Here is a 57671-nt window from a genome sequence, read left to right as displayed (position 1 = left end):
CCTCCACGTTTTATCCAATCCTTCCATTTTATAAAAAACAGGTGGCATATTACTAGTAAAACCTACTGGCACAATATTTAGTTTTAACTCAGCATCATAATATTTAAGCTTTAAATGTGAATCAAAATTTTCATCATCATTAACAACCGTTTTTAGTTTGGGTAGCTCTCCTCTATTTCTATGTGAATTAGGCTGAAAGTAACTTAACCCACTAATACCTCCAAAATAGAGTATCCCTTTTGCATCTTGAAAAGCTGCTCCCTCTGAAAACTCAACATTTTGCCAACCTTGATCTGGGGAAATTTGGGAGACTTCATAGTTAAATCTATTTATAGAAGCAATACCTTTTGTTGTACTTATCCAAACATTATCATTATTAGGCAACAGACTATATACCATATGACTAGGCAAACCATCTGACTCTGTAATATTTTTTATAATACCTTTATCTAAATCATAAACGCTAACGCCTCCTAAAGTTGAAATCCAATAATAATTGGCCTTTCTATCGTAATAAATACTGTAAACACTATTACCTAATAAGCCATCTTCTACTGTTACGCGTTTTATAATCCCCTTATTCCTATCGAAAAAGCATACACCATTTTCTTCTGTAGCTATAGCTATTGTCTCATTTTCAACCTCAATATGACGAATATTATATTGAGTAAGCTGCTCTTGATTGGGAAATGCCAAAAATTCATTTTTATTTAAATCGAACTTTGCTAAACCTCCCCAACAAGCAATCCATAATTGATGATCCTCATCTTCTTTAAATGAATAATTTCGATTATTAGGAAGTCCTTTAATAATTTCAGAGTTATATATTTTATACCCTTGTGTGTTAATACGAATAATACCGCCATATGTACCAACCCATACATCTCCATTTGAATCTGTAAACAAACTTCTAATACGGTTTAAATTAGTGTTCTGTTTTGCCTCTGTTACTAGATAAGGTAAAAAGCACTTTGTTTTATTACTAAAGAAGAACAATCCTTTTGTATAGTACCCTAGCCAAATTCTACTTTCAGCATCTTTAGTTATAGCTCGTATGGTTTGGTTTGGTAAATGTGGATATTTTATAGGATGAGGTATAATTGTTGTAATCTCCTCAGAATCTTTATACGCCATACTTACCCCACCATCTTTATGGCCTAACCAAATATTACCAAAATCATCTTGATATAGCTTTTCTATTTCATTACTTGTAAAGCTGTATGGAGCATATTGATCATACGTATAATGATCTATTTGATTGTTGTTAATATTATCGGTGGTATTTGGAATGATGTACAAACCATTTTTTCGGGTAGCATACCAAATGTTTCCATCTTCATCCGTAATAATGTCATTAATATTTAAGTTTGGATATTTTCTTAAAAGATAATTTTCTAAAACACTTTTAGATGGTTGCTCCCGAAGTTTATTTTTTCTAATAGATGTTACACGTCCTTTGTAAAAGCTAAAATATTCACCCTCAATATTTATAACCAAAGATCCCTTCTTAGAAAGTAAAATATCATAAAGCTGTTTATCAAAATAGTAGTTTTCAAAAACACCATTACCTTTATATGTACTTATAGATTTATCATCAGTAAGCATCCATATTTTATTATCCTTATCTTTAATGAACTTTTTAACTACGTTATCAGCAATACTTAAACTATCATTTTGCGTATGCTTAAAACATATTATTTTGTGTCCATCGTACACATTAACACCATCCCAAGTGGCAATCCATAAACGACCGTATTTATCACTTATTAAGTCATTTACTGAGTTATTAGACAAACCATCACTTGTAGTAAGGGATTTGAACTTTATATTTTGTCCTAAGAGTGAATTAAAGGATAAAACTAAAATATATAAAAGAATGTTGGACTTCATAATTGACCCACTAAAGTACTACGAACCGAATCCCTGACTATTAACTGTAATTTAATTAATAGTTAAGAAAAAGATTCGAAAACATTCATTTATCCTAAGGACTTGTCTATGATTACTTCCTATTAAAAATGGACTTGCAATAAAAATGGGACAATTAGATAAGAGTCATTATCTGTTTTAATCCGGCGTATCGACTCCCCATCCCAGCCGTAAAAATCACCATTGTAGACTTATTCATTTTATAAGCTCTAACAGTTAAAAATCAATTATAAAAAAGCAATCTTTAAAAAAGTATTTTATACATCTTTAACATCCATAATTTACTTCAAAACAATCATTTAAAATAAATTTATTTTTTTGAAAACTTAGACGTTGAATTTCTGATAATTAAATTTGGTTCTAATATGGTAACTTGATTATTTATTTTATCGGTAGTATTTTTTATTAATTCAAATAAAAGCAAAGACGCCACTTTACCCATTTCAACATCAGCCTGCCCAACTGTTGTTAATGAAGGCTCAATAACAGCGGATATAGGCTCGTTACTAAATCCTACAAAAGCCATATCTCTAGGTATATTACATCCTTTTTCCTTTAAATATTGCATAGTACTAATAGCAACAGTATCATTAGCAGCAAAAACACCATCTATATTTCCTAATCTTGCTATTTTATTGGCTAATTCCAAGCCATCTTCTTTCATCAGACGTGATTCTAATATGTAATTATCATCAATATCGAGACCATTATTTTTAAGAGCATTTTTATATCCTAATTCCCTTCTATTATAAAGTTCTGAGGTTTTTGGCCCACGTAAATGAACTATTTTTTTACAACCAATTTCAATCATATGCTCTGTGGCTTCAAAACTTGCTTTATAATCGTCTATAATAACGTTTATATTTTCCTTTAGCATAAATGGCCTATCAAAAAATACAATTGGAAAACCATCCTTTTTATATTCATTAAAATGATCTGAAGTATTAGTCTCCATGGACACTGAAACGAGTATACCATCAACCCGATTTGAATGCATCGTCTGTATTAGTTGTTTTTCCCTCTCAAGATTATCCAAAGATTGACAAATAATAACATCATATCCAGAATCATAGGCTGCGTCCTCGATACCTGAAATCACAGAAGCAAAAAAATGTCTTGATATTCTTGGAACAATAACTCCAATAGTATTCGTTTTTCTAGTTCTTAATTTAGAGGCTAAAGTATTCTTTTGATATCCTAGCTCGATAGCTTTTTTTAGTATTTTATCTTTGGTTTTAGCTGTCACAAGAGCACTATTACTTAAAGCACGTGAGACTGTAGAACTATCAATTCCCAGAGCTTTTGAAATATCATGTATGGTAGCTGTATTTTTTTTCATGAACCTTGAAATACTAAAATATTTATATAGATAGTAAATATAATAAGTTATGGTTATTACAATAATACAAACTTAAAAATACAATCGATTGTATTTAGAAGAAAATCACTATTTTTACAAAAAAATTATACCATTATGTCCATTAAATATGAAGTAAGATATGCTGCATCTCCGAGAGAGGTTAAAGAATTTAATACCGAGCAGCTGCGAAATGAATTTTTAGTTCAGAACATACTAGAACCTGATACAATCAATTTAGTATACTCCCATTATGATAGATTTATTACAGGGGGAGTTATACCATTAAGAAAGGCAATAGCTTTAGAAACTATAGCCCCATTAAAGGCCAATTATTTTCTTGAAAGACGGGAATTAGGTATTATAAATATTGGTGGATCAGGAACGGTATCTATTGATGGAACTCATTATGATTTAGAACACAAAGAAGCTTTATATGTAGGTAAGGGTAACAAAAATATTGTGTTTTCAAGTAAATCTGAAGAATACCCAGCAAAATTTTACTTAAACTCTACTCCTGCCCACAAGGCTTATCCAACCAAAAAAATAGGTGTTAATGATGTCGAGGTTATAGAATTGGGTTCAGCAGAAACGGCAAATGCAAGAACGTTAAGAAAATATATCGTTAATAGTGTTGTGGATGTTTGTCAACTGCAGATGGGTATGACTACTATTAAAACAGGAAGTAGTTGGAATACCATGCCAGCCCACGTACATGATAGAAGAATGGAAGTCTATTTTTATTTTGAAATAGCAGAAGATCAAGCGGTTTGCCATTTTATGGGAGAGCCAACAGAAACAAGACATGTTTGGATAGGCAATAACGAAGCCATTATATCTCCACCATGGTCAATTCACGCTGGATCTGGTACAAGCGCATATAGTTTTATTTGGGGTATGGCAGGTGAGAATTTAGACTATGGCGATATGGATATTTGTAAAATAAATGAACTAAGATAAAATTTAAAATATGTCAATAAACTTATTTGATTTAACTGGAAAAGTAGCTTTAGTAACTGGAGCTGTTCATGGGCTCGGAATGTCCATGGCGAAGGGATTAGGAAATGCAGGTGCTACAATTATTGTGAATCATAGAAGTAAAGATTCATTAGAATCAGCTGTAGAAGCATATAAAACATCAGGTTTAAAAGCCTATGGCTATGTGTTTGATGTTACTGATGAAAAAGCTGTTGCTGAATCTATTGCAAAAATAGAGACTGAAGTTGGCCCTATAGATATCTTGATAAACAATGCAGGCATTATCAAAAGAACGCCTATTGTAGATATGGAAGTAGCAGATTTTGAATCAGTTGTCAAAACTGATTTAGTGGGCCCATTTATTGTTTCAAAGCATGTAGCAAAAAACATGATGAAACGTGGAGGCGGAAAAATTATTAACATTTGCTCGATGATGAGTGAATTGGGTAGGGATTCCGTTAGCGCATATGCAGCAGCCAAAGGTGGATTAAAGATGCTCACAAAAAATATGGCTACTGAATGGGCTAAATATAATATTCAAACCAATGGTATTGGTCCTGGGTATTTTGCAACAAGCCAAACAGCACCAATTAGGGTAGATGGACATCCATTTAATGAATTCATAATAAGTAGAACACCAGCAGGTCGATGGGGCAATCCAGATGATTTACAAGGAGCTGCCATCTTTTTAAGTTCAAAAGCAAGTGATTTTGTAAATGGACATATTTTGTATGTTGATGGAGGTATTTTGGCTACAATAGGAAAACCTTCAAACGAAAATTAATAATCTTTTAGTCCTTAGCATCATGAATACATTTAGAATTTCAATCTACTTGTTAAGTCTTATGATTTTTTCTTCTTGTTCACAAAAAGAAAAAACATCATCTATTTTGGTAAAAAACACACTAGATGTGGCTCGAACCTTTGAAACAGTAGAATTAACAAAAAGCTTTTTAAATGTAGACGATTTATCTAAAATCGCTATCCGTGATGCTAAAACTGGCAAATTACAAGTTACACAAACTGTTGACAACGATGGTGATGGTATTATGGATCAAATTTTGTTTCAACCAGAAATAGCTGCAAATTCAGAAAAAACTTTTAATATCGTTCCTGTAACCGAAACCGATAAACCAAAGGCACCTGATCTCTGTTATTCTAGATTCGTACCGGAACGCACTGATGATTATGCTTGGGAGAACAATAAAGTGGCATTCAGAGTTTATGGTCCTGATGCTCAATACAGATATGAAAACAATCTAGAAGAACCTACTTTATCTAGTGGCGTTGATGCCTGGCTAAAAAGAGTACCTTACCCTATTATTAATAAATGGTATAAAAAATATACGGAAAAAACCGGGACTTATCATGAAGACACTGGAGAAGGTTTAGACAATTTTCATGTTGGTGCCAGTCGAGGTGTTGGTGGCATCGCTGCTAAAGTTGATACTACATTTTATTATTCAAAGAACTACACTAAATGGAGAACCATTACAACAGGTCCAATTCGAACAAGTTTTTATTTAGAATATGCAGATTGGGATGCTGCTGGAAACCCTATTAAAGAATCTAGAATTATGAGTTTAGATCAGGGCAATAATCTAACGAAATTCGTTATTTCTTTAGAGGGTACTAAAGACATCTATCCTGGGTTAACACTCCATGAAAAAGATGGGGTTGTTAAAGGAAATAAAAACAATGGCTGGGTAAGTTATTGGCAACCAATTGATGATTCTGAAATAGGTACAGCAATCGTTGCACCTAAAAACACGTTTCTTGGTTTTGAAACGTATGATACTAAAACAAAAGATTTAAGTAATGCATATGCACACCTTAAAGTAACAAATAACCAAGTTGTTTATTATGCAGGTTTTGGTTGGAAAAAAAGTGGTCAATTCAACACAGAACAAGAGTGGGAAAAATATTTAAATACATTTTCTAAATGTATTAACACACCATTAGTGGTCTTACTGCACTTGCCTGAACATTAGGTTAAGAGAACTACTGCCAGCTATAGATTTACCAGTAATGAGCAGAGCTGCGAAGCACATCACGAACAAGGCTATTTAAAATATTAAATGATGTGTTTTAATTTTTTTCTTTAATTCCTTTAACTGTTGGTTCTACAGGTTTGATACTGCCATCTGCATTAAACTCTAATTTATCAATACAAATTTCTCTGTTAAAACCTGCTGCATCTCCCATTCTAATGCCGTTTGGGCGATTAAAACGATGATATACAATATGCCAAATATCTGTATTTGGGGTTTGTATGACACTGTTATGACCTGTTCCATAAATACCTTCTTTTGGTCTTTTTTCAATAACAATATTATTCTTAGGAATGTTTAAAGGCCCTATTGGTGAATTTGAAGTTGCATATCTTACTCTGTAATTAGGGCTTCTGGTATCGTCTTCAGACCACATAAAATAGTACTTCCCTTTTCTGTAAAATACTTCTGTGCCTTCTCTAAACGTGTCATCTGGATGTAAAAGTGTTAGCGCGTTTTGTTTAACAGAAACCATGTCGTCATTCAACTCTACACAAGCCATATAGCCATTCCCCCAATACAAATAGCTTTTACCCGAAACGGGATCTAAAAACACATCTGGATCTATTTCTTGTCCGCCACTTACTCCTACAGGTCGTTTAGCAATCAAAGGTTTTCCAGAATCTACAAAAGGCCCTGTTGGATTGTCTGAAACTGCAACGCCTATTTTTTGTGCGGCTGTGAAATAATAAAAATATTTATACTTCCCATTAATCTTCTTTTCAACAGCGGTTGGTGCCCAAGCATTTCTGTCTGCCCAACTAACATCTTTTTTTAAGTCGAGAATAACCCCTTCATCTGTCCAATTCACTAAATCCGGTGAAGAAAATGTTTTAAAGTAAGTGCCAGACCATCCTGTAAAACCATCACTTGTTGGATAAATATAATACTTGTTCGTTTTATGTGCATAGATAATTTCTGGATCGGCATAAAATCCGCTTAAAACAGGATTGTTATCCTCATGAACCGAAATCTTATATGTTTTTTGCTTTCCAGCTGATTCAAAAAAATAATCTTTAGACCCTTTAGAAAAATCTTGTACACCTGTGGTTAACATAGTAACCCATGGCACCGTTTGAATTTTCAGGTCTAAACTCGCTATATCAGTTCCTAATTTCACAGGCACATAAATAGTGTCTTCATCATCTTTGATATCAACATTATACTTTCTAACGGCTTCGGAATTGAAACTTACAAACACACTTTTATCTATCGTTCCCCATTTTTCTAACAGCCTTTTCTTTTCTTTATCAGTAATTGCAATGACAGTGCCGTGACGTGGATGAAAATTCATTGAAATTGAATCATCTACCACCGCAAAATTCACTAAATCCGTACTTTTTGTAAATTGATATGTTCCAGAAGTGTACATATCATACATTAAAATATAGTCATCAGAATCTATCAATTTAAAAATACCAGATCCCTCAACGGGTTTGTCCGTTACATTCATAAAGCCTTTTAGCTCTTTATAACCGTTCGTTAAATTATCGGAAACAGCCTGCATAATACCTTTTTTAGACTCATCCTCATTTTTAAAAAAGAGGTGATATTTTCCATCTTTATAAATAATATCTCCATCAATACAAGCTGCATTGCTAGGACTATAATACAATTGTTTTGGTATGGTTTCTAAATCGGTAAAATCATCATTAGCATAGGCATAGTATATCTTGTCTTTGTCTTTTCCGTGTTTCATAGACCAATACACCATATATTTTTTTGCCTTTGCATCATAAATGGTCTGTGGGGCCCAAACACGAAGTAAATCTTCATTCCCTTCAGGAAATTTTTTTTGAATATTTACAACACTAGATGTCCAGTTAATTAAATCGATAGATTTTAATAATACCATGGCTCTATTGGAGTTCCACCCATTGGCTGAAACCATATCGGTTACTACCATATAAAACGTTTTTCCATCATCGCCTCTTAAAATATGAGGATCGCGAACGCCCCCTGTAGAACTTATTACTTCTGAACTTAAAATAGGCTCGTTATTATTGAGTGCATAGTAATTATAGCCATCTTCACTCAATGCATATCTTACAGCCTCTTCTCCTGGCCCATTACCTGTAAAATACGCAAATAAATAAGCCGTATACGTATTGTCTTCAGTTTGATTTATTGTCTTACATGCTGTAAAACACATAAGTAAAATAAGTAGGAATACACTATTAATTTGTTGTTTCATTTAAAAATTATTTTGCTTTTTTTAATTAAATTCTATTAAGCTTTTTGTATTTATTTCACTTCTAAAGTAGTTTCTATAGGTTTTAACCAAGGACTTGTAAATTTAATCGTAACCAAACCTGTTTTGCCTGTTGCTTGTATATAAGCTGAAATTTTACCATGGAAAACACGTTGTTTATTATCGGTATAATCGGTCATATCCTCATTATTACCTGCCTCTAATCCTAATAAAATAGCTGGTCCTGTAATTGAACACGTCACATCATTATCTGAAAGCATGACTGGCACACCATGTTCATCTATTGCTTGTACTCTAAGTTGTGCAACCCCTTTATCTTTGTTTAGTGTATTATTTTCAACTTTAACGGTAAGTGCATAAGGTTGCTTTGAAGAGACTATGGCATATCTGCTTAGTTCTTTGCCATCATCACTAAGTCCAACAGCTTCCAATTTACCCGATTTAAAAGGGATGTCCCAATATACAATTCCTGTTTTTTCATTATATTTTTTTTCTTCACCTACAATCATTCCATTTAACTCAAGGCGTACTTTATCAGTATTTGTATAAGAAACCACTCGTATCGTTTGACCTTCTTCATAATTCCATATGGGCCAAGCATCTTTAGAGAGTTCTTCATTATCTTTATTATTAGAAATATAAGTTCCTAAATACACCATAGGTTTATTTGACCAAAGTGATTGGCGAAAATAACCACGAGGTTTTATGTTTCCGGAAAAATCGACTAAGCCAGAATAAAACCCTCTGGAAGGCCAACGTCCAGATTCACCAAGATAATCTATGCCTGTCCATAAAAACTGTCCGAAAACATGAGCATTATTTTTCACCGCTAACCAAGCCTCTATATCATGACGATTTTCACTACCGTAAATAACCCGATTCGGATATTTTTTATGATCGGATTGGTATCTGCTTTCTGTATAATTATATCCTGTAATATCCAACGCTGCTGGATATGCCGTTTCGTTGGACATGGCTACACCAGCCAAACCGGCGGTTGTAGGACGTGATTTATCGTGTTTTTTTACAGCAGCAACTAAACGTTTTGCAATAGCTCCAAGGTGCATGGCATCGGGAGCCTCTTTTTTATAGCCTCCATAAACAGCTTGTGAAAATCCTGTATCTCCTCCTCCATCTAATACAGGATGTGAATAGGGATCGTTAGGATAATCTACTTCATTTCCTATACTCCAGGCAAAAACGGATAGATGATTTCGATCGCGACGCACTATATCTTCCAGGTCTTTTTCAGCCCAATCTGCAAAAATATCATAACTTCCTTCATAACCTGGAGTTCCCTCATTCCAGCCTTCTAGCCATTTACGCTTTGGAAATTCCCATTCATCATATGCTTCATTAAGAACCAATAAACCCAATTCATCACAAAGTGTATAAAAATCCGGGGACTCTGGATTATGGCTGGTTCGTATGGCATTGACGCCTATTTCTTTTAAGGTTTCTAATCTTGATTTCCAAACCTCAACAGGTACCGCCGATCCTAATACGCCTGCATCATGGTGTAAACAAACCCCTTTAACTTTCATCCATGTGCCATTAAGAGCAAATCCTTTGTCTGGGTTGAACGTAAAACTACGAAATCCTGTTTGCGTAGTTGTTTTATCGATTATGTTACCTGCTTTTAAAACGGTTGTTTTAAGTTGATATAGATTTGGATGATCTAAATCCCAAAGTTTAGGATTATTAACCTTTAATTTTGTTGAAACTTTGCCAGATTGCTTAGCATCAATTTTCATTTTATTGATACTCTTGGCTATTACTTTTCCTTTTGCATCGATTAATTCATTTACTAATTGTAAACTTTCTTTAGTATCTAAACCATTTTCTATGGTAACTTCTATATTTAAAATGCCCAAATTTTTATCTATTTCTGGATATACATAGACACCCCATTGTGCAATATGGATAGGATTTGCATAGACCAACCAAACGTTTCGGTAAATTCCAGAGCCTGTGTACCATCGGGAATCAGCACTTTTACTATGATCTACACGAACAGCAATCGTGTTCTGTTCTCCGTATTTAATATACGATGTGGCATCGTAAGCAAAAGAAATATAGCCATTAGGCCGTTTTCCTAAAGATTGTCCGTTAACAAAGACTTCACTTCTATTATAGACCCCTTCAAAATATAAAAATACGTTTTGACCTTGTCTTTCTAATGGAATATTAATGCTTTTTCTATACCAAGCAATTCCTCCTGGCAAATAGCCAGTACAACTCGCCAAAGTAGGACTCAATTGCCCTTTTATACTCCAATCATGGGGTACATTTATGGTTTGCCAGTTATCATCATTGAAAGACTTGTTTTTAAAGTCTTGATGGTCTTGAAGGGTAAATTTCCACTGGTCATTAATTTTTTCGGACTCTCCAAATGATATCTGGCTGAAAGCTGATAGATTGTAAAAACTTAGGATTAATGCTGCTATTTTTATTTTGAATCTCATTTTTTGGCTCATTCATTAAAATTTTATTCTTTCTGATACACACGTAAATAATCTATTTCATATACGACTGGAAAAATAGTCTTTGTATATGCACCACCATTGAGTCCCCCTATCGCTAAATTTATCAATAGGTAATGTGGTTGATGAAATGGGTTTTTATGATTGGTTTCGTTTATTGTGGTTGCTAAATCGGCTTCATTCAATAATTGGTTATCTACATAAAGTTTTATAGAGGTCTCATCCCAATCCATACGCCAAACATGAAATTCGTTAGCCCAATTATCCTTGAAAGTATTTAAATTATAAGTTTTACTATTCCAAATCGGTTTCCATTTTTGATTTGATTCCCAAGCGATATTGGCCAAAATGTTACCTTTATAATATTCCATGATATCAATTTCGCCATTAGAGGGCCAATTTCCATCAATTCCTAATGTCCAAAACGCTGGCCATATACCATCACCTACTGGTATTTTTGCTCGCATTTCAAAACGTCCGTATTTCCATGAATGTTTATTTGCAGTAAGTAAACAACTTGATGTTACTTTTATTGAATCTCTATTTTTTCGCCAATCTTCATGCTCTTTAGATTCAAAATTAGGATTTGGTTTGAATGCTTGTTTTGCTGTAATAATTAGATAACCATCTTTGCAAACAGCATTCTCTTTTTGGTACCATTGATCTTCTAAATTACGAACAAAGCCGTGTTCGTAATTCCAGTTATCAGGATTTGGAACACAATCTATATTAAACTCATCGTTCCAAACTAAATGATACCCTTTAACAGGTTTTAATGTATTCTTTCTAGAAGCACAACTACTAATTGTAAAAACTAAAAGCAATAAAAGAAGAATCTGATTCAAAAAGAAAAGTTTATAACTCTTAATTACTATTTTCATATACTTTACACAGAAATTATTGACATCAATAGTGTTGAATAACTATAATCCTTACTTTTTAGCATATTGCTTCTTTTTAGATTCATAATACTCCTGTAACACATAAAACGCTTGCTTTTTCCGTCCCTTTTCAGAAACCAAACCTTTACGATTCCATCCGTCCTGCACATTTGGTAATTGTCTTAATGGCGATTGAAAATCTGCCAAAATCCATGGCGTCATTCCTGAAAGTCCAGGAACACGCTCAAACATATCAATATTTTCTTTATATAGGTTGGCTTGATATTCCTCGCTCCACCTGGTTTTAGAATCGGCATGAAATCCTTGAAGTGCACCGCCACCGAACTCACTGATAATAACCGGTTTTTCGTAAGCAATCTTGAAGTTTTTTTCTCGACATTCAATGGGATCTCCACCGTACCACCCTAGATATTCATTAAAACTTACAATATCCAATTCTTTAGCAATAGGATCACTTACCATATACCATTTACTTTTATCCCCATCGTGCCAACTATCTTTTTTACAAGCTGCACTTAACAAGCGGGTAGGATCAATTTTGCGAATATACTGTGCTACTTCAGTTAAAAAATGATTACGGGCCTCATCTGGCTGTGTTTCATTAGCAATACTCCATATAATACTGGCAGCACGGTTTTTATCTCTCCGTATTATTTCTGCATATTGGCGTTTGGCATTTGCTAGCACCTCTTCGTTTTTCCAATCAATTCCCCAATATAAAGGTAATTCTTCCCATAACAATATTCCCAGCTCATCAGCCAATCGCACGATATTTTCTTGGTGTGGATAGTGTGCCAAACGAGCAAAATTACAACCTAGCTCTTTTGTCCATTCCAGAGTCAATCTGGCATCGTCCATAGAGTTCGCCCGATCTTCCCTTGTTGGGTTTTCATCATGAATTGAAATACCTCTTAAAAAAATAGGCTTTCCATTTAAAAGAATTTGAGTTCCTTTTGTTTCAATACTTCTAAAACCAACCTGATCTGATAAATGATCTTCATCTGTACTTATGTTAATGGTGTAAAGTTTAGGATTTTCAGGATCCCACAATTCGACTTTTCTTGTTTTAAAGGAAAAGTTTCCTTTCCCTTCCTTATTGATATGAATCATTTTAGAAAGCCCTAGTTCAGGTATTTCAATCATTGCCTCAGTGGGATGTTTGGGTCCAGTTAATTGAATACTACCCACTATTTCTTTTTCTTTAGACAGAGCTGTTTCTTTTTTTAGTGCTATGGTAAAATCATCAATATAATTCTGAGGAACTTCAACCAACGTAACATCTCGGGTGATTCCTCCGTAGTTGTACCAATCTGTAACCATTCCAGGAATATTTTCCTTTTCCCTTCGATTGTTCACACCAAGTATTAAAAAATTATCTTTGTCTTTAATAAGATCCGTTACCTCAAAACTAAAAGGCGTAAAACCACCTTCATGAGTTCCTAATCTCTTTCCATTAAAGGAGTAATCGGTTTTATAATTAGCAGCCCCAACATAGATAAACACTCGAGAATTCTTAAGCTTTCTTTGAAAATCAAAAGTTTTACGATACCATACACTGCCTTCATAATAATAAAGCTCATCTTTTTGAGCATTCCAAGAACCTGGAACCCATAAGCTTTGTGCTTGATCAAAGCTATATTCTACTCTATCCGTTTTATCTGCAGGTTTCTTATTTTCGTAAAGAGGACTAAATCCAATACTTCCTGTACTGTATTGGTCGATAATATACTTCCATTTCCCTCCCAAACTTTGATGCGTTCGATTATTAACATTTGTAATGAAGTTGTCTTGTGCATATAGCTGTTTATAACTAAAAAGTAAGCATAGCAAAAAAAAGATGGTTTTCATATAGTTTTTAATTTTCATTTTGAGTAGATTAATCATAAATATAAAAGTTTTTTAAAGTATTATTTTTTTACTAAACTCAATTATTCACTTAAAGCATGATCTACAGGTATATTTTGTCCAGACCAAATTTTCTTTTGTGTCCAAGGCTGATAAGGATCTTTCCAAAAGGGAGCCTCAGCAGGCAAGCCTAATACTAAAAATGCTTCAGAACATAAATACAAACTTCCTGTAGAAATGTAACCTTCTCCAATATTTGGTTGATGTCCATATAATCCTATTTGAAGCCAACCATTTTTATCAAAAGTTCCTGGAGCATTTATCTGATTGTGAATCATAACATATAATGCAGAACGTACTTGGGATGGTGCCATTTCCTCAGGTAATTCTTTCCAAAGGGCTATTTGAGATAAATGTTGAAAAGCACCAAAACGATACGCTAACGACCTACCAATTGGAGGATACGTTCCATCTGGAGAGATTAATCGCTCTTGAATGGCCGCATAACGCTTGGCTCTTTTTAACGCTATATTATAATCGCCTTTACGGCTACTATCTTTTTCTAAAAGTGTTTTTAAAATATCAAGTATCATGGGTTGAATTACAAAACTGTTGTAGTAATCCCAATGAAAATCTGGACCATCTCCATATGTTCCATCACCCAAATACCATTCGTTGTGTTTATTTAAAGGGTAATCCAAACGCATATTGTCTGAGCTACCATCAAATTTGTCTAATGCAGCTTCAATCATTCCCGAAAAAAGCAACCAATTACTATAATAGGGTTTAATAACTCTTGTGGACTTCAATGCATGAATAACATTTTCTTTGGTCTTCTCTTCTAATGGTTCCCATAATTGATTAGGAGCCCTAAGTAAGGCCTGTGCAAAAAAGGCCGCATCAACAAGAGGTTGCCTATCATTTACAAAATTCATAAAATCTGGTGAACTAGGATCTGTTGCATTCTGGATACATTTTCTAGCTAAATCAATATATTTTTCTCTTAATTTACCTTCAGGCGTATTATCTGAGCCTAATTCTAGCCAAGGAGCCATTCCTGAAAGCAATCTTCCAAAAGCTTCTAAATACGTTACATGTGAACGTTCATCCCAAGCTCTTGGTGATTTTTCTATAGGCATCAATTCCTTTAATTGATTTTTACTTAATGCACTTAAAACAGGATCGCCAATCTTAACTAAAGTAGATACAAAAAATTCTCTTACTTTTAAGGGTGGCATTTTTTCATAATTCTTTTCTTGTGGAAAAAAACTGTTTGTTGCCAAGAAAAAGAAAGTTATAGCAAATAATATGTTCCTTAATTTTTTATTCATAATGGTTTGTGTTTTTGTTACTTTAAAAAACAATATCGAGTTATCTTGATAAAAAAACACATTGGAATCAATATCCTAACAGATAAATTTGTGTATTTCATAAAATAGGAATAAGTATAATAAAAAAATTATACTTATTCCTTTCAAACTACTAAACTAAACAATTAACTAAATCTATTTCAATTTTTAATAACCCGGATTTTGTTCTAAAACGGCATCCTTATTTAGATCTATTTCACTTTGTGGAATAGGCAATAGGACATTATAATCTTGTAAACCATTAGTGGTTTCAATATTTCCTCCTGCAAGTGGAGCTGTTCCATTTAACCTTTTAGCTCTTTCTACTAATGTACCTGTTCTTACCAAAGTTATTCTTCTGTTTTCTTCTCCTATTAATTCTCTAGCTCTTTCGTCTAAAATAAAATCTAAAGTGATATCTCCAGCATCAACAAATGGGGCATGTGCTCTATCTCTAAGAACATTAATATCTTGAGCAGCACCATCAAAATCACTTTGCTTAAACCTAGCTTCCGCTCTTAAAAGATATGTTTCCCCTAAACGCATTATAATAAAATCTTTAAACTGACCATATCCAAAAACATCTCTTGGGTCAAATTGACCCCACTTAAGTATGTATGGCGCATTTTTATAAATAGTATCTGCTGCAAATATTTTCACTTCACTAGCATCTGGTAACGTAAAAGTAACGTCTTGACCATAAGGAACAGGTAAACCTCTAATATCATCATATTTAGAATTGGTATTATTAAAATAATGCTGACGATGGATTGAATATTTGGAATTACGCATATCTCCATCATCATAAAGATTATATAGCACCCAATTGTCTAATCTAATCCTACCTAGACCTCTTCCTCCTAAAGTATCAGTAGGTTCCATCCCTGGCAAATCATGATATGATGCTCCCCAAACTCTTCTTTGTTGAGGCCATCCTGTGCTTCCACCAGTTACATCTGTTGGATTTTCTTGTTCTAATACCCAAATTGCTTCAGTATTTCCTTGTGATCGTCTTTGGTTTCCGTTGATAAACATATCTGAAAAAGCATCACCAGGCTCACTTGAACGAACACCATATCTATTTTTTACTAGTGAATATTTGCCACTATTAATAATAGTATCACAACGCTTTTCTGCAAGATCAGGCTTACCTATACGTAAATATACTTCTGCCAATAATTGTCGAGCCATATTTTTATTTGCTCTTCCTGCATAGGCAGCTTTATCTACCTCTGGTAAATTTGCTACAGCTTTTTCTAAATCAGTTACAATCGCTGTGTTTACTTCATCTAAAGACGCTCTTGTAAAATCTGTCTTTGCATCATCTATAGGTACTAAAACTAATGGAACACCTCCATATAATGTTGCTAACATATTATAAGCATAAGCTCTAAAAAATCGTCCTTCCCCATTAAAAGCTTTTATCTCATCTTGGGACATTCCAACTGCATTGCCTGATTCCGCATTATTAATAATTATATTTGCATTATTTATAATTTTATATGCTCCATTCCACACTTTACTTGCTCCCCAATCTGTAGAGTTTAATTGTGAGTAATCAAAATAAGGCCTAGCCAAACCATTAGATCTACCTGAAGGTGCCCACATAATGTCTGTTCCTAATTGAAACATTCCTAGAAAAGTTTGATCTTGATCTGTTGTGTAGAATGTACTACTTAGACTATTATATAATCCAACAGCAGCGGCATCATACCCTAATTTATCATTTAATGTTTCTGGTGCTAACGCATCTAACACCTTTTCATCTAAAAAAGAATCTTGACATGAATAGTTAACAAGCAACAATGCGCACATGCCAACTAAATATTTTATACTTATCTTCATTTTATTTGAATTTTTAATTATTAGTTTAAAGTGTTAAATTAAGCCCCAAAGAAATAGTTCTTGTTTGTGGATAATTATTTGTCCAACCATTTGAACCTCTAGAGGCATAACTAATTTCAGGATCCCAACCATACCATTTAGTAAACGTATGAAGATTTCTTCCTGCAGCATAAATGGTTAAACCATTAACACCTATTTTTTCCAAAACAGATGTTGGAAATACATAACTTAAACGTACATCTTTAATTCTAACATAGCTATAGTCTTCGGGAAAACCATAACCTTTATAATTTTTGTATGCAGATAATGAAGGCCAATAATTATCTTTATTCTCGGCTGTCCAGTACTTAAAATCTGCCGGTAAATTTCTTCGACCTGCTTCATCTGCATATGAAAGATCTCTGTTACTTCTTAATCCTCCTTGAGATGTTTCAATGAAAATACTTAAATTAATATTTTTATATCTAAAAGTATTTGTAAAACCTCCAACCCAATCAGGACTTGTTCTACCTAAAATAATTTTATCATCATTATCAATTTTTCCATCACCATTTTGATCTTTAAATTTAATATCTCCTGGACTACCTACTGGATCGACGGAAGCAATATCTTCTCCTTCTTGCCAAATACCTAATTTCTCATAATCATAATATACTCCTAGTGGTTCTCCAATAAACCATCTATTGCCTAAATCATCCTTTCCATCTCCATAAAGATCTAATATTTTATTTCTATAGGTAGAAAAATTTATGGTAGACTTCCATGAAAAGTTTTCATTTTGAATGTTAACTGTATTTAAAGTAAACTCCAAACCTAGATTTTGCATACTTCCTAGATTCTTCCAAATTTTACTATACCCTGTAATGTTAGGAATATTTCTTTCTAATAATATATCTTCAGTTTTTGATTTATAAACCTCAAATGTCCCTGACAATCTATTTTTCAGCAATCCAAAATCAACCCCAATATTTGAAGAAGTTGTAGATTCCCAATTTAGATTTGCATTCCCTAAAGAATTATATTGTATACCTGTTGCCACCGTACCACTAAAAGGATACTTTACACTAGTAGCAGTTGTAGCTGTTTGATTGACATCAATAGCTTGATTTCCTGTTTTTCCATGAGAAAGTCTTAATTTTAATGAGTTTATAACATCTAAATTTTTTAAGAAGGTTTCATTTTTAATATTCCATCCAAAAGCTACAGAAGGAAAAACACCATATTTACTTGTATTTGCACCAAAAGCTGAATAACCATCTCGTCTTACTGTAAAGGTGAATAAATAACGGCTATCAAAAGAATAGTTTAATCTTCCCATTTGTGAAACTAGGGAATATTCATTTCCTTTAGAGTTAGAAGATTGAGTATTTCCCGAACCCAAATCATAATAAGATAAGCCATCGTTTACAAAGCCTACTGCTTTCGCCTCAGATTGAAAATAATCTACTTTTTGAGCACTATATAATGCTGTTATATCAAAGTGATGTTTATTAAAATCCTTATTATAGGTAAGGATATTTTCAATTACCCAGTTACGTGTTTCATCATTTCTCACATAAGCAGTTCCACTTTGGTCATTAGACGCTCTTCCTGCGTAACTTTTATAATCACTGAAATTATAAGTATAAGATGCATTCATCCTGTATTTCAAACCCTTAACTGGTGTTAACTCAAGAAAACCAGTACCTGTTAAATTTCTTGCTTTATCTTCTCTATCAGTTGTAGTTCCTAGTAAAGGGTTAGCAAATAATAGTTCAGGACTCATTGGATAAATATTATAGTCACCATTTTCATTATAAGGAACGGAATAAGGACTCATAGCAGTAGCTTCTAAAAAATTGGCTCTACCTCCACTATAATTATTTTCTGTAAAAAATGCAGAAGTTCCTATTTTCAACCAATCTGTAATTTCAGAATCTGCATTAAACCTAAGGGTAGTCTTCTTAAATTCATATCCTTTTACGACCCCCTTTTGATCTAAATGTGAAGCAGAAATATAATATTGAGACTTATCATTTCCACTAGATATATTAACATTGTGCTCTTGTATAAAACCAGATTGAGTTGCTTGGTCTAACCAATTTGTAGTAATTCCCGCATTATAATTATCAACTTCAGAAGAATTTGGCAATACAGCTGTTTGGCTTAATCCATTAGCTGACAAAAAATCAGCATACTTTTGAACGTAGGCATCTGGCCCCATAGGTTTTAATGGATTAGCCATTTCCTCAATACCATAATACCCACTATATTTAACAGTTGGTTTACCATCTGATTTGTTCCCTCTTTTAGTTGTAATAAGAATCACCCCATTACTACCTCTGGTTCCATAAATAGCTACTGCAGATGCATCTTTAAGCACTTCTATAGAACTAATATCATTAGGGTTTATATCATTTGTTACACCAAAGAAGGGAATTCCATCTAAAATAATTAATGGAGAGTTACCTGCATTAATTGAATTGACCCCTCTTACTTGTACAGAAGCTGAACTACCTGGTATAGAAGATCCTTGAGAAATTTTTAATCCAGCAGTGGTTCCTTGAATAGCAAGAAGTACATTAGAAACAGGTAAATTAGATAGTCGATCTTTAGGCACAGATACAACTGAACCCGTAATATCTGATCTTTTTTGAGTACCATAACCAACAACAACAACTTCATCAAGTTTAGAAATATCTTCTTCTAAAATGACATTCATTGTTTTTGAGTTAACCGTAACTTCTTGTGTCGAATAACCTATATAAGAAAATTCCAATACAGATGATGGAGATGCTTTTACCGTATAATTCCCATCAAAATCTGTTGCTACTCCAGTTGATGTCCCTTTAACAACAACACTTACTCCAGGTAATGGCTGTCCGCTTTTGTCTTTTACTACGCCAGTAACAGTTCCTTCTTGCCCAAAAGCCGTGAAAATTCCAAGTCCAAAAAAGATCACAAGAAAGAATCCTTTAGTATTGAACCCTGAAAAGCATTTTAATAATTTTTTCATAAGTTTAAATTTTATTTAGTTTTGTTATTTAATTATTTTTTTGAATAAAAAGTTGTTTCTTTTCTCCGTTTTAATAATTTCATTATTGTTTCATAGCAATTATTAATTAGTTAAATAGTATAGTTTTTTTATTTCATAGGCTTTATTTAGTTTTAAATTATTAATTCATTCTCATTTTATTAGTTTAAGCTGATAACTGTAGATATACTTTTTGTTTAATAATCGATATGGGGCATGAGGCAAAGCTCCCCAACTATTATCGCCACCAACACCTCGTTGTTTTAAATCAATGTGCAGATAAATTTTATCTTTCTCTACAATAATATCTGTAGGATGTCTTTGCGACTTATGCTCGCCGCCGTCTAAGGTTTCAGCAGCCATATTTAAAGCACTAAAACCTAAGGGCTGGTCGCCTATAATTTCAAGGCCTTGATTCGTATTATTTGTTAAGGTTAGCCATCTCACATCTGTTTTATAACCTGCTTCTTGAGGTCTTATATAAGTCCATGTAAACTGATTAGCAACTTTATCTTTATAGATGCCTACAAAAGACGAGGTATTTCTGTCGGAATAATTTTCCCATGAGCCGCGACCATAATATTCCAAATGATCATATTGACCATCCAACACCATACGCATCCCAAAACGAGGAAGTTCCGGTACATCTTTCCCTGTCATATCAATACTTGCAGATACTTTAATAATACCGTTGTTTTGTATTAGATAATTTACAGTATATGGCACATCAATATCAGAAAGTAAGAATTCAACAGTTATAGGCAAACCGTTTTCTGTTTTATCGCCTACTCTAGCACTTACAAGCTTTATGTTTTTATGCGCTAAACGCCATGGTTTTGACATGGTAGGCATATTGTTACCATAATCGTTATCTGTTGGAGCTCTCCAAAAATAGGGTTCTGGAAAGCTTAAGATGGACTCGGCTGTATCTTTTATTGATGTATAATTCTTTAATTTCCCTGCTTGTAAATCAAATGTTCCTTTTGAAACATCACTGGAAAAAGAAAGTATCTTATCTTTTATTGTATATTTTAACTTTGCATTTGCTACTTCATTAGTTTTAAAATAAGATTGGTTTCCAATTTTAAATTGCTCTCTGGCGATCTCATAGTTTTCAGGCACCAGTGCTGTCGCATTTTTTGTATAGGCATATATATCTAGATAATATTCTTTGTCATAATCTAAAGTTGGCAAATTCAAATGGATTTCTCTTATTTGATTTGGATTTGCTGAAACCCCAAATACTTCCTCTTTAACAGTATTTCCATTAGCTTTAAGTACCCATTTGAATGTGTATGCATCTAAATTTGTAAAGTTGAAATGGTTTGTTATTGCTAAAGTGTTTTCGTTTAAAAGTTTAAAAGCAATGTCTTGATATACTTTTTTGACTTCTTCAAGTGCCGGATGCGGAATTCTATCGGCTGACACTACCCCATTCGCGCAAAAATTTTGGTCATTCTGTAAATTCTCACCGCCTAAATCTCCTCCGTAAGCCCAAAACACGCGTCCATCCTGTGTTTCTGTTTTTATACCTTGATCGACCCAATCCCAAATAAAGCCTCCTTGCATTTTTTTATTGGTAGCGATAATATCGTAATACTCCTGAAAATTACCATTACTGTTTCCCATAGCATGTGAGTATTCACACATAATAAACGGACGCTCATCCTCTCCATTAGCATACTCTTTCATGCTATCAATGCCTGGATACATAGGGGCTACAATATCTGTATTGTAATCTTGCCCTGCTTGTTCAAACTGAACAAAACGGGTTTTATCGGTTTCTTTCAACCACTTGTAGGCATCGTGAAATACAGGGCCATTACCACATTCATTTCCCATAGACCAAATAATGATTGAAGAATGGTTTTTGTCTTGATCGTACATACGTTCAATTCTATCTAGATGTGCTGGGGCCCATTCTGGCAAATAAGCAGGATGTTTTGATTTGTCAAACCAAGATTGGAATTCGGCTCCCATAGCATGCGACTCTATATTTGCTTCATCAACGACATAAACACCGTACTCATCACACAACTCATACAAATAAGGATCGTGTGGATAATGACTCATGCGTATAGCATTTATATTGTTACGCTTCATTAAGGTTATGTCTTCCAGCATAGTTGCTCTATCTGGTACATGTCCTTTTGTTTGATGGTGTTCATGTAAATTAACACCATTAACCATTAACGGTTGTCCATTAACCATTAATTGACTGTCTTTTATTTCAACTTTTCTAAATCCTATTTTTTTGGAAATGACTTGTGATTCCTTTTTGTCAGATAGCTTTAAAACATATTGGTATAAATTAGGAGTCTCGGCACTCCATTTTAAAACATCTTTTATAGTTGCTGAAAAACGAAGTTTTTTGGTTAGTGTATTCACTTTTTTAGATTCTGAATAAACCGTATTCCCTTTTGCGTCTAGAAGACTAATAGATGCTATTTGGTTTTTTGATGATTTACCATCAAACTTTCTTAGGTCTACAGATACGTTAAAAAGTCCATTATCATACTCACTATCTAAACTTGCCTCTGCAAAATAATCCCACATAGCAAGTTTTGGCATGGCTTGTAAATAAACATCACGCTCAATACCACTTAACCTCCAAAAATCCTGATCCTCTAGATAACTACCATCATGCCAACGGAATACTTGTACCGCTAACACATTTTTTCCTTCGTTTAAAAACTTAGTAATATTAAATTCGGCTGCCGTTTTTGACGCTTTGGTCATTCCAACTTCTTTACCGTTTAAAAAGATTCTAGCATACCCAGAAATAGAACCAAAGTGCAATATGATTTCTTTGTTTTTCCATGCTTTAGAAACTTCAAAGGTTGTTCTATAACTTCCTACAGGATTATAATCGCCATCTATAAAAGGAAGGTTTTTAGGAAATGGATAAACAATATTGGTGTAAATTGGAGTATCAAAGCCCTCTAACTCCCAATTAGATGGTACTTTAATGTTCTTCCAATGAGAATCATCTAAATCGTTTTCGTAAAAATTTAAAGGTCTATCTGCTGGATTTTTAACAATGTTGAATTTCCAAGTACCGTTTAAACTTTGATAAAACGCAGATTTTTTTGGCTCATAGGTAAATGCAGATATTTCATCTTGATATAACACAAAGGAGGCTCTACCTGTTTCTTTGTTACGATCTAAAACACGTGGGTTCTCCCATTCATTAGGTTTGTCTTGAGAAAACCCGAAGTAAACAGTAGATAAAAGGAGTACAGTAATTAATTTATTCATTATATATAATATTGTAGGATTTTTAATTTATTTTTTGATTTTTGTATCGCATCATAGCCTCTATTAAGTAATAGTCTCCATAGGTAAGAGGTACATCTACCTCAGAATTATTTGGCATGTTACCTACCCCATGTTTTAATACAAAACCGCCATTCGTACCAACTTCTGCTATATATTCTGGAGTAAGCAGGTTTTTTAATATGGTTTCAGCTTTTTGCTCATATTCTTGCTTCATTTCTCCATCAACATAGTCCTTAAGTTCAATTAAAGCGGATGCTATAATCGCTGCCGCTGAAGAATCTCTTAATGCGTTTGGAATGTTTGGCGCATTAAAATCCCAATAAGGGATCATATCCTTTGGCATATTAGGATGATACAAAATGTATTTTGCAATGGCATTTGCTTGTTGTAAATATTTTTGGTCTTTCGTTTCTCGGTACATCACCACATAACCATATAAGCCCCAGGCTTGCCCGCGTGCCCAAGATGAGTCGTCCGCTGCTCCTTGGTTGGTTATCTGTGCTTTTATCTCACCTGTATTCTCATCGTAAATCACTTCATGGTAGGAGCTATAATCGCTTCTAAAATGATTTACCATAGTTTTATCTGCATGATTTACTGCTATTTTATAGTAAGTACTATCTCCACTATAATGTGTAGCCCAAAAAAGCAATTCTAGGTTCATCATGTTGTCTATAATTACCACAAGATCATCCTCGCCTGCTTTGTTCCATGAGGCACTGTCCCATGAGCGAATACACTTTACCGTGTCATTATATCTGGATGCTAATGATTTGGCACTATTCATCAAGATCTCTTTATATTCTGGTTTTGGATTTAAGCGCTCGGCGTTTCCAAAGCTGCAATACATCATAAAACCAAGATCGTGCGTTGTTTTATTGTACTGCTCTCTTTTTAAATCATTTAAGACCTTATCTATTTCTTTAGTAAAAACTGGCTTATTAAATTCTTCATTTAAATATAAAAGCGAACCTGGATAAAAACCACTACACCACCATTCAGAACCACTGGTTTCTAATTTGTCTTGCGTGGCATTATATGTTTTAGGATACTGCCCTTCCGGTAAGTTTTTCATCATATATTCATACTGGCTTGATGCTTTCAATAAAGTCGCATCAATACTAGCTTTTAATATATTTTCTTTTGTCTGTGTACAAGAATTAAAAACGAACTGAATGATTAAAAAAATTAAAAATTGATTTTTCATTTATATTAAATATTCTTTTAACTATTTGATTAGTTTTCTAAGATTTTTCACTTCTAATGTCTGTATTTCGGAAGCATTTGTGTTGGCCAAACCTTCTCCATCTATTTGTGTTACATTTTGCACAAAAATGCTAAGCTCCTTTTTACTTTTCCATAAAGACATATCGTAATTGGGCTCCCACTGCCCAACCACCTGCTCGCTTAAATCTTTAACTTTCCAAATGGAACCATCCTTTAAATTAGAATATGCCAACGACACTTTATTGCCGCGTTCTTCATCCCTAAAAAGAATATAAAGCATTTTCTGGTTTTTAGAATCGTCCATTAAAATATCTGGACGAGCAATCGGTATTTTCTTTGTTCCACCGCCACCCAATACAAAAGAGGATGTCCTAAAACCTGTATTTATCTTTTTCCAATGGTTTGCTTCTAAATAAATGACTTGATATTGTGGAATCTTATTTTCATTAAAATATGTTACGATATACGGATTTCCCTTTTTATCTGAACACATGGATGTTTGATTAATCAAGTTACTGTTTTGGGGAATTCTCCACGCCAATTCAGCTGTTTCGATAGTTATAGGCAACTTATAGGTTTCCCCTGTTGATTTCTCCCATGTTTTTCCTCCATCCTTAGAGCGAGCATAACATAAATCATGATTGGTTTCCACATTCCAAGTTTCTCGCCACACCCAAGACACATGAACAACACCTTCTGAATCTACACATACCTGCCAATAAGCACTTCTTTTATCTTCGCCATCAATTAGGTTACTTTGTATTTGTGTCCATTCTTTACTAACTACATCGTATGAGTTAATAACTAAATTTCCACGCCCCGAAGCTCCTGAACGATAGAAAAAAAGCAGGTTGCCATTAGGCATATTGTAAAATTCCGGATAAGTAACTTTATCTTCTTGGCTACCTGTCATAGCTATTTCATCGGTCAATTGTAAACTTAAAGGGTTTAGACTTTTTGCATACCTAAGTGCTGTATCATGGTGATCCCAACTAACGTGTAAATAGCCATTGCCATCTATTGCAATACTTATATCGTTATGAGCATCTACCGTGTTGCCCTTGTATTGAGTTTTTACAATATTCCATTTTGAGGTATTTATTTTTCTTTTCCCTAAGACTAAAAAGCTACTTTGGTCATAATATGCTATAAACTGATAACCCTTATATGTTGTGATAGCATTTTTTCGAAACTTTACCGTGTTTACCGAATTATGGCTCCATCCCTCACCAATATAAGTTGTATATATGTTAGAACATGACACCAAACAAAAAGCACAGTAAATCCATATAAAAGTTATTTTCATAGGCACCAAAAACGAGACTCTATTTATATAAATAGCTTTAAATCTTGCTTTTATGATAGATATAAACACGCAATCTTTTTTTTGAAAAATTTCATTCACTATTTAAAGTATCTAAAAAAACTTATTTAATGAATGTCAAATCTATGTTAAACTATAGTGCGATGAAGGGTACAAATCGACAAATAATAGGGTTCAAAATGACCATTTCTTAAAAAATAGGGTCAAATGTTACTTATTTGTAAATTCTGAGGGAAGATTATCAAATTGTTCTTTAAACAATTTTCTAAAGTATTTAACATTATTAAAACCAACTTCGTAAGACACTTGAGCTATGGTATAATTACCTGTTTTTAATAACTCTGCCGCTTTATCCATTTTAACTTTACGGATGTATTGGTTGATATTTAAACCAGTAACCGCCTTTATTTTTCTAAAAAGAGATGACCGACTCATTCCTATATCATCGGCAACCATTGAAACATCCAACTTTTCCTGATCTAAATTTTTTAGTATAATGTTCTCTAATTGACTTAAAAAGCTCTTTTCTTTATCTAATATTTTAGAATCTTTGCTTAGCTTTTCTAATTTACTTTCTTCTTTATTTAAAAAGGCATTCCTCAACTGACTCCTTATGTCAAGCAAATTCCGTATTCTAGTTTGTAAAATTTTACTACTAAACGGTTTTATAATATAATCATCGGCACCATGTGTGTAGCCTTCTTGTATGCTCTCAACGTTACCTTTGGCTGTTAATAATATTATTGGTATATGAGATGTTTCCACATTCACTTTTAGGGTATTGCAAAGCTCTATCCCATTCATTATAGGCATCATAACATCTGAAACAATTAAATCGGGGATATATCGTAATGCTTTTTCAACACCTTCTTCTCCATCTTTAGCATAAATAAGATCATATTTATTTTCTAATAATCCATCTAAATAACTTAAAACATCTTGATTGTCATCTATTAATAAAATGAGCTCTCTCGTTTCTTTTAAATTAATATTAGATGGTTTGTCCTTTAATGATTTATATTCAGTAATAACATCAAAATCATTATCTTCTATATCTTGATCTAAATCATAATTTTGTGTTACTGAATTTACAAATAATGATTTGTCTCTAGGAATGATAACAGAAAACACGCTTCCTTTATTTAACTCACTTTCAATTTTAATAGTCCCCATATGGAGTTCTGCAAAACTTTTTGATAAAGCTAAACCAATGCCTAATCCATTTTTATTGTTTGTAGAATTAGATTGATAATACCTTTCAAAAACATGTTCTATCTCTTCTGCTTTTATACCATAGCCTGTGTCTTTTACTTTAATTTCAAAACTCTCCTCATCAAAACTAAGTGAAACATGTATTTCTCCTTTGTCTTTTGTGTATTTAAAAGCATTTGATAAAATATTATTAAAAATAGTATGCATTTTTTCTATATCGAGCCAGGCTATTAATGTCTCTTCTGGAATTTCATAACTTAAGGCGATGTCTCTTTTTTTTGCTAACGGAAAATAATTGTATACCCATTGCTCCAAACACTCTGATAGGTTATGTTTTCCCACCATTAACTTACTTAAACCCAAATTTGATTTCCTGAATTCTAAAAGTCTATTAATAGATTGAAGTAATTGCTTCGCGTTTTTATAAATTAACTTTAAACTGTTTTTATGCTTTAGTATGCTAGTATGCTCTATTAGATCTTCTAACGGTGCTAAAATTAATGTTAATGGTGTTCTTAATTCATGTGAAAAACTTGTGAAAAACCGAATTCTTTCTTCGTTAAAATCATGTTCTAACTGGCGTTGTTTTTTTTCAAACAACAAGGAATTTATTAACTTAATCCGTTCTGAATAGTATTTTACAACACCATAAATTGCAACTATCAAGACTAGTATATAAAAGACATATGCTATGGGCGTTTTCCATATTGGAGGTTTTATGGTAATATGCATTTGTTTTATAACCTCATTTCCAGATCCAAATTTAGCTTTTACATTTAAAGTATAATCGCCATGAGGAAGGTTAATTACATTAACTTTCCCCGCAGTATTTGTGTTTATCCAGTTTTTATTATAACCATCAATTCTATAAGAATAGTTTATACTTTTTACAAAGGGATATTTTAAGGCAGCATAATCTATGGAAAAAAAAGTTTGATCATAGTTTAAAATAATATGATCTTCATAAAGAATTGACTTATCTAAAACACCCGATCCATTATCTTTTGAAACTGAGGCCTTTTTATCTAACACTTCTAATTTTTCAAAAACAACTGGATATGTTTCTTTTTTAACATGAAGATTATTTGGGTTAAAAATATTAAGCCCCTTATCCCCTCCAAGATAAACAACTCCAGATTTGGTTATTATACTAGACCCTATATTAAACATACCTTGTTGAATATTGGAGTAGGTATTTAAGTTATAGATTTTATTTGTTAATGGATTATAATGACTAATTCCTTTAAATGTCCCTAGCCAAATATTGTTTTCGTTTTCAACAGTCATACTACTTACCGTATTATTACTTAGTCCATTTTTTTCCGTTAATGTAATAATTGATTTTCTTGTTGGATTTAACCTAATCAATCCTTGATTTAAAGTTCCGGCCAACACATCTCCATTAGATAATGGCTGGACACAAAATACAATATCTGTCTTAAAACCCTTTACAGTTGTTGAATTGTAAAAAATTGCTTCAGATGTATTAGGCGTGTATCTTAAAATACCATCCCCATATGTTGCTAACCAAAAATCCCCTTTGTAATCTTCACGGATGTTTCTTATATCTATTTTGCCAAGAGAGCTTATAAATTCAAATTGATCTGTCTTTTCTATATATTTATATAATCCACCGCGATTTGTTCCTACCCAAATTTGTTTTTTACTGTCTTCAAAAATCACTCTAACATCACTTCCATCTTCCATTTCTCCCTCTAAATAATGCCTACATTCTCCTGTCGCTGTATCCATTCTATTTAAACCGCCCTGGTAGGTACCAATCCATAATCGTTTTTTTTTGTCTTCATATAATGAAATAATGTAGTCATTACTTAAACTAAATGGATTATTGTTTTGGTGCTGATAGTGTTTGAATTCTCCATTATTTGGGTTTAACAGATCTAAACCTGATCCATCGGTTCCGATCCAAATTTTTCCATCATAACTTTCTGATAAGGCTCCTATCCTATCATGAGAAAGTCCATTTGAATTGAACAGATTTTTTCTTAGTAACTTAATAGGTTCGCCTTTTATACTTACAAAATTCAGTCCAGTACTTGTTCCAATCCACATGTTATCATCTCGATCCATTTTAAGGGCAGATACTGTTCTGTTATAAACACTTGAACCGTCATCTTTTGGCAGATACCATTTTACATACAAGTCTGATTTCTGCTGCAAAAAATCTGATTTATTAATAATATTAAGACCTCCATTTCTAGTACCTATCCATAATTGCCCAGTATTATCCTCTTCAAAGCAAAGTATCTTATCATCACTTAATCCTTCTCCTTCAACGAAAGACTTTTTTAATTGCAATATGTTGTTCGTTGCTGTAATTACGTAGATGCCTTCATCTGTCCCAATCCATAACCCTCCATCACCTGTAGTATAAAGTGTTATGATTTGTAATGAATGACTATTTATATGGTCTCTTAATTTGACATGGGATACGCTTCTTGTTTTATAGTTTAGCTTATAAAGTCCGTATCGGTCTGTACCAATCCAAATCAGAGAATCTCCTTGTTTTTCAAGACTAGTTATATCATTAGATGAAAATGAAGTTCCCTTTCCTAGGTGATTGTTTTTTAGTTCTAAGTTTATTTGGTCATTAATACGTTTAATACCTGATTTCAATCCTAAAATCATCTCATCATGACCGTAAGAAAAATAGTTAATATAATTACTTAACAATCCATTCCTTGCATTTAAAACCTCAAAGGTTTCACTTTTTGCCCTATAGATATTTATTCCTTCAGCAGTATTAATAAGTAATTTACCATGATCTATTGCACGTATTTGATAAATAAAATCATCACTAATATTTTTGTTATATGCAAGATCGCCTTTTTTATAAACTTTAAATTGCGTTCCATCATATCTATTTAATCCCTCTTGGGTACCTATCCAAATAAACCCAAGTGAGTCCTGTTCAATGCTGTATATAAAATCGCTGGACAAGCCGTCTTCAACATCTAAAAGGTAAAAAGAAAGTTTATCTTCAATAGAACTAAATTGTTGTTTTTGTGTTTGACAGTTTCCAAAACCAAAAAAAAGTAAAAAAAATAAATATGTTAGCAAGCTTTTTCTCATGTGGTTCATTAAAGTATTACTTTCTTGTTGAAAAACTTATTCCCATTCATTTGATGGTTATAGGTGCAATACCACAGAATTTTCCGGGTCGGCTCTTTGTGTATTTACGCATGCTAAGTTCGGATAAAAATTTTTAATTTAAAAAGTTCACTAAATGTCTCATTACTTTGTCGATTTTAAACCACTATTCTTTATAAGTCTTTGTTGTATAACGTCTTTTTCTCTGCTAGGTAATATTTTGGTTAGTAAATCGATTATTTTAAGCACTACATGGGATACTGATGCTGGATTCTGTCCAGTTACTTAACCCCCATCATTTACAACATAAGATTTAAAAGGTTCGCTATGCGAAAATATTGCTCCTTGTTTCATTAGTTCTTCGTCAAGCATACATATTACATTTCCAAGAATGTGTTTATCCATATCTTCTTTTGCTTTAGTAGATGAATTGATTTTCTTTCCTTTTAATAAATTGCTTCCATTAGTTAATTTAACATTGAGTCCGGGTTAGAAGCAAAAGCGGCACTCCTAAGCAGCTTAGGCATTGGGATCACCAATATCATCTTCACATTGTTGGATGTATATCTGATAGATAGGTTGGGAGAAAACAATTAATGTATCTGGATTCTTTAGGTTACATTATTTCGCTGTCGTTGGTATCCTTAGCATTTTTCTTTAGTTGTGGGGGGGCATTTTGTTCCAGTTCTGTTATTCCTGTTCATCACATCGCATGCCATAGGTCGGGCTACAGTCATTTGGGTATTAATTTCAGAAATTCCCTCCACGCATATAAGAGGATCTGGACAGTCCTTTGGTAGTTCGGCAGCGGCGGTGGTACCCTCATTGGTTCCTGTGTTGTTTTCTACTATAGATCCCTGGCCCAGTATTTGCCTTCTTTGCTGGTATGAGGTACTGCAACTCATTTTTGTAATGGTTATGATGCCCGAAACCAAAGGAAAAATATTAGAAGAACTTCTAAATATTATTGTAAAAAGCAAAAAACATAATAGATAAATAAATGGAAATTTTAAACGCTAAAATTTAATAGAAGCTAAAAAATTAGAGTTCTTTAATCCTAATATTGACCAAGGGATGATTGTGTAATTAGGAATCAACTCCCTGAAATAAAATCATTTAAAGTTAATTGTAACACAAAAAAGAAATGCCTCAAATATAAAACGTACTTGAGTATCGTTTATTAAGGTGAACAGAAAATTTGCTACGACTAATGTTAGTTACTCAGAACCATTCTTTTTATACTTTATAAAAATAGCGTTTTGGCAATAAGTTAAATAGTCCCATCCAATGAATTTGATAAAACTTATTGCCACCACGCTAGCTAGCTATTATATAAGCTAAATCATTATAATTTGTTATATTATATTTGTATTTTGTAATATAGGATATTCAATAGATTTTTTGACGACAAGTATTTAATTTAAAGTAAACTAAATCACTATGGACTAAAGTGCCATAGTTTTTTTATCTGAATAAAGTCTGCATTACGTAATTACTCCAGGATAAAATTATCGCTATCGTGACTGGACTTGTAAGGATGTTCGAGATAATTGTTAACCATTTTATCCGTTATATTTCCCATACTCTAACAACCAAAGCCTCTAGCCCAAAAATGCCTGACCCAATAACGCTTTCCCATTTCGGGAAATTTCTATTGTAATTTTAGAGAGTTCCTTCTATTTCTTAACAATTCTATTTATATTTTGGGATTGACCATACTCTAATACATATAAACTTGGTCTTTACCCAACTCCATTTTGAATTATTGATGCAGAAGGCATCAATATTTTGTGTCAAAAGTTTTCTATATCCTTTTTGAATATCTAGCGATACAGGGTAACGGTATTTAGTACTCCAATCTATATGTTCAGTTAAACGAGAAAATCTATACCCATTTATTATTTGCTCTGACATAAAACAAAGGTAGACTTTTTAGAAGCTAAAGCGAAATGCTCTAAAGTGCATAGTTTTTACTAATTTTGAGACCAATAAAAAAAGATATAATGGATTATGGACAATACATATAAAATACCTGAAAATACAAGAATTGGACACATCCATTTAAAAGTGGCCGACTTGAATCGTTCTTTAGACTTTTATTGTGGGTTATTAGGTTTTGAACTCATTACGAAATATGGTACCGATGCTGCTTTTATTTCTGCTGGTGGTTATCACCATCACATTGGCTTAAATGTTTGGCACAGTAAAAACCAACCCCCTGCACCAAAACAATCTGTAGGTTTATTTCATACAGCGATATTGTATCCAACAAGAAAAGACCTCGCTGTAATATTTAAAAGGCTCTTGGAAAATAATTATCAATTAACGGGAGCAGCCAACCATGGTGTATCTGAAGCCTTATATTTGGACGACCCCGATAAAAATGGCGTTGAACTCTATTGGGATAGACCCAAAGAAGCATGGCCAAAGAAAACAGATGGTTCTATCGATATGTTCACAAAACCATTGGATTTAAATGATTTATTAAAAGAGGCCGATTAAAGCCTTTTCCTTTATGAACTAACTGCCAAACAATTTTTTAAAGTATCTTCATAAATGGCCTCATATTGGGGAACAATAGTATGTAAATCAAAATTCAGGGCTTGCTTTCTAGCATTTTGTTTAAATGTTGTTAATCGATTTTCATCACTTAAAATATAAAGTGCTTGTTTAGTCATGTCTTCAACATCCCCTACATTACTTAAAAATCCTGAAACTCCCTGAATGTTTACTTCAGGAATTCCACCTGTATTACTAGAAATTACAGGTACACTCGACGCCATAGCTTCTAGTGCAGCTAGACCAAAACTTTCGGTTTCAGAAGGTAATATGAATAAATCACTAAAGCGTAAAATTTTATCAATTTCGTTACTTTTTCCAAAGAAAACAACTTTATCAATAATACCTAAATTTTCACATTGTCTTTCTATCTTTTCTCTTTCGGGTCCCTCTCCTACAAGCATTAATTTAGCTGGCATTTGTTTTTGGATGTTATAAAAAACAGCAATAACATCTTGAACACGCTTAACTTTTCTAAGATTACTGATATGTGTAATTATTTTTTCATTATCCTTGGCCATCATACCTCGTTGGCAATCGGTAAATGTGTTATTATATTTAGCTAAATCAATGAAATTTGGTACAACTATAATATCCTTTTTAATATCGAATAATCTTAATGTATCCTCTTTTAAACTTTGAGAAACCGTTGTTACAGCGTCCGATTTGTTAATACTAAATGTTACGGCCGGTTTGTAAAATGGATGACTTCCAACAAGCGTAATATCTGTGCCATGTAATGTGGTAACAATGGGCACATAAATACCTTCTTCTTGCAGCATTTTTTTAGCCATGTAAGCAGCATAGGCATGCGGTATGGCATAGTGTACATGCAAGATCTCTATGCCGTGAAGTTTTACCATATCTACCAATTTACTTGATAAAGCCAGCTCGTATGGTTGATAAAGAAATAACGGATATTCTGGCACATTCACTTCATGGTAATGCACATTATTACTCAGCAATTCCAATCTTACTGGTTGGTTATAAGTAATAAAATGGATTTCGTGTCCGCGTTTAGAAAGTTCTAAACCAAGCTCTGTAGCTACGACGCCACTCCCCCCAAATGTGGGGTAACAAACAATACCTATTTTCATTTTTTATTATTTAATCTTCTATTGCTTCGTAAATATATTTTTGAATATCTGTCCGTATATTATGATGTAGAAGTTCATTATTCTCTTGTGTTGGATAAGTTCTATTAGCTAGAAATACATAGACAATTTCCTTTTCTGGATCTGCCCAAGCATAGGTTCCTGTAAATCCTGAATGTCCAAAACTAGTCATAGAAACACAACCACAAGTAGACCCTTCTCCACTTAGCTGTGGCTTATCAAAGCCTATGCCTCGTCTATTGCGCTTGTCTTTATAATATGTTTTGTTAAACTTATCTATCGTTTCTGGCTTTAAATAACGCTTGCCTCCATAAAAACCTTTTTGTAAATACATTTGCATAATTTTAGCAACGTCATTGGCGTTACTAAATACACCTGCATGACCACCAATGCCATTCTGCATAGCTGCTCCCATATCATGAACATAGCCTTGAACACGTTGGTATCTATAATAATTATCTTCTTCTGTTGGGACAATATGATCATTACTAATTTTATGATACGGATTATACATAGTATTATTAGCTCCCAAAGATTTATAAAAATGTTCTTGCGTTAACTGTTCTAACGTTCTGTCGTAATAATTCTCTATAAATTTCTTTAATATGAAATAAGGAAAATCACTATAGCGATATTGAAGCTTATCCAGAAGATCGGAATCTTTAATGATTTTCTGTATAGAATCCTGATAATCACTACGTAAAAATAAATTTTTCGCCACTTCAATATTAAATTCCCTACTAAAAACAGTTCTATAATATTTTGGACTTGGCTTATTTGCAGAATCTAAAGTATGATAATAAAAAGGTTCCCATGGTCTTAATCTGGCATAATGGGACAACATGCTTTTAATAGTGATATTTTTTTTATTAGAAGTTTTGTATTCAGGCAAAATTTCAGATAATTTAGTATCCAATGAAATCTGCCCTTTTTCTTCTAACTCCATTACTAAAGGTAATGTCGCCAATATTTTTGTCAAAGAAGCCAGGTCATAAACATCATCAAACTCAACTTTTTCATCACCATCATAGGTATGTTTACCAAAATTTTTGTTGTAAATCACTTGTCCCTTTCTAGCTATTAAAAGTTGAATGCCTGGAGTCATTTTCATATCAACTGCCATTTGAGCAAGAGAATCTACTTTTTTTAACTTTTCAGAACTCATCCCAACTCGCTCAGGAATGGTGTAACTTAAACGTTCTATACTATTATTGGTTTTTCCATCACCTACTTTAAAATAACTTCCAATAGAAACTGGCAACGTACCTTTTGAAGGAATCGCTCCAAAAAGAAGTTGAGCAGATTTTTGTTGGGCTATGTCACTGTTCTGATAACTTACTACTATGCTTTTAATGCTTTTTATGGAATCTGGATCTAAATCCAAAAGCGCATAAGGTTTTGTAAAAACATCTAAAACAACCTCATGTGACTTAGAGATCTCTTTTAACCAATTTAATTCTTCTGGGGTAAATTTGTAATCTTTCCAAGGTGTACTGTTAGATTTATGAAATCCAACAATAACCGTGTTATAATTAGTTAATTTAGTAAGCAAACTGTCAATAGATTTAGACTCGATTTCATGAACCTTTGTGTATTTTTTTAATTCATTTAAAAATGGGGTACCGTCGCTATCTCCCATTTTAACATAAGCCATCGTTTTGTTTTCTAATTGACGAAAAGGTAATAATTCGGCTTCATCTTTAACCATCGTAATCGCGCTTTCCAGAAGTTCTTCATAAAGAATATGATCTTTAATTCTATTTAAATCTTCTTCTAAATTATTTATAGCAACAGGTTCGTAGTGATTCAACCCAACTTTATATTTAGCTTGTAATATTTTTTTAACTGAATGTTCTAATCTTGCTTCCGTTATATTTCCACTATTATAAGCGTCCACAAGTTTTGAAATACCTACAGGCACATCTTCAGACATTAACATAACATCATTACCCGCATTAAAAGCCGCCAAATCTATCTCGCCAGATTCACTAAAATTTGAAGCCCCTTTCATCGTTAGAGCATCGGTAAAAATAAGGCCTTGAAACCCTAGTTTGTTTTTTAATATATCTGTAACGATATGTTGTGATAAAGAAGATGGATAACCTTCTCTTGGCTCTAAACTTGGCACATTTAAATGTGCTACCATGACGCTTGAAAGCCCTTCTTTAATAAGTTTTTTATAAGGATACAGTTCAACTGAATCAATACGTTTTTCATCGAAAGTAATCGTAGGCAAGGTTTTATGTGAATCTTGATCGGTATCACCATGTCCGGGAAAATGCTTGGCATTTGCCAATACACCAGCACTTTGCATGCCTTCCATAAAAGCCAAAGCTTTTTCTGTTACGTTGTCTTTATCTTGTCCAAAGGAACGATTCCCTATAATTGGATTTAGAGGATTTGTATTGATATCGACTACAGGAGCAAAATTAAAATGCACCCCTATTCGTTTACAATGTTCCCCAATTTGCCTACCCGTTTGTTCAATAAGTTTGTTATCTTTTATAGCACCCAAAGTCATATTCCAAGGAAAAGCATAGGTAGAATCCAACCGCATACTTAAACCCCATTCAGCATCCATTCCAATTAGCATAGGTAATTTTGAAATGGACTGTAATTCGTTATTTAATTTGGCTTGTCTTACAGGCCCTCCTAAAGAATAAATAATACCTCCAATATGATAATCACGAATTAACTCAACAATTTTACTTTTTGTTTTTTCATCTTGATTGGACATCACTTGAACCATATACAATTGTCCGAATTTCTCATTAAGTGACATCGATGCATATACACTATCAACCCATTTTTGTTGGGCTTTTGCATCTTTTGCCAATAATGGATTTTTTGCTGTTTGAGCAATTATTGAAAGTGTTATAAAAAGAAAAAATAAACTAAAAGAGATTTGACGCATATAATGGATTCGTTAAGCATATTATAGAGAATTTATAACTATACTATAATCGTGCCAAAATAAGACTTTTAAAAAGAAGATGAAAAGACTTTAAGATAGATTTATAACAAGTTTGTAAACAATATTAATCCATTATAAATTTAACTCCTGCCGAAATAATATTAGCCTTAAGCCCTGTATTCCTATTATAACTGTTATATTTTAAATCGATACTTTTTATACCTAATTTCCATATATGCGATTTGGTAAATATGTCTGTATAGCTTATTCCAAAACCGTATTGATTGGCGTTAAATTTAGACAAATCATAATCAGAGGTATAATATTGACTAGTCGACACGTTTTCTTCATAAGGCGCAAAATAATCTGCTGCTGTTTGATTATAATATCTATACGAAGGATATAGGGTGAATTTAGTTGAAATTTTAATGGGTACTTCAATTTCTGCAGTATGAGATTTTATCCCCCAATCGTCTGTATAATACCGATAATACGTTTTAAGTACAAACATGTCATTTAAAAAATAATTCAATCGTAAACCTATAGGGATTTTAAAACGGGTATTTGGTAAACGCTCAATGTCATCAGCCAATTGAAATACATCTTGGTTTTGGCGCGTGGTATAAAATGGAATGCTAGCGGCATTTCCAATATAAAAATTATCAACATCTGCAAAATAAACACGTTGCATGGGGTTTGACAGCCAGCCCTTTTGCTGAACCAAATCAAAAAACAATGAGAATTGTGCATTTTTGTTTAATATCTGGGAAAAACTAAAGGATACCGAATATGAGTTTCTGGATTTATCTGTAATAAAAGGAGAATTTGCAGGTGACCACACATTTGTTCCATTTTTGTCAATTACATTCCCATTTTGGTCTAAAATATTAGCGTTTGCAAAAAATCCACTATTTAAGTTTCCGTTAGCTTCATAATAACTATCCAGTTCCGTTGGGTATCTAGGGTTCCAAGCATCTAAATATACTTTTGCACTCAGTCCTAAAGTCGTATTCTTCTCATTAAACAGTTTTGTTAAACCACCGCCAAAACCAATAGACGAATAATCAAATTCGGTAGCGAAAGCAACATCAGCATCCCAAACGGTATTCCTATTATCTGAACTATGCTTGTAGGATGCATTTACCCCTCCCCAAATATCACTTTTTGAAGCTCCTGAAGAGGCTGCCCAAGGTGTTGGTGAATTAACTGCCTTATCAAATGGATCTAAATTACTTGAAGATGCCGAAGTATAAGCTGAAATCCCAGCATCAATGGTTAATACATCGTCATCATTTAATGGTATGCTAATTACTACTGTGGGGGTAATATCGGTAAGATGTTCATCACCAATACCTCCAGTTACAGAAGCATTGCTCCCTTCTTGTGTGTAATAACTGGTTAAGAAATCAACTTCCGTAGATTCTAAAACCCGTTTTTTATATTCTGAATTCTCTTGAGCAAAGGCTATTACTGAAGAAAATAATATGAGGATAATTAATAATTTTTTCATTATTTCAATTAATTACAACCGCAACCTCCACCTGATTTGCCTCCGTTGGCACCAGAAGCCGCTTCTCTATACACTTGGAAATTTGTGATAAACCTATCAGATGGTTTATTTGACAAAACCATATCCGGGTCGTTTATATTCACCTTTTCATATTCTTTCACAGCAGTACATGAAAAAACAGAGTTAATTATTAATACTAGTAATAGAAGCTTTTTCATTAATCTTTATTAGGTTTTAGAGTAATATTATTTGATGTTATAACTTTATTATTCACATCTACTATGATGCATTCAACACCATGTAACTGATTCACGAAATCTAACCCGGTATCAACACCCATAACGAAAATAGATGTTGCCAAGGCATCTGCCAATTCGGCCGTTTTAGTAAAAATAGTAGCACTTAAAATACCCGTCGCTGGATACCCTGTTCTTGGATCTATGATATGTGTATACAAAACATTATTAAATTTCACATACTTTTCATAATTACCAGACGTTACAACAGCACTATTCCTTACAGGCATCCAAGAAAATACTTTGTCTTTATTTAATGGATTGACGATGGCAACCATCCAATCTTTGCCATTGGACTGTTTTCCCCAGGCATCTAAATCTCCAGAGGCATTAACAATTCCGCCTACAACACCTTTACTCTGTAATAAAGCTTTGGCTTTATCTGCAGCATACCCTTTACCAATAGCCCCAAAACCAATTTTCATGCCTTCTAATTTTAAAAACACAGAGTGATGAGTCGCATCTAGAATTATATTTTGGTAACCAACTTTAGCAACAGAGTTTTTAATAGTGTCTTCAGATGGCATTTCGGTCATACTACCATCAAAATGCCAAACCTTATCCATAGATGCATACGAAATATCAAATGCCCCATCCGTTAATTTTGATATTTTTATGCATCGTTCAATCAATTGAAACAATTCTTCATCAACGACAACTGGTTTTTTACCTGCATTTCTGTTAATTTCCGAGGTCTGTGAATTAGCATCCCAAGAAGAAATCAATTTTTCAATCCTTGATATTTCATTTACAGCCATGTCAATAAAATCATTACCTTCTTCTTCATTATTCGCAACCACAGTCATATCAAAACGACTTCCCATTAATTTGAGTGTTCTGGTATATTCATTTTGAGAGAACACTATGCCTATTATGAAAAAAGCTAAGATGCTAAAAAAGGTTTTCAACTTAATTTTCGAATGACGTTAGTTTTTTAAAATAATCTGATGGATTGGATTTTTCATATCCTGTCTTGCCCAAAACCTTACCATCTTTATTTAAAACAACGACTAAGGGAAACATGCCTTGATGATTATAAATTTCTGCTAATTTTGAGTTTTGAAGTGTTTGCTCCTCCGATAATTTATTGGCTTTTTTTCGAGGAAAATCTGCTTTAAGCATTACAAAATGGTTCTGTGAAAGTTTTTTAAACGTTTCTGTACTCCAAATTTCTTTGTCCAGTTTTATACAAGGTGCACACCAATCTGAGCCTTGAAATACCAAAACAATATTTTCATTGTTTTTTGAAGCTTGTTTTTTGGCTTCTTCAAAATTAGTTTGCCATTGTTGAGAGAAAGCAGTTAAACTTAAAAAAAAGACAACTACAAAAGTAAAAAGCAATTTATTCATTTCTATTTTATAATTTATATTTAAATGTACTATTTGAGAAAATAATCTTAAGCTACATTTGTTACAGAACCTGATAGAGTTATTTATAAAATAAAATGATAACGTTAATAAATAGTAAATATTACTTATCTATTCGATTAAATCGATATGTCTGTCGTGATACCCTAGTAAATACAACACGCCATCTAACCCAATACTGGAAATAGAACTTTGTGCATTATCTTTTACCGTTGGTTTGGCATGAAAAGCAATCCCTAATCCAGCCAGATTAAGCATTGGCAAATCATTTGCTCCATCTCCCACTGCAATAGTTTGACTAATATTTAGACCTTCCTTTAATGCAATATCTTTAAGATACTCTGCTTTTTTATTTCCATCTACAATGTCACCAATATAACCACCTGTTAATACGCCATCTTTAATTTCTAATTGGTTGGCATATACATAATCTATACCCAATTCCTTTTGCAAATAGTGACCAAAATAGGTGAATCCACCCGATAAAATGGCGGTTTTAAATCCGTAGCTTTTTAAAGTATCAATAAGTCTTCTGGCTCCTTTTGTCAATGGCAAATTAATGGCCACATCATGTAAGACTTCTTCACTCAAACCTTTTAAAAGCTTCATCCTTCTTATAAAGCTTTCCGTGAAATCAATCTCACCTTGCATAGCAGATTCAGTAATGGCTTTAACTTCATCTCCAACCCCCGCTAGTTCTGCCAATTTATCAATAACTTCAGCTTGTATTAGGGTTGAATCCATATCAAAACACACTAAACGTCTGTTTCGTCTGTAGATATTATCTTCTTGAAATGCGATATCGACATCTAACTCCCTAGAGATTTGCATGAATTTCGATGTAAACTCTTCTTTTTTAGCTATTTCTCCCCTAATAGATAATTGGATACAGGCTCTAGGATAGTCTTCTTTTTTAACAAGTGAAGTACGCCCAGTAAGTCTTATGATGGAATCTATGTTTAAATTCTTTTCTGAAATGACTTTGGTAACTTCAGATATTTGTTTGGCCGCCAGTTTTTCACCTAAAATGGTAACAATGTATCGGTTTTTGCCTTGTAAACTTACCCAATTCTCATAGTCCTCTAGGGAAATGGGCGTAAACTTTGCAGTGATACCAAGCTCATAAGACTTAAAAAGTAAATCTTTTAAAACCGCAGCAGAATCAGCTCCTGCTTGAATTTCAAATAATATACCTAATGATAATGTATCGTGAATGTTTGCTTGCCCAATATCTAATATTTTAGCGCTGTATGCTGCCAAAACACCCGTTAATGCAGACGTTAAACCTGGTTTGTCTTGTCCTGAAATATTTAATAAAATAATTTCATTCGCCATAATTTTATGTTTACGCTTTGTAAGCTGTAAAATTCATTATTCTATTTGATATATGAAAATTTTAGGTTTAAAAAAAGACCTCAATACCCTATTTAATAAATCTACTATGCCAACTATCGCTAGCGGGAACTTCCCAGTTTTCATTAAACTCAGCAATGTTCGTAACGAGATTATTAAATACTATAGTGTTTTTTGAAACAGCTTTCTCTTTAGCCATTTTTTTGAAATCGGTAAGCGTTTTGTAAGCTATAAAATCGCCTTGCTTATAAGAGACATTCATTTTATCCATTAAATCTACTCGATATTCTTTTTCTAATTGCTGAATAAAGTGAACACAAGCATCAATGGAACAGCCCGTAGCTTTGTTTAAATTTTGATTTAAGCCTACAACAATGAATCGCTTATATTTAATAGTAAATCCTGCTTGCAAATCGCTACCATGCGCTGTCCAGTTTTCTAGAAAAACATTTAATTTAGATTGAATTTCATCAAGTTCTTGTTCTGTAAAAGAACGGTTCGCTTGGTAAATCCAAACTCTTGATTCTTCAGGTAATTCATCAAAAGGTACGTACATTATTTTTTTATAATATCTGTTACAATTTTAGTGGAAACAAATTTATTTAACTTGACATCAAATAGTTCTGTTTCATAATAATAAACTTCTATTTCTTGATTATTTTTAATTAATTTATCTGTAATTAAATAGACATTTTCAAAATAATCAAGAATTATTAATTCTGTGGTTTTCCCAGTAGACTCTTTAACTATAATATTATAAAAAGTACCTGTTTTAGAACCATTAAAAACACCTTTAATAACAGAGTCATTTTTATCTGTATTCTCATTCTCACTAACATTATAGCTTCCTCCTAATTTCAAAATTAAATCCGGACAAGAGGTGAGCATTTTTAAAGCAATCTCTTCTCCAAATTTCTCCATTTGAACATTATCCCCAAAATCAAGTCTTTCACTTTCTGGAAACTCGTCGATATGCATATTATAAGCGTCAAGCATACATAATCCGAATTTCAGTTCTAAATCAGAACTATTCATTGAATCTGTGTCTAATTTTGAAACACACTCACAAGTTTCTTTTGCTATTTTTTCTTTAATATCTTGAGAAAAAACAGTAGCATTAACTACAAAAAATAAAAATAGAATTATTTTTTTCATACTATAAGTCTTGGGCATTAGCTATGAGTTCTGCAATATCCATGACAGGAAGGTCCTTTTCTTTATCTTTAGCTTTAACACCATCGGTCATCATAGTATTACAAAACGGACATCCAGCAGCAATTATTTCTGGTTTTATTTCTAAAGCTTGTTCGGTACGTTCAATATTAACCTCTTTATTTCCTTTTTCAGCATCTTTAAACATTTGCGCACCTCCTGCCCCACAACATAAACCTGTGCGTTTGCAGTTTTTCATTTCAATCAATTCAGCTTCAAGCTTTTTAATTAAATCTCTGGGAGCTTCATATACATTATTGGCACGCCCTAAATAACATGGGTCATGAAACGTGATGCGCTTTCCTTTGAATTGTCCGCCTTCAATAGTTAAACGTCCTTCATCCAACAAGGTTTTTAAAAATTGGGTGTGATGCATTACCTCATAATTCCCACCCAATCCTGGATACTCATTTTTTATGGTATTAAAGCAATGCGGACAAGCCGTTACTATTTTTTTTATGTCATAAGCATTAAGTACCTCAATATTAGTGACCGCTTGCATTTGAAATAAAAATTCATTTCCAGCTCGTTTGGCAGGATCACCTGTACAACTTTCTTCGGTTCCTAATACTGCAAATTCAACATTGGCTTTGTTTAATAATTTAACAAAGGCTTTTGTTATTTTTTTAGCTCTGTCGTCAAAACTTCCAGCACATCCAACCCAAAATAGCACTTCAGGTTGTTTACCTTGTGCCATAAAGTCTGCCATTGTTGGTACATTTAGTAATTCGCTCATTAGTTAATGAATTATTCGTTTTTCCAATTCAATCGGTCCATTTGATTATAGGGCCATGGTGCGCCATTATTTTCAATATTAGTTATCATGCTATTTAATTCGGTTGGAGCAGCCGATTGTTCCATAACTAAATAACGACGCATGTCTATTATAATGGACAGCGGATTTATGCTTACTGGACAAGCTTCTACACAGGCATTACACGATGTACATGCCCATAGTTCCTCTCTAGTAATATAATCGTCCAGCAATTGCTTACCGTCCTCTTTAAATGTTCCCTTATTCAAATCAATATTTTTACCAACTTCCTCTAAACGGTCACGGGTATCCATCATGATTTTTCGTGGTGATAGTTTTTTCCCTGTTTGATTTGCTGGACATTCACTTGTACAACGCCCACATTCGGTACATGTGTAAGCGTTTAATAATTGTACCCAATTTAAATCTTGCACATCACTGGCACCAAATTTAGCCGGCGTGTCTGTGCTTGTTCCTTCTACTGGTGCCGCAAATGGATCAATGTTTGGATCCATCATTAATTTTACTTCTTTAGTAACGGCTTCTAAATTATCGAATTGTCCTTTTGGTTTCAAACTACCATAATAGGTGTTTGGAAACGCTAATAATATATGAAGATGTTTTGAAAAGTATAGGTAATTTAAGAAAACTAAAATACCTAGAATATGCATCCACCAAGCGGCTCTTTCAATAACATGAACTGTGGTTTCTGATAAAGAACTAAAAAAGGGTGCTATAAACTGACTGACTACATTCCCTGAATTCATGTTTTGAAAATGAACATCGGTTGCGTTCATAACCAAAAACAGGGTCATTAAAACCATTTCAAAATATAAAATAAAATTTCCGTCATTTTTTGGCCAACTGGTCATTTCCGGTTTCCAGAAACGTTTCAGTTTAATCATATTCCTTCTCATCCAAAAAAGAATAACCGATATAAATACCAAAACGGCTAAAATTTCAAAAATGCCAATTAAAACATCATAAGGTTTTCCTATGGCAGAAAATAAACGATGTGTGCCAAATAGACCATCAATGATGATTTCTAAAACCTCAATATTAATGACAATAAAACCAACATAAACAATAACGTGTAAAATTCCTGCAATAGGTCTGCGGATCATTTTTGTTTGTCCTAATGCAATCATTGCCATGTTTTTCCAACGTTGTGATTTATTATCACTAACATCTACATCATGACCTAATTTAATATTGCGAATAAGTTTTTTTACATTTTTAACAAAATAACCTACACCAATAATTAGCGCCATGGCAAATAGTATGTTGGGCAAGTAACTCATATGAAAGATTTCATCTTTTTATTTTACTTCGTTTCCTTCCGCATCGTATTGCTTCGCTTTTTTCCCAAATAAAGAGAAATGCACATAGCGTTTCGGATTCAATTTCATATCTTGAAGTAACTGTTCTAACTGTAAAGAAGCGCCTTCTAAATTATTATACAACCCTTCGTCTTTTAATAATTTCCCCATAGAGCCTTCTCCTTTTTCAATGGTGGATAATACTGTATTTAAACTAGCAACGGTTTTGCTCAGATTTTTTAAGGTATCATCTAAATTTGCTTCTTTTAATTCTGTTGATAAAAGAGATAAATTTTGACTCGTGGTTTTAAAATTCTCTAAGATGATGGCTATATTTTCATCATTTTTTGAAATTAAGCCATTTGCTGAAAAAGACAATTGTTTAAAACTTTTTAACGTAGAGTTTAATTCAGCAATGGTTCTTTTCAAACCTTCTTCAGAATCATCTATAACAATCCTGTTCAAATTATTGATAAGCGAATCGGTAGATTTTAATGTAATATCTAAATTATCACTGATTCCTGAAAAGTTTTTAGTTAAACTAGTAACAAGTCCAGGTTCTACCTCAGAGGGTAATGTATCTCCGTATTTTGCCATTTCACCTTCATAGCTATTTATAATAGCCAACCCATTGCCTCCCATCAAGCCTGTTTCATACATACGTACTTTACTGCTCTTTGAAAACTTAAGTTTGTCGTTGACAGTAAACGACACAATAGTTTTTCCGCTATTATAGTCGTATTTTATATCTTGAATTTTACCTACATTATTACCATTTACAGTAACTGTTGAAGCTTTAGTTAAAGCATTGTAATCAAACTTAGTATAGTAAACATCTGTTGACTCAAATAAATTTTTGCCTTTTAAATAATTGAATCCAAAAATAAATAGGGCAATTCCTAAAATAACTAATATAGCGGTTTTTACTTCTTTTGATATTTTCATGTATAGTTTTATATTGTTTTTAATCAGAAAGATGTAATTCGCATAAAAGTATTTTTGCAAACATCATAATTTCTAGATATGCTAATTTCAGAATAAATCTTATTTAGATGCACAAATTTAAAATAAATTTAAAAAGAACACCTTTAATTAGCAGTTGTTTTTAACGCATCTGACAATGGAATTTTTTGACCCTGTTTAAATGCTACTATAAAACAAGATTTATAACCTTTCCTCTTTGCCTCATCTTCAAGTCTTTTTATAACATTATAATCTGAAGTTAATCCGTAAAAGTATTTGTACAACCCGTCCTCTTTGACTTTAGATACAGGTTCTAATCCTTTAAAGTTATAAGGCTTGGTAATTAAATTTTTTGAACTAGCGGCTATTTGAACTTTAAATTCTATCTCAGTATTTATGGGAGCAGTACTTATAGGGGTTGCTATTTCTGGTAGGTCTGCATCTTTTAAATACTCATTTATTAAAGCATCGCCTTCAACATTTAAATCTAAAGATTTTTTATATTTTAAGATGGCTTTTACAATAGCTGAAGCCATTTCATTCTGTCCTTTTTCGGAATTTAAGTATTTACCCTCTTCATTATTTGTTAAAAATCCTAATTCTGTTAATACACTAGGCATGGCTGTTTGATGGATTACCCATAGAGGAGCTTGTTTTACACCTCTACTTTTACGTTTCAAACCAGTTGAAGTTTCCTTCTCTATAAAACTAGCTAATAAAATACTTTGATCTGTAAATTCTTCTTGAGCCAGCGTTACGCCTATTAAAGATTCTGGGGAATTTGGATTAAATCCAGCATAATGTTTTTCATAATCATCTTCAAGAAAAATAACTTCATTTTCCTTTTTTGCCACTTCAAAATTTTGATTGGTATGAGCAATATCCAATACGAATGTTTCTGTACCAGACGCTTGAGTACGATGAGAATTGCAATGTATAGAGACAAATAAATCTGCTTTTGCCTTATTCGCAATTTTCGGTCTGTCCTTAAGTTCTATAAACACATCTTTAGTACGCGTGTATACAACATCTATCTCTGGATCTTTCTCCAACAGTTCGCCAACTTTTAAAGTTACGCTTAAAGCAATGTCTTTTTCCTTATAACCATTACCCAAATTACCAGGGTCTTTACCTCCATGACCTGCATCTAAGACTACAATAAACTTTGCAGAGGTATTATTCCCGTCATTACTTGATTTAAATGAAGATAATGTTAATACTATAATAATGGATACTAAAAGAAATATTCTGTACGTTCTCATATCAATTTTAACGACTATAAACCTAACTTATTACCCTATAAATTTGAGTATAAGTTTAATTTTAAATTTTTGTTGAATAATAAATTAATCACAGAAAAATATATGTAATTTTGGCTTTTCAAAAACCGAGCCATACTTTTACAAAAATACATTTAAAAGCGTTGCATACAAACAACTTTAAAATACTTTTTGCACTAAGTTTTACAGTGTTTATCAACACGTTTAGCTTCGCCCAAGACTTTCCCAAAAAAGGCACCCCTATTAAACCAAGTGTAAAAGATAGTATTGTAGTAAGTGTGGATAGTTTGCTAATTCCTGAAATATCTGAAAAGGTTCAAGACACCATTGTTAAAGATTCTATTAAACCCAAAAAAGAGACTTTAACAGATATTGTTACTTATAAAGCAACTGATTATACATCATTTAATCAAAAAAAGAAACAGCTTTATTTATACAATGAAGCGGAAATAACCTATGGTGACATCAATATAAAAGCTGGTAGTATTACTGTTGACTACAGCAAAAACACAGTTTATGCAAGAGGTATTATTGATTCTACAAAAACTTATATTCAAGCACCTGTTTTTACACAAGGAGGCAATGTTGTTGAACCCGATTCTATTGTTTTTAATACCAAGACTGAAAAAGCCCTTATATACAATAGTAAAACAGAACAGTCTGGAGGTACTGTAATTGCTTCCATAACAAAAAAAGAGAATGATTCGGTATATTTTATAAATAGAGGAAAATATACCACAGCCGAAAATCTTGAAGACCCTGAATATTATATTTTATTAAGAAAAGCTAAAGTTGTTCCTGGAAAAAAAATAGTAACGGGTTTAGCCAATCTTTTTATCTATGATGTACCCACTCCTATTGGCTTACCTTTTGGTTTTTTCCCTCAAACAGAGACACAAACATCGGGTATCATTGTCCCTTCGTTCGGGGAACAGAATGAGAGAGGGTATTTTTTACAAAATGGTGGTTATTACTTTGCTATTAGCGATTATGTGGATTTAGCTGTTTTAGGAGATTATTACACCAATGGTAGTTATGGATTGCGTATGGAGAGCACCTATGCGTTACGTTATAAATTTAGAGGTAATTTTGCTTTTAGATATGAGAACTTAATAAGTAGCGAACGTGGTTTTCCTGATTATTCAAAATCTACCGTTTACAACTTACGTTGGTCACATAGCCAAGATGGAAAATCAAGTCCGAACTCTAGGTTTTCGGCATCTGTAAACTTAGGTAGTAGTACTTATTATAGAACAACCCTTAATCAAGCAAATATTGGGAGTACCTTAAACAATACCTTATCATCGTCTGTATCGTACTCAAAAACATTTCAAGGCGAACCTCAAACCAGTATTAGTTTAACAGCAACCCATTCACAAAATACCAATACTAAAGAAATTAATATGACCCTGCCTACGTTTCAAGGCAGTGTTGGTAGGATTTTTCCTTTTGCACCAAAAATTGGTACTAAAAAAGGGATTATTCAAAATGTAAGTTTACAATATAGTGTTCGAGGAGAAAATAGAATTAAAACTACCGACTCTCTTTTCTTTAAAAAAGAAATGTTTAAAGATGCCGAAGCAGGATTTCAACACAACATTCCTTTGAGTACAAACTTTAAAGTATTCAAGCACTTTAGCTTAAGTGCTAGTACTAATTACAATGAAGTTTGGACATTCAAAACCATAAAAAAATCTTTTGACCAAATAAATAGAACTATCGTTGTAGATACCATTAATGGGTTTGATGCCTTTAGAACTTATAATTTTAGTGCAAGTTTAGGAACTACCATTTACGGAATGTTTAATTTTGAGAAAGATGGCAAAGACCCTGCAATTAAGGCTATAAGACATGTTATAAGACCTTCTGTTAGTTACAATATCAATCCAGCTTTTGATAAATATTATGATACTTTTGAAGTAATAAGCGCCGATGGACTTACTACAAGTGATGAAGAATATACGCGTTTTGAAAAATCTATTTTTGGAATACCTAATAAAACATTTTCAAGTTCTATTGGGCTTTCGCTATCTAATAATTTTGAAGCCAAAGTAAGAGATAAAGACACAACGGCTACAGAACCTAAAAAGATTATTCTACTTAATAATTTAAATTTTTCAACCTCTTATAATCTCGCTGGTGATTCATTACAATGGAGTCCTGTTAGAATGTCTGGAGGTACCCAATTATTTGATAATAAATTGAGTGTTAATTTTGGCGCTACTCTAGATCCATATGCATTAGACAATAACAATAATAAAATTGATAAATTCAATATCGATAATGGCGGTAGTTTATTTAGGCTTACAAGTGCTAATTTAACTATGAGTACTTCTTTTTCTAGTAAAAACAATAAAAAAGATAAAAACAGTAAGGCCATACAAGAAAATGTTAGAAACGGTGGTAGAGATGATGATTTATTTGGTGTGCCTCAAGATTATTCAAATCAATACACGGAAGATGAAGAAAACGGCAATGAGGAAGAAACCACTTCTGAATTTTATAATAACAACATCCCATGGAGCTTGCGTCTAGCCTATGCTGTAAACTATTCAAATGCAAGGAGGGAAAATCTAATATCATCCCATTCACTTATGTTTTCTGGCGATATAGAATTATCTCCTAAATGGTCTGTTGGCGCTTCTTCTGGATATGACCTAAAAAGCAATGGGTTTACCTTTACGCAATTGCGTTTTGAACGTGACTTGCTAAGTTGGCGCATGAATTTTAGTTGGGTTCCTTTTAGCACTGTCAGTTCATGGAACTTTTTTATTGGTATAAAATCCAATATCTTAAAAGACCTTAAATATGAAAAACGTAGACAACCAGATCAAAGACTTTAAAATCTAAATAAATGAAAAAAGTGATTAATACACCAAATGCTCCAGCGCCAATAGGTCCCTACAATCAAGCCATATTAAGTGGAAACACATTATACATGTCTGGTCAAATTGCATTAAATGTGAAAACAGGAAACTTAGTTCTTGAAGACATAAAAAGTGAAACAAGGCAGGTTATGGAAAATCTAAAAGCAGTTATTGAAGCGGCTCATATGACTTTTAATGACGTTGTTAAATCTACTATTTTCATTAGTGACATGAATGATTTTTCACAAATAAATGAGGTATATGGGAGTTATTTTGAAGACGCCAATGCACCTGCCAGAGAAACGGTACAAGTTGCAAAATTGCCTAAAAACGTCAATGTTGAAATTAGTATGATTGCTATTAAATCTTGATCATTAATTTGGCTGATTTTGTACCAGATATTTAGCCAATAACTCTTTTAATCTCTCTGTTTCAATAGGTTTAGCTAAAAAATCATCCACTCCAGACAATTTGGCTTTTTCAATATCAGCTTCAAAAGCACTTGCAGAAACAGCTATAATAGGTGTATTATTTTTGGCATATTTTTCTGTCGCTTTTATGATTCTAGTTGCGTCATAGCCATCCATTTCTGGCATAAATATATCCATAAAGATTATATCAAAATCCAGTACACTATAAAGTTTAACTGCTTCAAGCCCATTTCTAACTAAGGTACAATCTGCCCCTTGTTGTTCCAGTAAAAACTTAATTACCTTTTGGTTTATTTTATTGTCTTCAGCTACGAGTACACTAAATTTATAACCAAACTTGTTTAATAAACCTACTTCTGATTCTTTAGTCTCAACTTTTAAGTTTAAGGTCTTTTTTAATTGCAAACTAAAATAGAATATAGAGCCTTCATTTTCTTTACTTTCCAATTCCAATTCACCACCCATTAATTTCACCAGTTTATACGAAATAGAAAGTCCAACACCAGCATCCCTATAGTGTTGCATGGGAAAGTCATCATCCTTAACAGATTTAAATACATTTTCTGCTTCATAAGGCAACATCCCCATACCGGTATCTTTAATATAAAAAGTGACAATTTGATTATCCTCGTCACTAACCGTTTGGTGAATGGTAACCGTTATTTTACCAAAATCGGTAAACTTAATGGCATTATTAATCAAATTAACTAATACTTGCTGAATTCGAGCTAAATCCCCTAACAATAAAAATTTAGGCTTTTTTTCAGACAAGAACTTAAATTCAAATTCTAAGTTTTTGTCCCAAGCTTGATATTCGAAAATTTTTAAAAGTTTAGACAAATCTGATTCTAAATCAATAACAACCAAATCTAAAGTCTTATTACTATCTTCGAATTTAGAATTATCCAAAATCATATTCACCAACTGCAACATATGCTGGGAAGAATAATGGGCTATTTCAACTTCAGCCATCTGATCGCTATCTAAACTCGTTTTTCTCAACATGTTAAGCATCCCTAAAATCGCATTAAGTGGAATCCTAATTTCGTGGCTCATGTTTGCCAAATACAGCGACTTATGATCTTTAAGTAAATTGGCTTTATCTAGATCTCTTTCAAGGTTTTCAATATCTTTAATCAACTTAGATTTAACATAGTCATTATGAGCTTTATTCCATAAAAAATAGACTAATGCTATCAGTAATACAATTACAAAAATCAATAATACTAACGTGACAGGATATAAGTTTTTATTAACCTGAATATAGTGATATAAGAAGTAGAAAATAACAAAAATAGCCCCCAAAGCTAAAAAAGATAGCCCAATAATGCGTTTTGAAAATTTGCTCGATTGTGAAAAAAATACCATTCAATTATTAATTTTTAACAAACTTAACCTATAATTCATTAAATACACAAAACAATGACAGTTTTTGATTATCCTTATAATATACCAATTTTTTTAATCTTAAATTTCAAAAAAGCCATATTTTTGGGAATGGATTAATATCAGGAAGTTATGCGCATAGAATACGATATAAAACTAGGATTTAAGGATGTTATGATTCGTCCAAAACGTTCTACTTTAAAAAGTAGGTCGGAAGTTAATTTAGAAAGAGAATTTAAATTTTTACACAGCCCAACAACTTGGGAAGGTATTCCTATTATTGCCGCCAATATGGATACCGTTGGTACTTTCGAAATGGCTCATGCCCTATCCAATAAAAAATTAATTACTGCCATACATAAGCATTATACTATTAATGATTGGAATCTGTTTTTAACAAATACTCAAGATAATATTGTAGATTATATAGCCATTAGTACAGGAATTAGTAAACATGATTCTGATAAATTAGCAACTATTATTAATCAAAATCCGCAACTTAAATTCATCTGTATCGATGTTGCGAATGGCTATTCTGAACACTTTGCGAATTTTGTAAAAGCCACAAGAGATCTGTATCCTGATAAAGTTATTATTGCCGGAAATGTAGTTACAGGTGAAATGGTTGAAGAACTTTTATTATCTGGAGCCGATATTGTTAAAGTAGGTATTGGTCCAGGTTCTGTTTGCACCACTAGAGTAAAAACGGGTGTAGGTTATCCACAATTATCTGCTATTATTGAATGTGCTGATGCTGCTCATGGCTTAGGGGGGCAAATCATAAGCGATGGTGGTTGTGCAACGCCCGGTGATGTTGCTAAGGCCTTTGGTGCTGGAGCCGATTTTGTTATGCTGGGTGGCATGTTTGCTGGTCATGATGAAAGCGGCGGAGAGATTATAGAAAAAAATGGTAAGGTGTTTAAGAAATTTTATGGCATGAGTTCTTCAACAGCTATGGAAAAACATGTGGGTGGTGTTGCGGAATACAGAGCCAGTGAAGGAAAAACTGTTGAAATTCCATATAGAGGTAGGGTTGATACTACTTTACAAGATATTTTGGGCGGATTGAGAAGCACTTGTACTTATGTAGGAGCCCAACGACTAAAAGAGCTTACAAAATGCACCACTTTTATTAGAGTCGCTGAACAAGAAAATCAAGTTTATACCGAGTAGCTCAATCTTTGTTGCTTTATAAAATATAGCAATAGCAACATGTTTCAATACTAAATTTACAAATTCAAAAATCTTTGTTTTAAAAATGATAAAATCATAATTTATCAGCGTAAATTATGTGAGTATTTCGGATGTGTTTTTAAAAATTCTACACAAAAAAAACTTACATTGTAATTTGATTTTAAATAAAGTTAATAGATGGCGTTAAAAATTGTAATTTCACATAAAACATTATATAAATACGATAGACCCGTATCGCTTTCTCCACACATATTTAGGCTTAGACCTGCACCACACAGCAGAACCCCAATTGAGGCGTATTCTATAAAAATCAAACCCGAAAATCAATTTTTTAATTGGCAACAAGATCCGTTTGGAAACTATCTTGCGAGATTGATTTTCCCTGAAAAAACAACAGAATTATCTATTGACGTTGAAATTATTGCCGATTTAAAAACCATAAATCCTTTTGATTTTTTCGTAGAAGAATCTGCTGAAGACTATCCATTTCAGTATCATGAAACCATAAAAAAGGAACTTCTACCCTATCTTGAAATTACAGAAAGTGGTGACTTATTAATGGATTTCCTGAAAACCATTGATAGAACCCCTCGAAAAACCATTTATTTTTTAATAGACATCAATAGAAAAATATACGAATACTTAAATTATAACATTCGTATGGATCCTGGTGTACAAACTTGTGAAGAAACACTGGAGCAAAAAAATGGGTCTTGTAGAGATTATGCTTGGTTATTTGTTCAAACGTTACGCCATTTGGGTTTTGGAGCGCGTTTTGTGTCTGGATATTTAGTGCAATTAAAATCTGATGAAAAATCATTAGACGGTCCTTCGGGTCCTGAAGAAGATTTTACCGATTTACACGCTTGGGCAGAAGTCTATTTGCCTGGAGCCGGTTGGATTGGTTTTGATGCTACCTCTGGCTTACTAGCTGGCGAGGGACATATTCCTTTGGCTTGTACCCCTTCCTTTGAAAGTGCTGCTCCTGTTTCGGGTATGACCGATGTGTGTGAAACCGAATTCTTTTTTGAAAATTCTGTAAAACGCATTTTTGAGTCACCTCGTGTTACAAAACCTTATACGGAAGAGCAATGGAAAGCTATTTATAAGTTAGGTTATCAAGTGGAAAAACAATTGCAAAAAGGGGATGTAAGACTTACTATGGGTGGTGAACCAACCTTTGTATCTATTGATGATATGGAATCGCCTGAATGGAATACAGATGCCGATGGCCCACATAAAAGAGCGTTAGCTAAAAATCTATCGGCTAGGCTATATGACACCTTTGCTAAAGGCGGCATTTTGCATCAAGCGCAAGGTAAATGGTATCCTGGCGAACCTTTACCAAGATGGTCCATCGAAATATGTTGGAGAAAAGACGAGAAAAACATTTGGAGTGATAAAAAGCTATTTGCGTTGTTTTCAGATAATCTTGAAATCCCAGTAGATGCCGATAAACTATTTTTAAAAACGCTCACAAAATATTTAGCGATCACAGATACTACTATAAAACCTACCTATGAGGATTCATTTTATTTTCTCTGGCAAGAAGGCAAAATGCCTTTAGATATAGACCCAACGAAAGAAGATGGAAATATGCTTGTTAAAAACAAGCTAAAAGATATTCTGAGAGAAGGGACTTCAAAAGCTATTGGTTATGTATTGCCATTAAATAATACGGGAGGCAATTGGTATACCTGTTATTGGGAATTTAGAAGAGAGCACTTATTTTTAATTCCGGGAAATTCACCTGTCGGTTTACGTTTGCCTTTAGATTCTTTATTGTTGAAACCTGAACACGAAGAATTTCCTAAATTCGAACCAGACCAATTTTCAAAAAAGAAAAAACTGCCTAACTTTAAAAGAGTTGTAAATAAAAGGATTGACGACATTAAAAACAATGGCATTCCTATAAAGAAAACAAATTATTTTATTAGAACAGCATTATGTGCCGAAGTCAGGGATGGTAAATTACACTTGTTTTTACCACCATTAGATAGCGCTGAAATATTTTTGGATTTAATGGCTTCTGTCGAAGCTACCGCTAATGAACTATCTATTCCTGTTGTTATAGAAGGGTATGACCCACCAAAAGATAGTCGATTAGAATCATTGAAAATAACTCCAGACCCTGGGGTTATTGAAATAAATGTACATCCAGCAAAAAACTGGGAAGAGCTAACCCATAATACGTTAACCCTTTACGATCAAGCCAAAAAATCGCGTTTGGGGACTGAAAAATTTATGCTTGATGGTAAGCATACTGGAACTGGTGGTGGTAATCACGTCACATTGGGGGGAATTACACCTGCCGATAGTCCGCTTCTAAGACGACCTAGTTTACTACGAAGCTTGTTAACGTTCTGGCAACATCATCCTGGGCTTTCTTACTTATTTTCTGGTGCCTTTATTGGTGCTACCAGTCAGGCTCCTAGAATTGATGAAGCCAGAATGGAAAATTTATATGAATTGGAAATTGCCTTCAATCAAATTCCAAAAAACGGTAAAGTCCCATTTTGGCTAACCGATAGATTGTTTAGGCATTTGCTAACAGACTTGACAGGCAACACCCACAGAGCAGAGTTTTGCATAGATAAATTATATTCTCCAGACTCATCATCTGGAAGGTTAGGTATTTTAGAATTACGTGCTTTTGATATGCCTCCACACCCTCAAATGAGTTTAATGCAAAACTTATTAGTTAGAACCTTGGTGGCGTGGTTTTGGAAAAAACCTTATGAACATAAATTAGTGCGTTGGGGTACCGAATTACATGACAAGTTTTTAATTGAACATTTTGTAAGAGAAGATATTAAAGATATTGTTACACAATTAAATAAGGCCGGTTATAAGTTCAAAGAAGATTGGTTTAATCCATTTTTTGAATTTAGATTTCCACTGCATGGCATGGTTGAAATTAACAATATCCATTTAGAGTTAAGAGCAGGCATAGAACCTTGGAATGTGCTTGGAGAAGAAGTCACTGGTGGAGGAACGGCCAGATACGTCGATTCTTCTGTAGAACGTCTTCAGGTGAAGGTATCTAACTTCAATAACGAACGCTATGTGCTCACTTGTAATGGTATTAAAGTCGACTTAAAAAGTACGACTGTAAAAGAAGAATTTGTTGCCGGTGTACGCTATAAAGCTTGGAATCCATATTCGGCTATGCATCCCACCATCGATGTAGACACGCCTTTGGTTTTTGATATTATTGATACTTGGAACAAACAATCTATAGGGGGCTGCACTTATTTTGTGGCGCATCCGGGCGGCCGTTCTTATGAAACCTATCCTGTTAATAGTTATGAAGCGGAATCCAGAAGAATCAGTCGTTTCTGGGAATTTGGTCATACACAAGGTGAAGTTGAAAGTATTTCCCAAGATTCGGATAGTTCAAGCAAAAGTGTCAAAGAAAAAGGAAGTGATAAAAAATTCACATATAAAGTACTTCCCACTAATTTTGAATTCCCAAATACCTTAGATTTGCGAAAAAAATAAGCGCCCTATTTTATGATATTAGATTCTAACATCCTATTTCAAAATTATTTTTCTGATACCAAGAATTATGATGAAGTATTGAAATCTAATATGAGTATAAATCCTAATTGGGAAAACTTACTCGAAAATATCAATCAAATAGGATTGAAAGAATTAATCAATAAACAAAGCGACGTTAATTGGTTGATGGATGAAAACGGGGTGACTTATAATGTTTATAACGATCCTAAAGGCATGCACCGTTCTTGGAATTTAAATGTGGTGCCTTTTCTCATTCATGAAAGCGAATGGAAAACCATAGAAAAAGGGATTATTCAGCGAGCTGAAATATTAAACTTGGTTTTAAAAGACATTTATGGCAAACGGGAATTAATAAAAAAAGGTGTTGTTCCTCATGAAGTTATATTTGCCCACAGAGGTTTTCTTAGGCAATGCGACCAAATCCAATACAAAACCTCTAAAAACTTGTTGATTCATTCTGCAGATTTATCAAGAGGTCCCGATGGACGCATGTGGGTTGTTAACGACCGTACACAAGCCCCTTCAGGTATGGGGTATGCTCTAGAGAACAGAAATGCCCTAAATAGAGCCGTTCCTGACATTTTTAAAAACATTAATATTCACCATTCTTCTAGTTTCTTTTACAATTTCAATCAAATGCTGATTGATGCTGCTCCCAATAACAGGAATAACCCCAACATTGTCATTCTGACTCCAGGGCCTTTAAATGAAACCTATTTTGAGCATTCTTATTTGTCGTCCTTTTTAGGATATCCTCTAGTTACGGGAAATGATTTAGTAGTACGTAATGGCAAAGTATGGATGAAAACCTTAAAAGAGCTTAAGCAAGTAGATGTTATTTTAAGGCGCGTTGATGATATTTATATGGATCCGTTGGAATTAAGAGAGGACTCTTATTTAGGGGTTGCTGGATTATTAGATGTCGTTAGAAATCAGAATGTTGCCATAGTCAATCCCATTGGAAGTGGGATTTTGGAAAATTCTGGTATCATCCCTTTTATGAATGCCATTTCAAAATATTTCTTAAATGAAGATTTAATTTTACCTCAAATAGCATCTTGGTGGTGCGGACAAGAAAAAGAGCGTCATTATGTATTAAGTAACCTCGCTAATTTTGTTGTTAAGCGTATAGATAGATCAAACAGAGAGAGCTTATTTTTTTGTGAATTTTTAAGTACGGCCCAATTAGAAAAGCTAAAAAATGAAATATTAGCAAATCCATATCACTTTGTGGCACAAGAAAAAATATCATTTTCAACCGCTCCAGATTTTGTTAATGGGCGCTTAGAGCCTAGAAAAATGATGTGCCGCACTTTCGCCATAGCAAAAAAAGACACCTATCATGTCATGCCAGGTGGCTTGGTTCGAGTAGCTCCAGAACGAGAAAATTTACATGTCTCTAACCAACGTGGAGGTGTGAGTAAAGATTTTTGGATAATTACCGATCATCCTCAAAGTTCCATACAAAATTATGCGTGGGACAACTCATGTAAAATTTCTATTTCAAATAT

General features: G+C 33.2%; 38 protein-coding genes (2 of these 38 cut by a window edge). 10 read left to right on the top strand and 28 right to left on the bottom strand.

From position 1 onward, the window contains the following. A protein-coding gene (locus DKT72_RS04220; RefSeq protein WP_111307471.1) for a two-component regulator propeller domain-containing protein crosses the window boundary here: on the bottom strand, positions 1–1890 show its 5' portion. The gene continues 1809 nt to the left of window position 1, outside the view; 1890 of the gene's 3699 nt are visible here — the first part of the coding sequence; its start codon is at positions 1888–1890; its stop codon lies beyond the left edge, outside the window. 349 nt (positions 1891–2239) lie between these two features. Further along, complete coding sequence (locus tag DKT72_RS04215) at positions 2240–3268, bottom strand: LacI family DNA-binding transcriptional regulator (protein ID WP_111307470.1); 1029 nt, start codon at positions 3266–3268, stop codon at positions 2240–2242. 135 nt (positions 3269–3403) lie between these two features. Here DKT72_RS04215 and kduI point away from each other — a divergent pair, with 135 nt between their 5' ends. The 3 genes from kduI to DKT72_RS04200 are packed head-to-tail and all read left to right on the top strand — an operon-like array spanning position 3404 to position 6255. Then, on the top strand, positions 3404–4246 hold the full coding sequence (gene kduI, locus DKT72_RS04210) for a 5-dehydro-4-deoxy-D-glucuronate isomerase (protein WP_111307469.1): 843 nt from the start codon (positions 3404–3406) through the stop codon (positions 4244–4246). A gap of 10 nt (positions 4247–4256) precedes the next feature. After that, entirely contained in the window at positions 4257–5048 is a 792-nt protein-coding gene (locus DKT72_RS04205) for a gluconate 5-dehydrogenase (RefSeq protein ID WP_111307468.1), read from the top strand. A 22-nt stretch (positions 5049–5070) separates the two neighbouring features. Then, a complete protein-coding gene (locus tag DKT72_RS04200; protein ID WP_111307467.1) occupies positions 5071–6255 on the top strand; it encodes a BT3233 family polysaccharide utilization protein in 1185 nt (394 codons plus the stop codon). Positions 6256–6352: 97 nt separating this feature from the next. On the opposite strand, the gene DKT72_RS04195 is transcribed toward DKT72_RS04200, so the two are convergent. The 11 genes from DKT72_RS04195 to DKT72_RS04145 form a co-directional block, all read right to left on the bottom strand. Continuing rightward, on the bottom strand, positions 6353–8509 hold the full coding sequence (locus DKT72_RS04195; RefSeq protein ID WP_111307466.1) for a glycoside hydrolase family 43 protein: 2157 nt from the start codon (positions 8507–8509) through the stop codon (positions 6353–6355). Between the two features lie 50 nt (positions 8510–8559). Continuing rightward, positions 8560–10992 carry a glycoside hydrolase family 2 TIM barrel-domain containing protein gene (locus DKT72_RS04190; RefSeq protein WP_111307621.1) on the bottom strand — a complete coding sequence of 811 codons (2433 nt, stop codon included), beginning with the start codon at positions 10990–10992 and terminating at the stop codon, positions 8560–8562. A gap of 23 nt (positions 10993–11015) precedes the next feature. Then, a complete protein-coding gene (locus DKT72_RS04185; protein ID WP_220628078.1) occupies positions 11016–11855 on the bottom strand; it encodes a glycoside hydrolase family 16 protein in 840 nt (279 codons plus the stop codon). Positions 11856–11942: 87 nt separating this feature from the next. Further along, a complete protein-coding gene (locus DKT72_RS04180; RefSeq protein WP_235841602.1) occupies positions 11943–13778 on the bottom strand; it encodes a glycoside hydrolase family 2 protein in 1836 nt (611 codons plus the stop codon). A gap of 62 nt (positions 13779–13840) precedes the next feature. Continuing rightward, the gene (locus DKT72_RS04175) at positions 13841–15088 is read right to left on the bottom strand and encodes a DUF2264 domain-containing protein (protein ID WP_111307619.1); all 1248 of its coding nucleotides are present in this window, start codon (positions 15086–15088) and stop codon (positions 13841–13843) included. A gap of 186 nt (positions 15089–15274) precedes the next feature. Then, on the bottom strand, positions 15275–16951 hold the full coding sequence (locus tag DKT72_RS04170) for a RagB/SusD family nutrient uptake outer membrane protein (RefSeq protein ID WP_111307464.1): 1677 nt from the start codon (positions 16949–16951) through the stop codon (positions 15275–15277). 25 nt (positions 16952–16976) lie between these two features. Continuing rightward, the gene (locus tag DKT72_RS04165; protein ID WP_111307463.1) at positions 16977–19946 is read right to left on the bottom strand and encodes a SusC/RagA family TonB-linked outer membrane protein; all 2970 of its coding nucleotides are present in this window, start codon (positions 19944–19946) and stop codon (positions 16977–16979) included. Positions 19947–20117: 171 nt separating this feature from the next. Beyond that, on the bottom strand, positions 20118–23222 hold the full coding sequence (lacZ, locus tag DKT72_RS04160; protein WP_111307462.1) for a beta-galactosidase, LacZ type: 3105 nt from the start codon (positions 23220–23222) through the stop codon (positions 20118–20120). A 22-nt stretch (positions 23223–23244) separates the two neighbouring features. Then, the gene (locus DKT72_RS04155; RefSeq protein ID WP_111307461.1) at positions 23245–24450 is read right to left on the bottom strand and encodes a glycoside hydrolase family 88 protein; all 1206 of its coding nucleotides are present in this window, start codon (positions 24448–24450) and stop codon (positions 23245–23247) included. A 21-nt stretch (positions 24451–24471) separates the two neighbouring features. Beyond that, a complete protein-coding gene (locus DKT72_RS04150) occupies positions 24472–25845 on the bottom strand; it encodes a BNR repeat-containing protein (protein WP_235841601.1) in 1374 nt (457 codons plus the stop codon). A 159-nt stretch (positions 25846–26004) separates the two neighbouring features. Further along, the gene (locus tag DKT72_RS04145; protein WP_162623232.1) at positions 26005–30099 is read right to left on the bottom strand and encodes a hybrid sensor histidine kinase/response regulator; all 4095 of its coding nucleotides are present in this window, start codon (positions 30097–30099) and stop codon (positions 26005–26007) included. 681 nt (positions 30100–30780) lie between these two features. Between DKT72_RS04145 and DKT72_RS18490 the strand changes: the two genes are divergently transcribed. Next, on the top strand, positions 30781–31113 hold the full coding sequence (locus DKT72_RS18490) for an MFS transporter (protein WP_235841600.1): 333 nt from the start codon (positions 30781–30783) through the stop codon (positions 31111–31113). A 696-nt stretch (positions 31114–31809) separates the two neighbouring features. On the opposite strand, the gene DKT72_RS04135 is transcribed toward DKT72_RS18490, so the two are convergent. Beyond that, positions 31810–32031 carry a hypothetical protein gene (locus DKT72_RS04135; protein ID WP_111307459.1) on the bottom strand — a complete coding sequence of 74 codons (222 nt, stop codon included), beginning with the start codon at positions 32029–32031 and terminating at the stop codon, positions 31810–31812. A 96-nt stretch (positions 32032–32127) separates the two neighbouring features. Here DKT72_RS04135 and DKT72_RS04130 point away from each other — a divergent pair, with 96 nt between their 5' ends. Then, the gene (locus DKT72_RS04130; RefSeq protein WP_111307458.1) at positions 32128–32619 is read left to right on the top strand and encodes a VOC family protein; all 492 of its coding nucleotides are present in this window, start codon (positions 32128–32130) and stop codon (positions 32617–32619) included. Between the two features lie 11 nt (positions 32620–32630). On the opposite strand, the gene bshA is transcribed toward DKT72_RS04130, so the two are convergent. The 13 genes from bshA to DKT72_RS04065 all read right to left on the bottom strand — a co-directional run bounded on the left by bshA (position 32631) and on the right by DKT72_RS04065 (position 46742). Beyond that, a complete protein-coding gene (gene bshA / locus DKT72_RS04125; RefSeq protein WP_111307457.1) occupies positions 32631–33773 on the bottom strand; it encodes an N-acetyl-alpha-D-glucosaminyl L-malate synthase BshA in 1143 nt (380 codons plus the stop codon). A 10-nt stretch (positions 33774–33783) separates the two neighbouring features. Further along, positions 33784–36705, bottom strand: a complete 2922-nt coding sequence (locus tag DKT72_RS04120) for a serine hydrolase domain-containing protein (protein ID WP_111307456.1) — start codon at positions 36703–36705, stop codon at positions 33784–33786. Between the two features lie 124 nt (positions 36706–36829). Next, positions 36830–38215 (bottom strand): DUF3570 domain-containing protein, encoded by a 1386-nt coding sequence (locus tag DKT72_RS04115; RefSeq protein ID WP_111307455.1) that lies wholly within the window; start codon positions 38213–38215, stop codon positions 36830–36832. An 8-nt stretch (positions 38216–38223) separates the two neighbouring features. Then, the gene (locus DKT72_RS04110) at positions 38224–38433 is read right to left on the bottom strand and encodes a DUF4266 domain-containing protein (protein ID WP_111307454.1); all 210 of its coding nucleotides are present in this window, start codon (positions 38431–38433) and stop codon (positions 38224–38226) included. Beyond that, a complete protein-coding gene (locus DKT72_RS04105; RefSeq protein ID WP_370445568.1) occupies positions 38433–39419 on the bottom strand; it encodes an FAD:protein FMN transferase in 987 nt (328 codons plus the stop codon). Before DKT72_RS04105 ends, DKT72_RS04110 begins: the two co-directional genes overlap by 1 nt. A 1-nt stretch (position 39420) precedes the next feature. Next, complete coding sequence (locus tag DKT72_RS04100) at positions 39421–39861, bottom strand: thioredoxin family protein (protein WP_111307453.1); 441 nt, start codon at positions 39859–39861, stop codon at positions 39421–39423. Between the two features lie 129 nt (positions 39862–39990). Further along, entirely contained in the window at positions 39991–41214 is a 1224-nt protein-coding gene (serB, locus tag DKT72_RS04095; protein ID WP_111307452.1) for a phosphoserine phosphatase SerB, read from the bottom strand. An 88-nt stretch (positions 41215–41302) separates the two neighbouring features. Beyond that, positions 41303–41788: an ABC transporter ATPase gene (locus tag DKT72_RS04090; RefSeq protein ID WP_111307451.1), complete on the bottom strand. Its 486-nt coding sequence runs from the start codon at positions 41786–41788 to the stop codon at positions 41303–41305. Next, entirely contained in the window at positions 41788–42387 is a 600-nt protein-coding gene (locus tag DKT72_RS04085) for a hypothetical protein (RefSeq protein WP_111307450.1), read from the bottom strand. The genes DKT72_RS04090 and DKT72_RS04085 overlap by 1 nt, the downstream gene beginning before the upstream one ends. Position 42388: 1 nt before the next feature. Continuing rightward, a complete protein-coding gene (locus DKT72_RS04080) occupies positions 42389–43180 on the bottom strand; it encodes a (Fe-S)-binding protein (protein ID WP_111307449.1) in 792 nt (263 codons plus the stop codon). Positions 43181–43191: 11 nt separating this feature from the next. Next, positions 43192–44499, bottom strand: a complete 1308-nt coding sequence (locus tag DKT72_RS04075; protein WP_111307448.1) for a 4Fe-4S dicluster domain-containing protein — start codon at positions 44497–44499, stop codon at positions 43192–43194. Positions 44500–44517: 18 nt separating this feature from the next. Then, positions 44518–45462 (bottom strand): MlaD family protein, encoded by a 945-nt coding sequence (locus DKT72_RS04070; RefSeq protein WP_111307447.1) that lies wholly within the window; start codon positions 45460–45462, stop codon positions 44518–44520. 143 nt (positions 45463–45605) lie between these two features. Beyond that, a complete protein-coding gene (locus tag DKT72_RS04065; RefSeq protein WP_111307446.1) occupies positions 45606–46742 on the bottom strand; it encodes an N-acetylmuramoyl-L-alanine amidase family protein in 1137 nt (378 codons plus the stop codon). 110 nt (positions 46743–46852) lie between these two features. Here DKT72_RS04065 and DKT72_RS04060 point away from each other — a divergent pair, with 110 nt between their 5' ends. Then, on the top strand, positions 46853–49603 hold the full coding sequence (locus DKT72_RS04060; RefSeq protein ID WP_111307445.1) for a putative LPS assembly protein LptD: 2751 nt from the start codon (positions 46853–46855) through the stop codon (positions 49601–49603). A gap of 11 nt (positions 49604–49614) precedes the next feature. Beyond that, positions 49615–49998, top strand: coding sequence for a RidA family protein (locus DKT72_RS04055; protein WP_111307444.1), 384 nt, complete (start codon positions 49615–49617; stop codon positions 49996–49998). A gap of 3 nt (positions 49999–50001) precedes the next feature. Here DKT72_RS04055 and DKT72_RS04050 read toward each other — a convergent pair whose 3' ends face one another. Then, positions 50002–51426, bottom strand: coding sequence for a response regulator (locus DKT72_RS04050; RefSeq protein ID WP_111307443.1), 1425 nt, complete (start codon positions 51424–51426; stop codon positions 50002–50004). 150 nt (positions 51427–51576) lie between these two features. Between DKT72_RS04050 and DKT72_RS04045 the strand changes: the two genes are divergently transcribed. The 3 genes from DKT72_RS04045 to DKT72_RS04035 form a co-directional block, all read left to right on the top strand. Then, positions 51577–52617, top strand: coding sequence for a GMP reductase (locus tag DKT72_RS04045; protein ID WP_111307442.1), 1041 nt, complete (start codon positions 51577–51579; stop codon positions 52615–52617). 198 nt (positions 52618–52815) lie between these two features. After that, the gene (locus tag DKT72_RS04040) at positions 52816–56139 is read left to right on the top strand and encodes a transglutaminase family protein (protein WP_111307441.1); all 3324 of its coding nucleotides are present in this window, start codon (positions 52816–52818) and stop codon (positions 56137–56139) included. Between the two features lie 12 nt (positions 56140–56151). Continuing rightward, positions 56152–57671 carry the 5' portion of a circularly permuted type 2 ATP-grasp protein gene (locus DKT72_RS04035; RefSeq protein WP_111307440.1) on the top strand. The gene runs 1036 nt beyond the window's last position, so the window shows 1520 of its 2556 coding nt (coding positions 1–1520); its start codon is at positions 56152–56154; the stop codon falls past the right edge of the window.

Source organism: Confluentibacter sediminis, assembly GCF_003258355.1.
Classification (GTDB): Bacteria; Bacteroidota; Bacteroidia; order Flavobacteriales; family Flavobacteriaceae; genus Confluentibacter; species Confluentibacter sediminis.
The sequence above is the reverse complement of the archived record's forward strand: the minus strand, read 5'-3'. Positions and strand labels throughout refer to the sequence as shown.

Excerpts from the sequence above, each read along its gene's own strand:
- DKT72_RS04215 (WP_111307470.1), bottom strand. The coding sequence starts at position 3,268 with ATGAAAAAAAATACAGCTACCATACATGATATTTCAAAAGCTCTGGGA.
- kduI (WP_111307469.1), top strand. The coding sequence starts at position 3,404 with ATGTCCATTAAATATGAAGTAAGATATGCTGCATCTCCGAGAGAGGTT.
- DKT72_RS04205 (WP_111307468.1), top strand. The coding sequence starts at position 4,257 with ATGTCAATAAACTTATTTGATTTAACTGGAAAAGTAGCTTTAGTAACT.
- DKT72_RS04200 (WP_111307467.1), top strand. The coding sequence starts at position 5,071 with ATGAATACATTTAGAATTTCAATCTACTTGTTAAGTCTTATGATTTTT.
- DKT72_RS04195 (WP_111307466.1), bottom strand. The coding sequence starts at position 8,509 with ATGAAACAACAAATTAATAGTGTATTCCTACTTATTTTACTTATGTGT.
- DKT72_RS04190 (WP_111307621.1), bottom strand. The coding sequence starts at position 10,992 with ATGAGATTCAAAATAAAAATAGCAGCATTAATCCTAAGTTTTTACAAT.
- DKT72_RS04180 (WP_235841602.1), bottom strand. The coding sequence starts at position 13,778 with ATGAAAATTAAAAACTATATGAAAACCATCTTTTTTTTGCTATGCTTA.
- DKT72_RS04175 (WP_111307619.1), bottom strand. The coding sequence starts at position 15,088 with ATGAATAAAAAATTAAGGAACATATTATTTGCTATAACTTTCTTTTTC.
- DKT72_RS04170 (WP_111307464.1), bottom strand. The coding sequence starts at position 16,951 with ATGAAGATAAGTATAAAATATTTAGTTGGCATGTGCGCATTGTTGCTT.
- DKT72_RS04165 (WP_111307463.1), bottom strand. The coding sequence starts at position 19,946 with ATGAAAAAATTATTAAAATGCTTTTCAGGGTTCAATACTAAAGGATTC.
- lacZ (WP_111307462.1), bottom strand. The coding sequence starts at position 23,222 with ATGAATAAATTAATTACTGTACTCCTTTTATCTACTGTTTACTTCGGG.
- DKT72_RS04155 (WP_111307461.1), bottom strand. The coding sequence starts at position 24,450 with ATGAAAAATCAATTTTTAATTTTTTTAATCATTCAGTTCGTTTTTAAT.
- DKT72_RS04145 (WP_162623232.1), bottom strand. The coding sequence starts at position 30,099 with ATGAGAAAAAGCTTGCTAACATATTTATTTTTTTTACTTTTTTTTGGT.
- DKT72_RS04135 (WP_111307459.1), bottom strand. The coding sequence starts at position 32,031 with ATGTCAGAGCAAATAATAAATGGGTATAGATTTTCTCGTTTAACTGAA.
- DKT72_RS04130 (WP_111307458.1), top strand. The coding sequence starts at position 32,128 with ATGGACAATACATATAAAATACCTGAAAATACAAGAATTGGACACATC.
- bshA (WP_111307457.1), bottom strand. The coding sequence starts at position 33,773 with ATGAAAATAGGTATTGTTTGTTACCCCACATTTGGGGGGAGTGGCGTC.
- DKT72_RS04120 (WP_111307456.1), bottom strand. The coding sequence starts at position 36,705 with ATGCGTCAAATCTCTTTTAGTTTATTTTTTCTTTTTATAACACTTTCA.
- DKT72_RS04115 (WP_111307455.1), bottom strand. The coding sequence starts at position 38,215 with ATGAAAAAATTATTAATTATCCTCATATTATTTTCTTCAGTAATAGCC.
- DKT72_RS04110 (WP_111307454.1), bottom strand. The coding sequence starts at position 38,433 with ATGAAAAAGCTTCTATTACTAGTATTAATAATTAACTCTGTTTTTTCA.
- DKT72_RS04100 (WP_111307453.1), bottom strand. The coding sequence starts at position 39,861 with ATGAATAAATTGCTTTTTACTTTTGTAGTTGTCTTTTTTTTAAGTTTA.
- serB (WP_111307452.1), bottom strand. The coding sequence starts at position 41,214 with ATGGCGAATGAAATTATTTTATTAAATATTTCAGGACAAGACAAACCA.
- DKT72_RS04090 (WP_111307451.1), bottom strand. The coding sequence starts at position 41,788 with ATGTACGTACCTTTTGATGAATTACCTGAAGAATCAAGAGTTTGGATT.
- DKT72_RS04085 (WP_111307450.1), bottom strand. The coding sequence starts at position 42,387 with ATGAAAAAAATAATTCTATTTTTATTTTTTGTAGTTAATGCTACTGTT.
- DKT72_RS04080 (WP_111307449.1), bottom strand. The coding sequence starts at position 43,180 with ATGAGCGAATTACTAAATGTACCAACAATGGCAGACTTTATGGCACAA.
- DKT72_RS04075 (WP_111307448.1), bottom strand. The coding sequence starts at position 44,499 with ATGAGTTACTTGCCCAACATACTATTTGCCATGGCGCTAATTATTGGT.
- DKT72_RS04070 (WP_111307447.1), bottom strand. The coding sequence starts at position 45,462 with ATGAAAATATCAAAAGAAGTAAAAACCGCTATATTAGTTATTTTAGGA.
- DKT72_RS04065 (WP_111307446.1), bottom strand. The coding sequence starts at position 46,742 with ATGAGAACGTACAGAATATTTCTTTTAGTATCCATTATTATAGTATTA.
- DKT72_RS04055 (WP_111307444.1), top strand. The coding sequence starts at position 49,615 with ATGAAAAAAGTGATTAATACACCAAATGCTCCAGCGCCAATAGGTCCC.
- DKT72_RS04050 (WP_111307443.1), bottom strand. The coding sequence starts at position 51,426 with ATGGTATTTTTTTCACAATCGAGCAAATTTTCAAAACGCATTATTGGG.
- DKT72_RS04045 (WP_111307442.1), top strand. The coding sequence starts at position 51,577 with ATGCGCATAGAATACGATATAAAACTAGGATTTAAGGATGTTATGATT.
- DKT72_RS04040 (WP_111307441.1), top strand. The coding sequence starts at position 52,816 with ATGGCGTTAAAAATTGTAATTTCACATAAAACATTATATAAATACGAT.